Consider the following 57152-nt stretch of genomic DNA (forward strand, 5'->3'; position numbering starts at 1 on the left):
TACCTGTGCGGCCTTTGGTGGGGTTCAGGCGGCTGCGCCCAACCCGACCGAAGCCCGTCCGGTGGACAAAGTGATTCACCAGCCGGTGGTCAATCTGGGGGGTTGCCCGCCCAGTGAAAAGAACATCGTTGGCACCCTGATGTACTTCATCATGTTCGGCAAACTGCCACCGCTGGACATGTTTAACCGACCCAAGTGGGCCTACGGCGCCCGGGTACACGACAACTGCGAACGCCGCGGTCGCTTCGACGCCGGTGAGTTTGTCGAAACCTTTGGTGACCATGGCGCCAAAGAGGGTTACTGCCTCTACAAGGTGGGCTGCAAAGGCCCCTACACCTACAACAACTGCCCGACGGAACGCTTTAACCACCACACCAGCTGGCCGGTATTGGCTGGCCACGGCTGCATTGGCTGCTCCGAACCGAACTTCTGGGACACCATGGCGGACTTTGAAAAACCGCTGGGACGGCGCGAACTGCACAGCCTGGATAAGACCGCGGACTTTATCGGCGGCGCCATTCTGGGCCTGACCGTTGCCGGCATCGGCGCCCACGCCGTCGCCAGTGTGTTCGCCAAGGAAAATAAGGAGGAGGAACAATGAGCAAACGTGTCGTGGTTGACCCCATTACCCGCATCGAAGGTCACCTGCGGGTGGAAGTGGAAGTCGACGAAAACAACGTCATCACCAAAGCCTGGTCCTCCTCCACCCTGTGGCGGGGCATCGAAGTGATCATGAAGGGACGCACCCCGATGGACGCTGGCCTGCTGGTTCAGCGCATCTGCGGTGTGTGCACCTACTCCCACTATCGCTGCGGTACCGAAGCGGTGGAGAACGCTCTGGGGCTGAAGATCCCGGCCAACGCCGAGTACCTGCGCAGCCTGATGCAGTCCTCCCTCTACATGCACGACCACCTGGTGCATTTCTACCATCTGCACGCGCTGGACTGGGTCGACGTGGTATCGGCCCTGTCTGCCGATCCGGCCGCGGCCGCTCAGGAAGCGCTGCGCTGGACCGACAAACCGGTTTACGCTGGTGAAGGTGAACTGCGCGCCGTGCAGGAGCGGGTGGGCAAGCTGGTGGCCACCGGCAAGCTGGGGCCCTTTGCCAACGCGTACTGGGGCAATGGCACCTACAAACTGACCCCGGAACAGAACCTGATCGCGGTCGCCCATTACCTGAAGGCGCTGGAAGTGCAGCGGGTGGCAGCAGAGATGCTGGCCATCTTCGGCGGCAAGCAGCCCCATCCCCAATCCCTGGTGGTGGGCGGTGTGACCTCCGTGCGCGACATGCTCAGCCCGGCCCGCCTGCAGGAGTGGAAAACCAAGCACGCCCAGGTGCACGACTTTATCGTTCGTGCTTACCTGCCGGATGTGCTGATGGCCGCGGCCGCATACAAAGCCGAGCCTTCCGTGCTGGGTGGCGTGGGCGTGACCAACTTCCTGGCCTGCCAGGACTTCGCACTGGGCAATGGCCGTTACCTGTTCCAGGGCGGCGTCATCATGAACGGCGACCTGGCCAATGTCAGCGACATTGACCCGCAGCTGATCAAGGAAGACGTGACCCACGCCTGGTATCAGGATGGTCCGGCGTTGCACCCCTATGACGGGGTGACTGAGCCCAACTACACCGGCTTTACCAAGCGTGACACCGTTTATGGCGAACTGCCGACGGTGGACGGCGACGGCAAGTACACCTGGGTGAAATCCCCCCGCTACAACGGCGAACCGGTGGAAGTGGGCCCGCTGGCCTGTCTGCTGGTCAACTACGGCCGGGGCAACCCGAAAGTGGTGGCTGCCGTCGATGGCCTGCTGGAGATGACCGGCCTGCCGGTGGAAGCGCTGTTCACCACCCTCGGCCGGACTGCGGCCCGCCTGGTGCAGACCCTGCTGGTGTGCGACGCCGCGCTGGAGACCTTCGACGCGCTGGTGCAGAACATCCAGGTGGACGAGAGCACCTTCCGCGAGCCGGTGATGGATCCGAACCAGGAGTACGTCGGTCACGCCATGATCGAAGCCCCCCGCGGCATGCTCAGCCACTGGGTGCGGATCAAGGGCGGCAAGGTGGAGAACTACCAGGCGGTGGTGCCCACCACCTGGAACTCCGGCCCGAAGGACGCCGAAGGCAAGATCGGTCCCTACGAGTCCGCCTTGATCGGCATGAAACTGGAAGACCCCAGCAAGCCGCTGGAGATCATCCGGGTGATCCACTCCTTCGATCCCTGCATGGCCTGTGCCGTGCACGTGATGGATTACAAGGGGCAGGATCTGGGCCAATTCCAGGTTGGGCCGAACGCGGCCTGAGGAGGACGGTATGACAACGGAAACGCTGTACACCCGTGATTATGTGTTCAGTCCGGCCATCCGGATCATGCACTGGCTTCGGGCCCTGTCCATCGTGCTTCTGGTGATCACCGGGTTCTACATTGCCTGGCCGTTCCTGACCCCCTACGGGGGCACCGATAACCTGCAACAGGGATGGGTTCGCCTGGTTCACCTGGTGGCCGGCTTCGTGCTGGTGGCCATCACACTGGCCCGCGCCTACCTGTACTTCTTCAGTCGCAGCGATATCGAGCGCCGCTCGTTTCGGGATGTGATGAGCCCAACCAGCTGGATTGTTCAGCTCAAGTCCTACATCTGGATGGGCAAACTGCATAAAGCCGGGGTCTATGGCCCGCTGCAGTACGTCACCTACCTGGCCGTCACATTGGTGATCGTGTTTATGTGCGTCTCGGGCCTGGCCCTGCACGCCAACGTTTACCACGATGGCCTGGGCGGCGCCCTCTATCCCTTCGCCGAGTGGTTTATCGGCGTGATGGGCGGTCTGGCGCCGGTTCGGGAGTGGCACCACATCATGACCTGGGTGTTCATCATCTTTACCGTGATTCACGTCTACATGGCGGTTTGGAGTGGTATCCGCTTCAAGCAGAACTCGGTCGATGCCATCGTCTCGGGCTACGACGTACACAAGAAGCACTAAGCCACAGGGCCTGCTCCTTCGGGGGCAGGCCCTGTTTTTTTAGGAGAAGCCATGAGTCAACACATTCTGGTACTGGGCATCGGCAATGTCCTGTTCGCCGACGAAGGCATCGGTGTTCACCTGCTCCACTACATCAAGCAGAAGTACCGTTTTGACGGGCCCCACCGGCTCGACTTTATTGATGGCGGCACCCTGGCCCACGCCCTGATCCCGCTGATTACCCAATACGACCAGCTGGTGGTGATCGACACCGTTCACTCCACCGAAGGGCAGGTCGGAAACGTCTATTTCTTCGATTTCGATAAGGTGCCCCACCATATCGATTTCCAGGGCAGCGCCCACGAAGTGGAGATGCTGCAGACCCTCAATATGATGGAGATGGTGGGCGACCGGCCTCCCACCCACATTCTCGGGGTGATCCCCGAAGTGCTCGAAGCGATGAGCTTCGAACTGTCCGCCTCCGTCCTGGCCGCCGTGCCGCTGATGGAGCGCGCCCTGCTGGACCACCTGGCCAGCATCGGCATGACCGCCACCCGGGTCAGCTGTCCCGACATCCGCGCCGTTGCCCAACGCTCCTGCGCTCAGGAGGCCTGCGATGAAGTTGCGCTTTGAGTTCGATACCGACCGGTCAGTGCCGCTGTACGGTCGTCTCTGTAACCAGTTTCTGCGCCACCCGCAGGTGCACGCCATTGAGCGCACCGCGCAGGGCTATGCCCTGGAAGCCGAGGGCGATGAAGCGCAACTCAGTGCCCTGGCGGAGCTGATTGGCCGCACCTTTCCCCTCTCCTGCTGGCTGACCGACTCCCGCCTGAGTCCCATCGAACAGTTCCGTGGCGACGCCGTTGATCTGGCCGACCCGGCGCCGCAGCTGCCCTTCTGCCAGCACTGCATGGAAACCCCCAAGTCGCTCTGTCCCCACTGTGGCGCCCTCCCGGCACTGCAGGACCGGCCGCTGGAGCCGCTGCTGACCGAACTGGTACAGCGCCTCGAACAGGGTGGAGAGATCAACTATCTGGCCGGGCATAACCGCATCAGCCTGCGCCGCACCGAACATATGACCAGCAGCGATGATGCGCTGCTGTTCTGCCGCCCGGAAGCCCTGAACGACGCGCTGCACATCAGCAGCACCGGCATTCAGCAATTGGGCAGCATTGAGAAGCCCAGCCTGCGGCTGGTGCCCCGGGCCGAGTTTGCTCAGGCCCACCGGCTCAGCCGGGCCCGCTACCGGGTTCAGCAAGCCGCAGACCGCCTCACCCTGGCCCTGTGCAACCGCCTGGCTGCCGACGGCATCGACGTGGTTGGCATCCGCCAGACCCAGCCACCCATGCTGCTGACCCCTTACGGCGACAGCCTGGTGGCGCTGGAAGACCATCGTCCCCCGGCGCCGTTGTCGACCCATGAACCGGCTCGCCACCAGGTGGACCTGCTGGGCTTTGCCGCCCAATGGCGCGATGGCCGGGTCAGCCTGCGTCACAGCGACCACCACCTGAGCCCCGACCCGGACTGGGCCGCCGCGTGCGCCCTGGAAGGGGTCCGCCAGCAGGACCGCGTGCCCAAGCGCAGCGCGGTGCTTTACCTCAGTCGCCAGCATCGCTCCGGCCTGCTGTACCAGACCGAGGAGGGCGAATACCAATGGCTGGTGCGACTGCCGGAAGCCAGCGAAGCACCGCTGACCGTGCCCGCCCTGCTTGAGGCGATCCGCCAGGGTGGCGATACCGGGCAGCGCCTGCTGGCGCGGTATCAGGAGGTCGACCCCGGCCACCTCGACACCCTCAACCGCCTCGCTGCGGTGCCGCTTTCCGCCAGCTTCCACCACCTGCTGGCATTGGCCGCCTGGTTTACCGGCCTCTCCGACGATCCGGACCCGGACCGCGCCGGCGAAGCGTTCCTCTGCCTTGCCAGCCGCTACCAGGGCCAGACCGCGCCCCGTATCGACTACGCCGTGGAACGGGTGGACGGCACCCTGCTGGTGCAGTGGCGTCGCGCCCTGCAAGCCTGCCTCTCTTACCGCCTGGCCGACCCGGAGCAACAAGCCGGCGTGGCCTTTGGCGTGATCGACTCGTTCTGCGATTTTGTCTGCAACTGGGTCGAACAGCTGGATATGAACATCGGACTGGAGGAGGTGATCCTCGCCGGTGATGAGTTTGATAACCCGGTGCTGCTGGAGCGGTTGCGGCTGCGCCTGGGTAAGAATATGGCACTGCGTCTGCCGGCCGATTTCGGCCCCACCACGCTGGCCATTGGTGCCCTGTTTGTGCCTCAGGCACAGCACGGGTAAGGAGACCGCCCATGTGTTTTGCCATTCCGTCCCGCATCATCGCGTACGACGCCGATAACCAAATGGCCCGTATCGATACCCTGGGCCGCCAGCGGGAGGTCAGTACCCACCTGATCCTCGATGCTCTGGCGGTGGGGGATTACCTGCTGATCCAGTCCGGCTTTGCGATGGAGAAGATCAGCCGCGAGCGGGCGCTGGACAGTCTGGAACTGTACCAGCAGCTGATTCAGGAGATGGAAGCTGGGGAGGCCTGATATGAGCAGTTGCAACGGCATTGCCATCCGGGTTCGGGGCCAGGTTCAGGGGGTCGGATTCCGCCCCTTTATCTGGCAGCTGGCGCGGGAATCCCACCTGCGCGGCGATGTTTTTAACGACAGTGAAGGGGTGCTGATCCGGCTCTGTCAGCCGGTGGATGGCGACGCCTTTATCCGCACCATGCGTGAACGCCTGCCGCCACTGGCCCGGGTTGACGCGGTGGAATCCAGCCCCTGCCAGTTTGATGAAGCCCCCACCGATTTTGCCATCAGCCGCTCCGTGGCGGGGGTGGTCAATACCCGCATTGCGCCGGACACCGCCACCTGCCCCGCCTGCCTGGCCGACATCGTCCGGGACGGAGATCGCCGCCAGCACTACCCCTTTACCAACTGCACCCATTGCGGGCCCCGGTTCAGCATCATCCGCCAGGTGCCCTATGACCGCCCCTTCACCTCGATGGCCGACTTTCCGCTCTGCCCGGCGTGTCAGCAAGAGTACGATAACCCGGCAGACCGCCGTTTCCACGCCCAACCCAACGCCTGCCCCGAGTGCGGCCCAAGCCTGACTCTGTATGACAACGCGGGCCACCCGCTGGCTCAGCGGGAGCAGGCCCTGACCGAGGCGGTGGATGCCCTGCGTGCCGGCCAGATCGTCGCCATCAAAGCCCTGGGGGGTTACCACCTCGCGGTGGACGCCAGCAACGACCAAGCCGTCTCCACGCTGCGCCAGCGCAAGCACCGCCCCAGCAAACCCTTTGCCCTGATGGTGGCGGACCTGGCCATGGCCCATACCCTGGTTCAGCTCAACGACGCCGAAGCGGCCGCGTTGACCAGCCCCGCCGCCCCCATTGTGCTGTTACGGCCCCGTACCGATGCGCCTCTGGCGGCCTCCGTCGCCCCGGGAATGGCCCAGCTGGGCGTGATGCTGGCCAGCAACCCGCTGCAACACCTGTTGATGAAACGGATGGGCCGGGCACTGGTGATGACCTCCGGCAACGCCAGCGGCCGCCCCCCCTGCATTGATGACGGCCACGCCCTGGCCGAACTGGGCCCGATTGCCGACCGGCTGCTGGCCCACAACCGCGCCATCGTCAACCGGGTCGATGACAGCATCGTGATGGTGGAGGGGGGCCAGCGCCAGTTGCTGCGCCGGGCCCGGGGCTTTGTGCCTTCACCGCTGCCGCTGCCCGGCGGCTTTGAACAGGCCGACGGCGTGCTGGCCTACGGCGCCGACCTGAAGAACACCTTCTGCGTGTTGCGCCAGGGCCAGGCCCTGCTGTCCGCCCACCTGGGCGACCTGTCCGACCCGCAGCTGTTCGCCAGTTACCAGCACAACCTGACCCGGTTCCCGGCGCTGTTCGACTTCCAGCTCAGACAGCGCGCCTGCGACAGCCATCCGGGTTACCTGAGCAGCCAACTGGCCCGCCAGCACAGCCAGGATGGTCTGCCCTGCCACGACATCGACCACCACCACGCCCACCTCGCCGCCTGCCTGGCGGACAATGGCCAACCTCTGGATACCGCACCGGTACTGGGGCTGGTTCTGGATGGCCTGGGCTGGGGTGGCAGCGACACCGAGCATCAGCTCTGGGGCGGCGAGATCCTGTTGGCGGACTACCGTCAGTGCCGCTACCTCGAAGGGCTGCCGCCGGTGGCGTTGCCCGGTGGTGATCTGGCCGCCCGGGCACCGTGGCGCAATCTGGTTGCCCACCTGGATGAGGCCTGCCATGACTGGGAAGAGTGGTCCCTGCCGGAGCTGGAGCGTCTGCAGCAGAAGCCGCTCGGGTTACTGCGCCAGGGCATCGCTTCCGGCCTGAACTGCCCCGAAGCGTCCAGCGCCGGCAGGCTGTTTGATGCCGCAGCCGCCCTGCTGACCCCGGTGTTCGAACAGCAGCACTTTGAGGGCGAAGCCGCCATGGTGCTGGAGGGTCTGGCGTGGCAAGCGGTTAAAGGCGAACTGACCCCACTGCCGGAACCGGACGAGATTGACCTCAGCGCACTCTGGTATGGTTTACTGCAGGGGCTGGCCAGCGAACGGCCACGGCCCGAACTGGCTCTGCAGTTTCATCAACAGCTGGCTGCCGCCCTAGCAGGAAGGGTGCTCTACCAGGCCCGCCATCACCAGGTGGACCGCGTTGTGCTGTCCGGCGGCGTGATGCAAAACCGACTGCTGCAGCGCCTGCTGGTGCAAAGCCTCAATGGCCACGGCCTGATCGTGCTGCGCCACCACCATGTGCCTGCCAATGATGGCGGGCTGGCTCTGGGTCAGGCCTTGATTGCCTGGGCCCGCCAAACGGACCGAAAGGAGCAAGCGTGATGATTCCCGCTCTGGCCACCCTTCACCTGGCACAACAAGACGGCCGCTTGCAGGCCCGAACCGAACTGACCCTGCCACCAGTAGGCAAACACCTTGAGGGCCTCAATGGCGAAGCGGTACTGGCCCGGTTAAGCCTGATCTACCGCCAGTGCAGCGAAGCCCAGCGCTGGGCCGCCATCAGCCTGATTGAAGAGGCCCGCGATGTACGCCCCAATGCGGTCACCGTGGCCGCCCGCGACCAGGCCCTGGCGCTGGAGTGGGTCACCGAACACAGCTGGCAGTTGTGGCGCATCGCCCACGAAGTCCTGCCCACCTGCCCGAAACGACTGCAACTGCTGACCCGCTGGCGCCAGACTCTGGCGGAGCACCGTGATGCCCTGTGCGCCATGCGTCACGTGCCCGGCAGCGCCGTATCCCCGGTGGCCCTCACCTCCCTGCGCAGCTGGATTGCAGAGTGGGAAGCGTTGGTCTGGACCCCGCTGCAACAGGCGTTGGACCTACACAGCTGGGACCGCCTGTTTGTGACCCCCAGTGCCATTCAGCAGGCGTTGGAAAGCGGCCCGGCCAGCCGGGTGGCCTGCACCAATCCCGGTCTGATGGCGCGCCTGTCCGCCCTCTGGCATGAACTGTGGCTGGCGGTGGACGCCGTCAGCAAACCCGGCAGCCTGACCGGCCCGGAAGGCATTGTGCCCCCGGTGATTCCGGGCCAGGTCGCCGCCGCCCGCGGCACCCTGCAGCACCGCTGCCAGTGGCAGAAGGACCGGGTCACCGACTATCAGATCACCATCCCCAGCAGCGGCACCCTGACCGCCATTGCCGCCAGCCTCGATGGCGTGGCGGTGCCAGAATCGGATGAGTGGCGCCAGGCCCTCGGGGTTTGGATCCTCTCCCATGCCCCCTGCATGGAGGTGGCCATCGTCGACGTCACGGAGAGTGAATATGCATGAGATGTCACTGGCGGAAGGGATTCTGCAGATTGTTCAGGACCAGGCTGGCAACAGCCCCCGGGTGCACAGCGTCACCCTGAGTGTGGGGGAGTTGGCGGGCGTGGAGCTGGATGCGCTGCGTTTCTGTTTCGATGTGGTGACCCGCGACAGTGCCGCGCAGGACGCGATACTGGAGATTGAAACCGTACCGGGCAGCGCCTTCTGCTTTGACTGCCTGGCCCAAGTCCCACTGGCTCGCCGTGGTAACCCCTGTCCCCGCTGTGAAGGCCATAGCCTGACGGTGGTGGGTGGCGACCAGATGAAAGTGAAATACCTGGAGATCGACTGAATGTGTACCGTATGCGGCTGCGCCGAAGGCAATACCCGGATCGAGGGTGAGCACGCTCACTCCCATAAGCATCACCACGCGCACGACCACAGCCACGACCATGACCATGGCCATGAGCACGGCCATCACCATCATGACCCGGCGCCGGTGACCGTGGTGCATCACCACTACCACTTCAAGAACAAGGGTGACGTCCACATTCACTACCATGTGGCGGGGGGCGAGCCGGCCTCTCACGGCCATCACCACCATCACGAGTCTCATGAGCATGGCCACGACCACGCTCATGACCATTCGCATGATCACCCTCATGACCCTGCCCACGAACACGACCATCCGCACCATGAGGGCGAGCAAAACGACCTGTTTGCTCCGCAACAGCAGGGGCTCGACCTCCATTACGGTGAAGGCCCGGCCCACGCGCACGCCCCCGGCCTGAGCCAGCACAAGATGGTGCAGATCGAGCAGGACATCCTCGGCAAAAACAACGCCATCGCTGCCCATAACCGCAGCCACTTTCAGGCGGACCAGCAGCTGGTACTGAACCTGGTGTCCAGCCCCGGCTCCGGCAAAACCACCCTGCTGACCGAAACGGTCAAACACCTGGCCGGCCAGCTGCCGGTGGCGGTGATCGAGGGTGACCAGCAAACCGCCAACGACGCCGACCGCATCCGTGCCACCGGTGTCGCCGCCATTCAGGTCAACACCGGTAAAGGCTGCCACCTCGACGCCACCATGGTGGACACCGCCTATCACCGCCTGGAGATGGAACAGGGCGGCGTGCTGTTTATCGAAAACGTCGGCAACCTGGTGTGCCCCGCCAGTTTCGACCTGGGCGAGAGCCACAAAGTGGCGATCCTGTCGGTGACCGAAGGTGAGGATAAGCCGCTGAAATACCCGGATATGTTCGCCGCCGCCGACCTGGTGCTGATCAACAAAACCGACCTGCTGCCCCATCTCAACTTTGACCTGCCCCGCTGCATCGAGTCGGCGCGCCAGGTGAACCCCAACATCGAAGTGATCTGCCTCTCCGCCACCACCGGCGAGGGGATGGATCGCTGGCTGGATTGGATCGGCGAGCGGGTGACCCCGCGGGAGGTCAGCGCATGTGTTTAGGGGTACCGGCGCGCATTGACGCCATTGTTGATGAGCCCAGCCAACGGGTCAGTGTCTCCCTCAACGGGGTGCTGCGCGAGGTGAATGCCAGCTGCGTCTGGACCGAGCCTGCCGAGACCCTGATTGGCCAGTGGGCGCTGATCCACGTCGGCTTCGCCATGGCGCTGCTGTCCGAGGAGGAGGCGCAACAAACTCTCGATGCCCTGGCTGCGATGGGCGCCGATGAGCATGAGATGGCCGATTTCTCCGGCCTGGGAGCCGCCCGATGAAGTTTGTTGATGAGTTTCGCGACCCGGCGGCGGTACAGCGCCTGATTAAACAGATTGGCCACACCCTTGAGCGGGTCGACCCGGCCCGCCAGCCCCTGCAGATCATGGAGGTGTGCGGCGGTCATACCCACGCCATCTTCCGTTTTGGTCTGGATAAGCTGCTGCCCGAGGGGATCGAGTTTGTCCACGGCCCCGGTTGCCCGGTTTGCGTGCTGCCCCGGGGCCGCATCGACGACGCCATTACCCTGGCCCGCCAGCCCGGCACCATCCTGTGCAGCTATGGTGATGCGGTTCGGGTGCCCGGCGATCAGGGTTCGCTGCTGGACGCCAAAGCCGCGGGGGCGGACGTCCGCATCGTCTACTCGCCGCTGGATGCCCTGGCGCTGGCACAGCAGCAGCCGGACAAGCAGGTGATCTTCTTTGCCATCGGTTTCGAAACCACCGCACCGGCCACCGCCATCACCCTGAAACAGGCCGCACAGCAATCGGTCGAAAATTTTTCGGTGCTCTGTCATCACATCACCATCGGCCCGCCGCTCAAGGCGATTCTGGACGACCCGGGGGTTCGGCTCGATGGCCTGGTGGCGCCGGGCCACGTCTCAATGGTGGTGGGCCAGTCGCCCTACCAGTTTATCGTTGAGGACTATGGCAAGCCGGTGGTGATCGCCGGATTTGAGCCCATCGACTTCCTGACCGCTCTGCTGGGCGTGGTGCAGCAGCTGGCCGAAGGCCGCGCCGAGGTGGAGAACGCTTACGCCCGCGCCGTCCAAAGCGCCGGCAATGCGGTGGCACAACGGGCGATGGCCGAGGTGTTCACCCTCGCCCCCAACAGTGACTGGCGGGGGCTGGGCGCCATTGCCGAGTCCGGCCTGATGTTGTCAGAGCAGTACGCCCGCTTTGATGCGGAGCGTCGCTTCGGCCTGAAACCCACTCAGGTTGAGGAGCCGGAAGGGTGCGGTTGCGCCCAGGTGCTGCGGGGCCAGATCAAACCGGCGGATTGCCCGCTGTTTGGCCAGCGCTGTACCCCACAAACGCCGGTTGGCGCATTAATGGTGTCCAGCGAAGGGGCCTGTGCCGCCTATTTCCAATATCGTTGAACTCTGGAAAATATAAAAACAGGTGAAACGTCCGGAATGATATTCCGGACGTTTTTTATTTTATCAGTAGAGTCATTGTTATAACGAACAAAAAGACACCCTCACCTGCCACGGCAAAATCACAATTTCAACAGCAGAAATAACGAAAATAAGATCATCCGCAAAAATCGAGCCGGGCTGGATAAATCCATCTTTGGAAAGATGAAATTTATGGCCGTGTTATCGCGCCATCCGGCTCCGTCCTTCGGGCCCAGAAAAGGTGACACTCGCCGGTGCCCTCTCTACCATAGCGATTCAAGCATCGACCGCCGGTATCCATACCCAATATCCAATATCCATACCGACTGTCCGTGCCAACCAACCCTACCAAGCGCTATGCCAAGGGCTATGCCAAGCGCTATGCCGAGGTGATATGAACCAGCCCCGCCCCACCCTGCTGTCCTGGAGCAGCGGCAAAGACAGCGCCTGGGCGCTGCACCAGCTCCGTCAGGACCCCAGCATTGCCCTCAAAGGGATCTTCACCACGGTCAACGCCGAGGCGGAACGGGTGGCCATCCACGGGGTGCGCCAGTCCCTGTTGCGGGACCAGGCCGAGGCGCTGGGTCTGCCCCTGTACACCATCAACCTGCCCTATCCCTGCAGCAACGACGACTACCAGGCTGCAATGTCAGCCTTTCATCAGTGGGCCAGCGAGCAGGGCATCGAGTGCATCGCCTTTGGTGACCTGTTTCTTGAAGACGTCCGCGATTACCGCATTCAGACGCTGGAAGGCACCGGCCTGACCCCCCTGTTTCCCCTGTGGGGCAGTGACACCACCGTGCTGTCACACACCATGATAGAAGCGGGACTGAAAGCCCGGATCAGCTGCATTCAGAACGACAAACTGCCACGCCACTGGCTCGGCCAATCGTTTGACTTCACACTTTTGGACAATTTGCCGGCCGCAATAGACCCCTGTGGAGAGAACGGAGAGTTCCACACCTTCTGTTACGACGGCCCGATGTTCCGCCGCCCCATCCCGGTACGCTGCGGTGAAGAAGTGGTTCAGGAATTCGCCAGTTTTATTGACTTGCTTCCCATCGATGACCGGTAGTAAAACCAGACTCACTATTTTTATTCGATAAATTTAGATCTGAAATAATAACTGTCCTCATTCTCTGACCCACCCGGCATGTTGTGGGTCAGAAAATGAAACTTTAATTTTATTGAGTTGAATTCAATTTGCCGTTGCAGCAAAAATTGATCGTCCGCCACCGCCTTTAAATCACCGAATCCTTGCACTAACTTACATATCGGCTCGAAATTTACGAAGATTGAAACACGTCATTTCCGCTGATTTGCCTGCGCACCCAATGAAGATGGTTTGGATTTTATTGATGGCCATCTTTCTGCCGCTTTCAACAGATACCCCGGTCTCTGACTCAATCCTTGCAGCATCGTGATGGCGATGCGAAAGCCGCCCCAGTTCTGAACCGCTTTTCGAGCCCCCGGTACCCGGTCATACATTCCCTGCAAAAGAACGATCACCTTTGCCGGGGGCTCCTCTCCCCTCAATTTCCCCTGCTCAATACCGAGACAGATCAATCCACTGGCAAAAGCCGCCCTGGTGGTACTGGCGAGGCCGGGTCCCCTGTCCTACGCTTTTGGCTGTTTTTGCCGTCCCGGCCCCCCGCCGGGGCTGAACCCTTGGTTTCTCCAGCTTTCTCCAATCCATACGGGAGTGGTTTGCCATGCCGGTTTCCTCTATATACGCCCCTCTGGCGCTGCTGATGTTTGCCCTGCCACACGCCGCCTTTGCTGCTGACACCGTTGATTGCGCCAGCGACTCGCTGCAGACCGCCATTGATGCTGCACCGGCTGGCACAGTGCTCAACCTGACCGGCCTGTGCGAAGGCCACTTCACCATCGATAAAGACCTCACATTGCAGGGACAACCGGCGGTCCTGTCCGGCACTGGCAACGGGGCCGTGCTGACCCTGACCAATGGCAGCACCGCCCCCAGGGTGACCCTGCGGGATCTGGAGTTGCGCAATGGCGGCCAGGGGGCAACCGACCCGGCCGCGTTGATGAATGCTGGCGGACTGCTGCTGCTCAACACCGCCAGTGAGCCCCTGCTGGCACAACTGGAGCGCGTCACCGTCGCCGACAACACCCTGCCCGGTAATGACGGCGACGCGTTTGGTGCCTGCGGCATCGGCACTGCCGGGCCGGTACAACTGACGGTGCTGGACTCCATCATCAGCGATAACGGCATCCGCAATGCCTCACTCGACCGCACCGTGGTGGGCGGGATATTAATAGGCCCTCAGGGACGACTGACCTTAGTCGGTAGCGAACTGAGCGGTAACTTCAACCTGACCGATGGCGGCGGCAGCGGCGGCCTCGATTGCGCTGGCCACTGCACCATGCTGGGCGGGTCGATACACGACAACGACACGGGCAGTGACGCAGGTTCCACTGGCGCCGGTTTTACCGTCCAGCGCGACGCGTTCCTGCTGATGGACGGCGTTGGGGTGCAGGACAATCGCAGTGACTGGGACACGGCGGTGGCCGGCGGCGGCGTGATCCTCGGCCATGCGGTGCTCAAAAACACCGACATCCGGAACAACCGCATCGTGCCAACCGGTGACACCGATGGCAGCGGTGGCCTGCTGGTGCAGGGGGGCGTACTGGAGATGATCGATGGCAGCCTGCGCGGCAACCTGGCCCCCGGCAGCGTGCACCGTGGTGCCGCCGGACTTACCGTTCGCTCCGGTGCCCAGGCGAGTTTGCTGCGCACCACGATTCGGGATAATCAGGCGCTGGCCGGGCCGGACGGCAGCAATGCCGGTGCTGTGCTGGTCAGCGACGACAGTCGCTTCTATGGCGACGCTCTGGTGATCCGCGCTAACGAGGGACAGGCGGGCGCAGTGCGCATCGGCGCGGGTTCGCGGGCAGTGCTCAACCACAGCCGGGTGCAGAGCAATGTGGGGCTGGTGACCGGTGGCATTCTGCTGGATGGCTCTGCCAGTCCGGTCGGAGAGGTGTTGCTGTTTGACACCCGGGTATTCGGCAACAGCCCGGACAACTGCAGCGGCTTCAGCGATCCGGCTTGCGACTAGGTCGCCGTCTCCCGCGACCGGTTGGTCAGCCACACGCTCTGGTAAGGGGCCAGTTCAATGTCGCCGTGCAGATCCGGATAGTCGTCACCGCTGAGCAGATCCCACCAATTTTGGGTGCCGATCAGGTTCAGACTTGATAGCCGCAATGTCTGCACCTGGTCGGTCACGTTCGCCACCGCGAAGATGCTCTGGTCGCGCCGCTGACTCTGCCGCCAGACCCCAAACAGTTCATCCCCCAGGTGCAGCACAAACTGGGTGGCGCTGGGGTGGAACGCGGCCTGGTCCTGGCGTAACCGGGCCAACTGGCACAAACCCACAAACACCTGATGGTGGTGGCTCTTTACATCCACCAGATGGGCCTCCAGGGCGTCCGCATCCCAGCAGTGACGGTTGATGCTGCGGTTATTGCCGGTATTGGCCACCTTGTCGAGATCATTCTGGGTGGCCAACAGACTGTGCAGGTAGATGGCGGGCAGCCCCTCCAGCGACAACATGATGGCGTGGGCACACAGGAAGCGGGCCTGCTGGTATTGGTCCGGCCCCTGCAGCGTGCCCTTCATGGCGTCATACAGGGCGATGTTGATCTCGTAGGGGCGCAGCCCCCCCTCCCCCAGGCTGCGCCAGGAGATGCGGCCACCGAAGGCTTCCATGGTGGTGGCGATGTCGGCGATCTGCTTCTCCTCCAGCAACCCCTCCACCGGGCGCAGGCCGATGCCATCATGAGACGCGATAAAGTTGAGGTAGGTGGTGCCCATCTGCGCCGGTGGCATGCTCATCTGCCACAACTTCAGGGCGTTGCAGTCGCCGGTCAGCATGGTGTGCAGCAGCAGCGGCGGCAGCGAAAAGTTGTAGATGGCGTGGGCCTCATTGCCATTGCCGAAGTAGGCCAGGTTCTCCCGGTTGGGGATGTTGGTTTCCGTGATCAGCAGGATCCGGGGGTCGTAGAAGCTCACCAGAGTCCGCAGCAGGCGGACAATTTCGTGGGTCTGCGGCAGATTCAGGCAGCTGGTGCCCGCCTCTTTCCACAGAAACGCCACCGCATCCAGACGGAAGATCGACACCCCCTGACTCAGATAGAGCTGAATGATCCGCACCATCTCCACCAGCACCTGCGGATTGGCAAAGTTGAGGTCAACCTGATCATGGCTGAAGGTGCACCAGACGTGACGCTCGCCAGCGGCGGTGGTGACCGGCTTCAGCAGTTCACTGGTGCGGGGCCGCACCACCTGATGGTAGTCCTCGTCCGGGTCGGCGGTAATGAAGTAGTCGCGCCCCGGAGCCTCATCGGCTTTGAACTGCTCAAACCAACGGCTGCGGCTGGAGCAGTGGTTGATCACCAGATCCGCCATCAACCGGGTCTCTTCGGCAATGTCCCGGATGTCGGCCCACTCCCCCAGGCTGGGGTTGACCTGGGCGTAATCGATGACGGCAAAGCCATCGTCGGAGCTGTAGGGAAAAAACGGCAGGATATGGATGCCGGTGGCCACGTGAGCGAGGTAGTGGTCAACAAACCGCTTCAGGGTATGCAGCGGCCGCTCGCCCTCACGCCGCAGGCTGTCACCGTAGGTGATGACAATCAGGTCCTGCTGGTCCCACGGCTCGCTGCGGGGCCGGGCCATGACACAGTGCCCCTCTGCCCCCACCGCATGGATCAGGCGGTGCGCCAGGGTCTCATGGTCCTCTTCGGGGTAGATCAGGCGCAGGTGCTCCACCACCTGCTGCTGCAACGCTTCGAGAGTCGGGTGCACCATATCAGCGCCCCATAAACTCTTGGTGATCCGCCTCCACCGCTTCCACCAACTGTTCGAAGATGTCCGGAATGGCGCTGCGTACCCGACTCCAGCTGGGGATAAAGGGCTTCTCCTTGGGGTTCTCCAGGAAGTGCAGCCCGGCCTTCAGTACGTTTTCGGCAAACAGCTCCACCGACTCCTCCTCGTTGTGAACATCAAAGTCGAGGCCATTGATCACCGCGTCGTTGCGGTAGGTTTCAATAAAGTCGAGGGCGATGCGGTAGTAGGTGGCTTTGATGGAGCGGAAGGTTTCCGATGAGAACACCACGCCATTGGTGGCCAGCTTACGGAAGATCGCCTTGCTGATGTCGATGGACATCTTCGACAAGCCACCGTCGTCGTTGTCCTTGGACAGGTCCTGATGCTTGTGGTCGTAACGGTCGGCGATGTCCACCTGGCACAGCCGGTTGGTGGCGTAGTTGCGCTTCATCTCCGACAACACGCCGATCTCCAGTCCCCAGTCGCTGGGGATGCGGATGTCATTGATCACATCGATGCGGAATGAGAACTCGCCCGCCAGCGGGTAGCGGAAGGAGTCGAGAAACTCGAGGTAATCGAGGTGGCCAAAGATCTTCTTCAGCGAACGCAGCAGAGGCGTCACCAACAGACGGGTTACCCGGCCGTTGAGGCGGCCGTCCGCGACCCGGGCATAGAAGCCTTTGCAGAATTCGTAGTTGAAGGTGGGGTTGGCCACCGGGTAGATCAGCCGGGCCAGCATGCTGCGGTCATAGGTGACGATGTCGCAGTCGTGCAGCGCCACCGATTCAGTCTGGCCCCGGGCCAGCACATAACCCAGGCAGTACCAGACATTGCGGCCCTTGCCCATCTCGGTGGGGGCCAGCCCTTCCGCACGCAAGCGCTCATCAATGGCGCGCAACCGGGGGCCGTCATTCCACAGCACCCGATGGGACTGGGGCAGGCGATTAAAGAACTCCAGCGCGTGCTGATACTGCGCCCGATCGGCCCGGTCCAGTCCAATCACCACTTCGGCCAGGTAGGGTACCTGAGTCAGTTCGGTCACGATATTGTCCAGCGCCGGCCCCTGCAACTCGCTGTAGAGCGAGGGCAACACCAGGGACATTGGCCGGGTTTTGCTGAACAGAGTGAGTTCCGCTTCCAGATCGTCGATGGGACGGTCGGTCAGGTTATGCAGAGTGGTGATGATGCCGTTCTGGTAAAAGTCGCCCATGTAACGCTCCCTGTGCCATTGCAATCAAAGCCATAGCAAAGGGTAGCAATCACAATGCCAGTGTGCCGAAAGCGATGACGCGGTGGGTTCGCCGCTCCCTGAACCATCACGGTGCGCCAACCTGGCGCAGCGCTGCGTCAAAACAGGGCAGCGCTCAGGCGTCCTCTTCGGGTTGTCCACTCAGCGTCAGGCGGTGAGGCGGGTGTTCGGGTTTGGCGTAACTGAGCCGGCTGAGCCGGGCGGTCTGGTGGTAGCTGTCGAGGCCGGACACGGCCACCACCCCCAGTCCCTCAAGGTCGATGTAACCATCTTCCTGCACGGCGGCGTCATCCACCATCACCTGCACCACTTCGCCGATCACCAGTTCGGTCTGGTTCAGTGCTATCGGTTGATGGGCCACCAGCCGCAGGCCGATCCTGAGGGGGCTCTGCGCGACAAAGGGGGCGACAAATCCGGGCACAAACCGCGGTTCCAGGCCACAGGCGTCGAACTCGGACTGGTCCCGGTCATAACGTGCTGAGGTTTGGTGCGCGGCGGCATAATGGGGATGGTTCACCGCGTTCAGGGTGAAGTATCCGGTCTCCAGCAAGTTCTCCAGGGTGTGTCGCTCCACCGTATGGGGCCGCACAATAAACCCCATCAGAGGCGGCGCTGCACCGAGATGAAAAACGGAACTGACGATGGAGAGGTTGGTGCGGCCATCGCCGTCGACGGTGCCGACCAGATTGGCGCTCTTGAACCCCGACAGGGAGTTGATAAACCGGGCCCGGTAACGCGGCGCCATCTGCGCCAGGTCGTGGGGGTCAAACCGCTGTTCAGGCATCTCGAACTCCTTTTGGGATCACCTCTGTGCCTGACCGGTACGTGGCAAAAGCGGTTTTGGGATCACCGGCTTAGCGGCGGTGTTGTTCAGGGCAGCTGATAATGGTCCAGCAGGCGCATGATGGCGTCATTCCAACCCGCCGGGCCGCACGGTTCAGTGTGGATGGCGCGACGCTGGGCGGCGGCATTGAGGGCCGGACTGGCGTTGACCGGCGAGCGCACCACCACCGGATGGTCAGCGGCCTCCAGCATCGCCACATCGTTGTCACCGTCCCCCAGAGCAATCAACAGGGGGGTACGGCCCCACAATCGGCCGTAGGCACGGCGTAACGGTTCCAGACAGCGGCCTTTATCACTCTGGCCAATCACATGAACGAAACGCCCACCCCGCAGCAGGCGCAGCCCATAGCCTCGCAGGGCGCGCTGCAGTTGCCGGTAGTCGTCATCGCTGCCCTGCCACAGCAGGGGCTCGGAGAAGTGCCGTTGCAGCGCCTGTCCGGCACTGTCCGGGTCCAGCCCGGTGTGGGCCACCAGGGTGTCGACATCCCAATCCGCAAACCCCTCAAGCGCCAGCCCGGTATCACGCTGGATCTCAGCCAGCGCCGCCAGTATCGCCGCCCGGGTTGCCCCAAAAGGCTGCATCCGTTGCCCCATGATGGCGCCCAGTTCAACCTGAGGCTCCGGCGCCACCTCACCCTCGGGCCAGACCAGCGCCGCGCCGTTTTCCACCACATAGGGCGCCTGATTGCCCAGCCGCTCACGCAGCGGGGCCAGCTCCGCCGCGGTTTTACTGGTATTGAGAATGACCGGAATACCAAGGCGTTGCAGCCGGGCCAGAGCCGGCTGCGCCGCGCTAAAGTCGTAATCGTGGTGATCCAGCAGGGTGCCGTCGAGGTCCGTCACCACCAGCAGTTTTGGAGTGTGAGCCATCCTTGGTGTCCATCAGTTCGATTGCAATGATGAGTGTAGCCAAGCAAGGATCGGCCCAAGCAGGAAATGTGGGTTATCGTCCGGCTTTGGCCGCCAGCACGTCGCCGACGCGGATCCCCTCCCCCTCGCCCGTCAGCAACACCGCATTACCGCCAAAGAAGGCGCCGGGTTTGGTCAGGGGGTTCAGGCTCAGCAACGTGCGCAGCGGCTCTTTCGGATTGGGCCGCGTGCCGCTGGTCTGGTCAACGGTGATCACCGGACAACGCTGACAAGGCTTACGGATCGCCAGGGTGTAGCCGGCGCCCTTCAGGCGGTACTCGTTCAGTTCACTGAAGGCGCCATCCAGTTCGTCCACCACGATATTGGCGCGGAATCGCTCCATCCCCACCGGGGTTTCGCCATTGGCCTCCAGCGCCGCATTCAGGGCGGCCAGCGACTGTCGGCTGGCGATCAGGAAAGGGAAGCCATCGGCAAACTCGGTGTGGGAGGTTTCGCCCGGTTCCAGATATTTGGCCTTGATGGGACGGGATTGTGCCCGGTTAAAGCGCACCAGCCGCAACGGCGCTCCCCGGTATTCGCCCAGCAGGCGGGTCAACCAGTCGGCGGCTTCAGCGCCCTCATCGAACGCTTCCAGCTCACTCTGCCACAGCGACACCGGAGTCAGTTCACTCAGCTCACGCTGCAGGGGGATGGTCAGGCTGGGTTGCTGTGGGTGCTGCAACACCAGCTGATGCTCATCCAGGCTGGGGCGAATCGCCGCCAGCGCGGGCAACTGACGCTGGGTGACAAAACGGCCAGCGCTGTCCACCAGCATCCAATGGCGATCCCAGGGCAATCCGGTGACGCCCAGCGTGCTTTGTGTCAGGCGGATCCCCCCCAACGCTTTGACCGGGTAGATGGTCAACTCCGTGATGATCATGTCATCCCCAAAATAATCCACTGTGAAAGCGAGTTAGCATACACCCACATCCGGATCCGCTCATGCTATTGTCATCGTCGGGGAGTTTCCCGGCACGGCATCGGATGGATTCGGAATCGAGCACAAGGATATGGACAGCACCTACACCACTCTGGCCGCCTGGGCCATCGCCATTGGCGCCACGCTCAACGCCAACGGCGTCTCACCACCGCCGGTGTTCGCCCGGGCCGGGCTCAGTTTCAAACAGATTAAGCAGTCGCCAACCGAGCGGATCCCCATCGAACGCATGACCCGCCTCTGGAATGAGGCGGTCATCGCTTCCGATAACCCGGCGTTTGGGCTGGGGGTGGCCGCACAGGTTCACCCGATGCACTTTCGGGCGCTGGGGATGCTGACCGTCACCTGCCAGAACATTGAGCAGTCACTTCGCAAGATCATCCACTACCACGCCCTGATCAGTGACGCCGTCACGTTATCGCTGACCGAAGAATCCGATCGCCTGGGCTTCACTATTGAGGCGAGAGAAGGGGTCACCATCAGTGATGCCGCCATCGACGCGTTCTTTTCCGTCATCCAGAAGTTCTGTATGGAGATGGTCCATGCGCCGGGCCTGTTGCAGGAGGTGTGGGTGCGTCGCGGCGCTCCGGCCACTCCGGAACCCTGGCTGCAACACTTCCGACTCCCGGTGCGGTTTGGGCAGGCCAGAAACTGTCTCTGGCTGACCCGCAGCGCACTGCAACTGGACTCCGTGCACGGCGATGCCCATATGGCGGAGCTCAATGAACTGGCGGTGGTTCAGTCCCTGCAGCAGATGCAGATTCAGACGCTGAGCCAACGTTGCCGCGCGGCGATTCAGTTCTCAGCGGAAGAGGGGGCGCCCACCCTGGAAGCGGTGGCGCAATTCCTTCAGGTCTCCCCCCGAACTCTGGCCCGAAAACTCAAGCAGGAGGGGGTAACCTTCAACCAGTTACTGCAGGAGAAACGCCGCACCCTGAGCGTCCACTACCTCACCCACTCCAATGAACCCATCACCAACATCGCTCTGAGCTTGGGGTTCCGTGACACCAGTAACTTCAACCGGGCTTTCCAGCGTTGGTTCAACACCACCCCAAGCCAGTTCCGGGAGTCGCAAAGCCAACGCGTCTTGTCCGGGTAGTTTGAGACAAGCATTTGGCAGCCAGAGACAGGGCAGCCCCGCCAGAGCCCTTTAGGATGGAACATTCCAATCGAAGAACTGGTGTGGCAAATGAGAAAGATAACGACAACACAACAACATCGCGCCAAGGCCCTGCTGTACCCTGCGGTCTTGCTGATGCTCACCGCCTGCGGCGGCTCCGACTCTTCAGAAACCCCCATTGACTACGGGCCATTGCACGGTCTGCAGGCCGATGTGCCGGAGGAGCCGGCCAAAAACCGGATAACGGTCGATGGCAACACCACCCAGTTATTGCAGCAGCTGGACGCCAGCCGAGACCCCGATTCCGGCGGACTCAACCCCGCCCTCTACCTGCTTCCCACCCGAAGCCCGGCCACTCTGCCCGACCACCAGTGGCAACCTCAGGGCTTTCCCCGGCATCTTCCTCCCACCACCCTCGGCGCCGAGGCTGCGGGGTTTTATGCGCTCCACGGCGACACCCGCAACAGCGATGAGGTGATTGCCGTCGCCGCGCCCACCCCCCAGTTGAACTGGATCGCTGAGACCCACCTGCTCAGCTATGAAGGCGGTGTGTTCGACCGGGACAGCAACGTTTATGTGGTGCCGGTGGATCCGGTGGAGTCGGTCTATCTCTACTCGCTTGACGGCCAGAGCGGCGAACGGCGCTGGTCTTTGCCCGGCACACGAATGGGACAGGGTGGCGCGCCGCTGATCCTGCCGCGCAGCCTTGAGGCCGATGAGGACGTCATCTACGTCGGCAGCTACGAGTATCTGACGGCCGTGAGCCAAAGCGGCGAGGTGCTCTGGGATGTGGCCACCGGCCTTACCGCTCCGGAAGGCGCCGGCCACATCGACACCCACAACTTTGGTGTGAACTACCATGCGGGACTGGATGCCGTGGTGGCGCTGATGGCGGACGGCCACCTGGTGGTTCATGACCGCCAGACCGGTGCCCCGCTGGCAGATCCCTTCTCCCTGCCCGGCGCCCCAACCCTGCCGATGGCCTACCAGACCGATTACTCTCAGCTGGAGCCTTTTGTTCATGGCGGCCTGAGCCGGATGTTCAACGACACCGCCACCTTCTTTGATGTGCTGACCATGGTGCTGGGAGGCGGCTATGAGGTGGCCAACTACTTCAGTATCGACCCCAACACGGGCCGTATGCTGATTGGCGCCACCGCACCGGATGAGGCTGACGGCGTTGCCGATGGCTACTCCGCCTATGGCGCATTGTTCTCCGTTTCTCTCGACTCTTCGGGTCAGGCCAGCATCGACTGGCGCCGGGACTTTGAGGGCGGGACGGCAGCCACCCCCACCCTCTCGCTGGATGGCACCCGGGTCTATACCGCCGATGCCGTCGACCAACTGCTGGCCATCGACGCCGCCAGCGGCGAACTGCTCTGGAGCCAGCCCACCGGCAGTGGCCAGGTGGTGGGCTCGGTGGCGGTCTCCCGGGAGGGGGGTGAGATCTTCGCTTCCACCGCCATCGACATCATCAAGTTTGTTGAGATGGGCCATTGCGCCGGTGATGGCACCCAATGTGGCGAACCGGTCTGGGTGGCGAACCTGAGCGACACCTTCGACACCTCACTGCTGCAGCAGCCCACCCCTGCAGCCCAGGTCTATCAGCAGGTATTCAAACCCGCCTTTGAGGCGTTCTACCGCTCCATCGGTGCCAGCGATTTCACCTTCGCCCCCTACACCGGAAACATGGTTCTGGCCGGGATAACCGGCAATGGCGTGGTGGCACAAGTTGGGTTTGGTTACCTCAATACCCAGGGCCGGGTGATGCCGTTGCAGATCAGTCAGGTTCTGCTGGACCGGGAAACCGGCGAGATACGAGCCGCCACAGCGGGTGTGGAGGAGAGCGTGTCGGTGATGGCAACAGCGCCAAACGGCAACCTCTATATGAGCAACTCCGCCCTGCGCCGGGTGCTGAATCTGGCCATTGTTCGGGCAGTAGGGCATCAGACCGGCAATCCCGTGCTCAAGCAGTTTGGCAGTGAAACCCTCGGTGGCATCGCCCAGTTTGCCCAGCCGGATGGGCGTCACTGGCAGCTGGCCAATGAGATCGTGACCGTGGCCAAGGGGCGGCTGGATAACCTGATTGCCAGCGCCGCTTCCCACTCGTCAGACGCGGTGGCCAGCGAGATCGGCCGCTTCAGAGTGCTGCTGAGGCAGTACCAGGGCACGCTGGAGCGCGCGCATCAGGCGGGGGAGATCAGCGACGCGACCCGGGACGAACGCACGGCACGGATCGCCACACTGATGGCGTTGGAGGAGGGCAATTTGCAGGAGACCCGTGCTCTGCTGGACGGCCTGTCCCTCCCGGAATAACGCTCGATAAAGCCCGGTTCGCCGGGCTTAAAACTGCTTGCCAATAAAGAGGTAGAAGCTGCTGTCGCCGGTGTCCGCTTGGCCAAACGCCAGCGCCGCGGGGCCAATGGCGGTTTCCATGCTGACAAACAGACTGCCTGCGTAGATCAGATCCCCCAGCGACACGTCATCCTGAAGCAGCCAGACATTACCTGCCTCAAACGATGCCCCGAGGAACAGCGGCCAGGTGATGCCCAGCACTTCCCGGCTCAGGTCATAGGTGTACACCCCGCCCAGCAGCACCTTGTGGCTGCCGAACAGGCTGTCTTTAGAGAAACCGGACAGGTTGAGGAACCCGCCGATGGAGGTGAAGTGTGCCAGGGTCAGCTCATCTTCGCTCAGGGTTTCAAAACTCAATTTGCCGATGAAGTTGTGCGCCCCAAAGTGGGTGGCGCCGGTCCAGTCCAGTTCGTACACCCAGAAGTTATCCCGCTCCCAGGGTGCATCAATAAATGCCGCTTTACTGCTGCTGTTCAGATGGCTGATCTGGGCAAACCAACGCTGCCCTTTACTGGGAAACATCGATTGGTCGAGCGTATCAAACCCCAATCCAAGCTCAGGACCATAAAACCAGTAATCCCCCAGCCGGCCGATGGTGTTACTGCCCACGCTGTGATACTTGCCATCCTCATAGCGGTACGCCAACTGCAGTTGCGCGTTGCGCCCAAAGTTTATGCCACCGCCCAGCGCCACGCTGGAGCGCGTCTGCTCAATCCGGACAAAGGGGAACTCTTCTATCTGCTCAAAGGCGTTCCACTCTTTGCTCTCGATATCCGCCATGCCGATCAGATAGAAACTCTGCAGGTCATCCATCGGCTGATACCACTCCGTCGCCAGTCGATTGACGGTCCCCAGATTGGCCTCGGTACGCCATTGGCCCCCGGCATTGAACAGGTTGTTGACGGTCAGGGCGGCATCCAGGGAGAGATCCAGCTCCCGGTCCAGGTTGTCCTCGATGCGCAGCCCCATATCAAACACGTTGGGCCCCCAGTTTTTACCCCGGGTCTGCACCACCAGCTCGGGGCCGTCACGACCGTCCACCAGGAAGGCATCGACCCGCTCAAACTGGTTCAGCGAGTAGATCCGTGCCACGGCGTCCTCAATCTCCCGCTCGGTCAGCACGTCCCCCGGCTCCACCTGCAGCACATCGCGGATCACGTCATCTTTCACCCAGCTCTGGTTCTCCATCCGCACCGCCACCACCGGCGCCTCGGTTTCGAGCCAGACGGAGCGATTCACCTGCTTGGCCAGGTGATAGTCGCGGTAGGCGTCGTCCGCCAGAGACCAGCGCCGCAGGTCGCTGATGTGCTCCATTGCCGCCCGCTTGCCCTCGGGGATCAGCCCCGGCATGGCCTCGAAATCGCTGGTGCCGATGCCATCGATGTTGGGCTGGATCAGGATGTCGCCCGGCTCCAACAGGGCCACCTGCTGGTCCCGTGACAGGTTGGTCAGGTAACCGCTGAGCTGATCGAGCACATCGAACACCGAGTTAAGGTCATCCTTGCCCTTCAGCGGTGCGCCGATGTCGACGGCAATCACCACGTCCGCACCCATATCCTTCACCACGGATACCGGCATATTGTTGACCATGCCGCCGTCCACCAGCAATCGGCCGTCGCGCTCAATCGGGGCCAACGCGCCGGGGACGGTCATGCTGGCCTGCATCGCCTCAAGCAGGTTACCGCTGTCGAGGACCACTTCGCCGCGGTCGGTCAGGTCGGTCGCGACAAAGCGCACCGGGATCGGCAGCATGTCAAAGCTGGGCACTTCCGGGACGGTGCCGATGGAGCGGCGGATCAGGGAGGACATGGTCTGGCCCTGCAGCGCCCCTCTGGCAAAGCGCAGCTCGCCGTCGCGGAACCCCATTTTGAGTTCAATCGGGTAGCTGTCGTAATGCTGTTTATCGCGGTAGCTCAGGTCTTCCCGGGGGATGTCGTCGGAGAAGCCGCTGTTGAAGTCCAGCGACAGCATGATCGCTTCAATCTGGTCGGCACTGTAGCCGAGGGCATAAAGGCCGGCGACGTAGGCCCCCATGGAGGTGCCGGCGATGTAGTCGACCGGGATGTTGTACTCCTCGAGCACCTTCAGGACACCGACGTGGGCCGCGCCCTTTGCGCCGCCGCCGGACAGTGCTAATCCCACTTTGGGGCGCTCCTGCGCCAGCCCGGCCGTGGTCAGCGCCAATGCCAGCGCCATGCTCCATCCCAATCGCCACAGTGTGCCCATCCCGAATCCTCTGGGTAAAGTTCTCACCAACAGTTTGCTTATTCTAGGTAAACAGAGACTTAACGAGAAGGGCTCAACTCATCCCTCGCTAAAACAATCCGTCACCGCCGCCATCAACCAGGACAGTGCCGGACCCGGTTTCGCGCCCCGCGCCACCACCCGGTCCACCGGCGCACGCCAGGGTTTATGGTCAAACACCACCGGCAGAACCACCAGACTGCCCGCGGCCAGCTCCTGAGTGATCATATGCTGAGGGACGTAGCTCCAGCCCAACCCCTGACGCGCCAGCTCGCGCAGCAGAAACAGGTTATTGGCCCACCACTGCTGGGCCGACACCGGCGGAACCTGCTCCAGGCCCAGACCGTCAAACCCCCTCACCATCAGCTGCCGGTAGACGCACAGATCCGCCAGCCGCACCGCCTCCAGCTTCGCCAGTGGGTGAGTGGAACTGGCCACCACCACAAAGGGCAACTCGCCCAGATAGCAACTGTCCACCTCATCGTGAAACGACAGATTGGAGAACATCAGCCCCATCTGGGCGCGCCCCCCGGCCACCAGAGCCAGCACATCGGGGCTGGCCACGGCGTGCAGGGCCAGTGAGGTCGCCGGGAAGCGCTCGGCAAACTCACGCAGTACCGGCTCAATGGCCGACACCATCAGCGCCTCATCCACCGCCAGATTCAGAGTGGTTTCCTGCTCCTGCTCCAGTGCAGCGGCGGCAATCTCCAGCCCCCGCGCCTGATTCAGCACCACCCGGGCATGGGCCAGCAGGGTGACGCCCTTATCGGTGAGCATCGGTTTTCGGGTGCGACGGTCAAACAGCTCGACCCCCCAGTCGATCTCGAGATTGGCAATGGCCTGGCTCACTGCCGATTGGGCCTTGCCCAGTCGGCGGGCCGCACCGGAAAAGGAGCCCTGCTCCGCCGCCGCCACGAAAGCACGCAGTTGGTCGAGACTGTACATATCACTTTTACCGATAGTAACTAACTTTGAACAATCTCAATTCTAAATAGAATGGCCCCATAATTTGAATCACCGGAGCCTTTTTTATGTCCCCACGCGAGCGCGTTCTTCACAGCCTGCTGTTCGAGATGATTGCCCTGGCCATTGTGGTCCCGGCGGGCATCCTGCTGACCGGCACCGACGCCGGCCATATGACCGCCACCGCCATTATCCTCTCGCTGATGGCCATGGCCTGGAACTACGTCTACAACCTCGGTTTTGACCGGGTGTTCGGCAGCAATCGCATTGATCGCAGCTGGGGCCTGCGGGTAGGTCACGGGGTGGGGTTCGAAGCGGGGCTGGTGACCGTCACCATTCCGGTGCTGATGTTCAGCCTCAACCTCGGGTTTGTCGATGCCCTGATCATGGACATCGGTTTCGTGGTGTTCTTCCTGGTCTACGCCATCATCTACAATTGGGCCTACGATCAGTTTCGGGCCCGGCTGGAACGCCAGGGCAAGCTGGCCCCGTTGGGGCAAACCAGCTGACCGGCGAGTCCAACAAAAAAGGGGCCGTTTGGCCCCTTTTTTGCGGTTCAGCTGAATTTGCGCAGCTGGGAGAGTGGCAGCACCTTAAGCACGTAGCGCATCCAGGCCCACGGCCAGCCCGGCACAAAGGGGTTCTCCCCCTCCTTCTCAATCGCTTCCACCAACGCCCGGCAACCGGTTTCGGTATCCACGATAAAGGGCACCTTCTCCACCTTTTCGTTGATCTCACTGCGAATAAACCCCGGATGCACCGTGGTCACCTTGATGGGGGTGCCCAACAGATCGACCCGGATCCCCTCACAGAGGCTGGTGAGGGCGGCTTTGGTGGCAGCGTAAACCGTCATGGCACGACGAAACCCCCGCACGGCACTGACGGATGAGATGGCCACCAGGTGGCCGCTGTTCTGCGCCCGAAACTGGGTTAACGCCGCTTCGCACTGGGCCAGAGCGGCCACGAAGTTGGTTTGTGCGGTTTGCTTGTTGGCCTCAAAATGGCCGGTGCCCAGCGACGCCCCCTTGCCCATCCCCGCGTTGACGATCACCCGATCGAGCTGGCCACCAAAATCCTCGGTGAAGGCGTTGAACACCTCGAACACCTGGTCATGATCATTCACATCCAGCGGCCGGATAAACACCTGAATACCCGGGTAATCCCGCTCCAGCTCCGCCTTTAACGCCTCCAGCCGATCCAGTCGACGGGCGCAGAGCGCGAGGTTACGCCCCCGCTTGGCAAATTCGATGGCCATGCCCCGGCCCAACCCGGAGCTGGCACCGGTAATCAGAATGTTCTGTCGACTCATTGGCTTCCTTTCAAATCGTGGTAATCCATTGGGGCCGCCCCTCAAAGGCGACATGTTCGTTCAGGGTAGCGAGGCCATACCCCCCTTTTCCCGACACCAACTTGGTGACGCCGGCGTTGACCAGCCGGGCATTGACGCTCAGCAGTCCCCGGGGCTCCAGCCCCAGCAGGGTTTGGGTTACGACGGTAATGGGGCCGCCGGAGGTGAACACCCAGACCGGCCCCGCTTCCGGTGGCGGCAGCTGCTGCAAAGCCCCCTGTACCCGGGTGCGGAACGCCAGGGCACTCTCCTGATACTCATCGTCGTATTGGCCACTGAGCCAGCGATCAAAGGCCGCTTTGAGTTCGGCCTTCATAAACACCATCGGCTCGGGGTGCTGGCTTATCGCGGCGCGCAGGGCCGAAATCTCGTGGTACGCCGGATTGTAGGTGCGCAAAATCTCGCGATGGTCGTACTCGTTCCACTGCGGCAGGGTCTGCCAGTCCAGCGCCAGCCCCGCCCCCCGCAGGCAGTGTTCGGCGGTTTGCTGATGACGCCGGAGTGACCCGGCGATCACCGCCGCCGGACGCAGTCCGCGCCGGGCCAGGTCTTCACCCAGATGGCTCGCCTGCTGCTGCCCCAGGGGGGACAGCTGGTCGTAATCGTCGGCACCGGCACTGGCCTGGCCATGTCGAATCAGGTAAATCGCGCTCACAGGACTCCTTAACGAGCAGCGCGGATCCGCCGGTCACAGCGCCACAGCAGGTAATTGACGAAGAACCAGAACCGCTTAAAGCGGGGGTTACGGGTCTGGCCGTGGTGGTAGCGGTAGTAGATCTGCTGCATGATGCCGGCCAGCCTGAACAGGCCATACACTTCGTAAAACGTGAAATCGTCACAGTCGATGCCGGTGCGCTCGCCGTAGTACTGCACCACCTCTTGCCGACTCAGCATGCCCGGCAGGTGCGTCGGCTGCAACCGGGCCGATCGCAATACCGCGTCATCGTCGGCCTGAACCCAATACGCCAGAGTGTTGCCCAGGTCCATCAGCGGGTCGCCCAGGGTGGCCAGCTCCCAGTCCAGCACACCCAACACCCGGCTGGGGTCGTCCGGGGCCAGTACCAGATTGTCAAAGCGGTAGTCGTTGTGGATCAGCGCCTGCCGCTCCTTTGTCGGCAGGTTGGCCTCCAGATAGCGCATCACCCGTTTGCCACTGCCCACGTTCCAGGTGCGGGCCTTTTGGTAGCGCTGAATCCACCCCTCGATTTGGCGCTCGATATAGCCGCTGCCCTTGCCAAACTCCGCCAGCGGCGCGGTGTCCACCTGATGCAGTTGAATCAGGGTATCCAGCGCCGACTCACACACCTGTCGGGTCCGGGTCGGCGTCAGCGCCAGGGCACGGGGGAAGTGCCGCCGAGGGATCACCCCCTGCAACCGCTCCATCAGGTAGAACTCCGTTCCCAGCACCTGCGCATTGTCGCAGTGGGCCAGCACCTCAGGCACCGCACCGAACAGCGGCTTGAGCGCCTTTTGCAGCCGGTACTCCCGACCCATATCGTGCGCCCCCCGAGCCTTGGTGCCCGCCGGGGCCCGCCGCAGGATCAGGTCCCGGTTGGCGAACTGCAGGCAGTAGGTCCAGTTGGAGGCACCGCCACTGTACTGACGAACCTCAGGCGTCCCCTCCAGTGCCGGCAACCGCTCCCGCAACCAGGGCAGCAGGGCTTCCAGTGGCAGGGCTTCGCCCTCGCGCACCGCGCCCCCCTGGTCAATCACACTGTCGCTCATGCCCGCGCCCTCCGCAGTTTGGCGGTCTGCCTGAGCATCAGGGCACGGTAGCGCTGGCGCGGAAGCAGCCGCATCAGCCAGAAGGCGCGGCGTCCACTTTGATGCGGCAGGATAAGCGGTGCGCGTCGGGCCACCCCATCGGCAATCGATGCGGCGACCTGCTCTGCACTCAACGGTGCCTTGGCAAACAACTTGTGGAGGATGGCGGTCATGGCCGGGTCAGCGCTGCGCAATCCCTTGTCCAGATTGGTTTTAAAGAAGGCGGGACAGGCCACACTGACGTGGATGCCCCGGTCCGCCAGCTCCAGCGCCAGGGTCTCCGAAAAGCTCACCACCGCCGCCTTCACCGCGCTGTAGCTGCCCATCTTGGGCATCGGGTTGAGCCCGGCCTGAGAGGCGATGTTGAGCACCTGACCGCCCTCAGACAGCAGCGGCACCAGGGCACGGCAGCTGCGCACCACGCCAAACAGATTGATGTCGAACACCCACTGCCACTGCGCCAGGGACTCCTGCTCCAGCGTACCGGCGGTGGCCACACCGGCGTTGCACACCAGCAGGTCAAGGCCCTCCCAACGCTGGCGCAGTTCACTGGCCACCGCCGCCAGGCTGGCTTCGTCGGTGACGTCGCAGGGCAGGAAACACCCCTCGCCGCCCCGTTCCTTGATCTCCGCCACCACCGCTGTGCCATCCTGAACATCGCCGATGGCGACCCTGGCCCCCTCGGCGGCCCAATACAGAGCCAACGCGCGCCCCAACCCCGAGGCACCGCCGCTGATAAAGACTCTCATGACTGCCCCCGTCGCTTCAGTTCCAGTTTGGCCACGCTGGCCAGATGCACCTCATCCGGGCCATCCGCCAGGCGCAGCGCCCGGGCCTGGGCGTAGAACCCCATCAACGGGTGGTCCTGACACAGCCCGGCGCCCCCATGCAGCTGAATGGCCATCTCCACCACCTGTTGCAGCACCCGTGGCGCCACCACCTTGATGGCAGCAATGTCGGTCATGGCGGCCCGGACGCCGTGGTTGTCGATCTTCCACGCCGCCTGCAGGGTCAGCAGCCGCGCCTGCTCGATGGCGATGCGCGCCTCGGCCACCTTCTCCAGGTTGCCTCCCAGCTTCAGCAAGGGTCGGCCAAAGGCGCTGCGCTGCTGGCCCCGTTCAATCATCAGCGCCAGTGATCGCTCCGCCGCGCCAAGACAGCGCATGCAGTGGTGGATCCGACCCGGACCCAGTCGGCCCTGGGCGATGGCAAAGCCCTCTCCCCAGCCTTTGATCAGGTGATCTGCCGGCACCCGAACCTGGTCAAAACGCACCTGACCATGCCCATAGGGCGCGTCGTAGTCGCCGCAGGCGGTCAGCATCCGTTCGATGGTGACGCCGGGGGTGTCCAGCGGCACCAGCACCATGGCGTGCCGACGATGGCGTTCAGCATCGGGGTCACAAAGCCCCATAAAGATGGCGATGCCCGCATCGGGATGGCCCAGTCCGGTGCTCCACCATTTGTGGCCGTTGAGCACCAGCTCATCACCATCCCGTTCGATGGTGGCGGCCATATTGGTGGCATCGCTGGAGGCGACCTCCGGCTCCGTCATGCAGAACACCGAGCGCAACGTTCCTGCCAGCAGCGGGGTCAGCCAGCGGGCCTGCTGCTCCGGCGAACCGAAGTGGTAGAGCACCTCCATATTGCCGGTGTCCGGGGCGTTGCAGTTGAACAGTTCCGGGGCCAACAGGCTGTGGCCCATGATCTCGGCCAGCGGGGCATACTCCAGCGTGGTCAGCCCGGCCCCAAGTTCGGCGTCGGGCAGAAACAGATTCCACAGCCCCTGCTCGCGGGCTTCCTGCTTCAACGCCTGCAACTCCGGCAGCAACTGCCAGCGTTGCCAGTCGCCATGGCCATTAAGGCGGTGGTTCTCCGCCAGCCAGCGGGCTTCATTGGGCAGCACCCGTGTTGTCATAAACTCGGTCAGCTGTTGCTGCAGCGCCTGACTGCGCGCACTGGGGACAAATGCCATGGAGCACTCCTTGGGGATCATCAAGCCGTTCTGGTCACTCTAGAGCAATTATGTTAATGAATGAAACGATCCATTTTCATGTTTGCAACTGAATGATTTTCACAACCTGAGCCCCTGATGCGACCGGAACAACTCGACCTCAACCTGCTTAAGGTGTTTGAAGCGCTCTACCGCGAAGGCAATGTCTCCGCGGCGGCCACGGTGCTGCACCTGACCCCATCGGCGGTCAGCCATGCCCTGAAACGACTGCGGAGCCAGCTGGGCGAGCCGCTGTTTGAACGCCACGGCAATGGCATGCGTCCGACTCCCAGCTGTCAGCGCATGGCACCTCAGTTGCTGGCCCAACTCAGTCAGCTGCGGCAACTGCTGCGCCAGTGGGGCCACTTTGACCCTGCACAGGCCCGGCTGACCTTTCAGTTGGGCGTGCCCGATGCGCTGGAGCCCCTGGTGCTGCCAACTTTGGCCCGGCTGCTGGATCAGCATGCCCCGGGCTGCAGCCTGATCAGCCGTCGGGTGGAGCGGGGTCAGCTGAGTCGTGAATTGGCTCAGGGCCTGGTCGATCTGGCGGTGGACGTGCGCCAGCCCGCCGAGCCGGAACTCTGCCTGCAGCCGCTGCTCAGTGATGAGCTGGTGGTACTGAGCCGCTCGGATCGCACCAGCCTGAGCCGGGAAGCCTATCAGGAGGCCGCTCATGTGGTGGTCTCCCGCCGGGCCAGAGGGGCGGTACTGGAGGAGGCTGCCCTGGCCGCCATTGGTGTGGCAAGACGAACCCCGCTGCGCTGTCAGGGCTACGCCAGTGCCGCCCGCATCGTGGCCCAATCTCAGCACCTGCTGACCCTGCCCCGCCACCTCGCGGAGCCGCTGCTGACCCCATCGCTGGCGCTCCACCCCTGCCCGCTGCCGCTCTCCCCCATCCCCATCGGGCTCTACTGGCATCGCAGCCGACAGGAGGACCCCGCCCTCTCCTGGCTGCGGAAAACCCTGTTGAGCGCCCTGCCGCAGCAACTGGCCTCCCCCCCATAAAAAAGGTTCATCGCATATTTTCGTGGGAGTTTTGGCTCCGGGTCCGTTGCTACCTCCCGAGCCGTTGCCGGGATGCCCCGGCGGGCACCAGAAGGGCGTTGCCCCTCTGGACTCCCCTTTGCCTCCGGCGCGGCGAAAGCCCCCTCGCTCCCACTCCTTCCCGTTCAGCACTGGCCAGACTCGCATCCTTGCTCGACTGGCACTCGGGCCTTCCCTGGCCCTCGGCTTCACTCCCAGTCGCTCCCGCTCGGCGCCGCGAGTCGGCCTTTGGTGGACGGCTACGCCGTGATAGTTGGGTGCTCATTCCAATTCGAAATCAGCAGCGATCCCTCGCTTACATGAGGTATGTGCTTTGATAAGTCGCTCATGTCTTCTTTCCCCGCTAATCCGCGAAGAACCATAAAAAAGCCCGCCGAGTGGCGGGCTTTGCTGATTGACGCAGACTCAGTTGCTTTGGCGAACTACGGTACCCAGCGAGCTGTCCAGAATGTGGGCGTTCTGATTCATCTCCATACGGCGCTGCTCGGCGGTGGTGCACTTGCGCACCGGAAGGCGGGAGCCGGTGACCTTCACCTTTTCGCAGATCACCCCCTTGTCCTCTTCCGCTTCCACGTCGGCAGCGGCCACATCGGTTTCCGGCGTGCTGCTGCAGGCCATCAGAGTCAATGCCAACGAGGCACTCAGCAAAACTTTCAAAGGTGAAAACATTGTCGTGTTCCTTTACTGGTGGCAGACATCATTGCCTGTCCTGTGATTGAAGCTCGAACGGGTTAAACCTAAAGCGGAAAACCCCGACTCGCAACTTTTTATTAACACAATGAATGCACCTCAGACATCTGTTCGCTCAAACAGCACACCCACCTTTGCCTTCTCAGATGCGGTGCGAAAAGCACAAAAAAGCCCGCCAAATGGCGGGCTTTTTGTCGACTGGCGACTTACTTGGCCAGGGAGATACCACGGCGAATCAACAGCGCCTCGGTGGTGGGCTCCTCACCTTTGAAGCCTTTGTAGGTCTCCATCAGGTCCTGGCTGTTGCCCATGGACAGGATCTTGTCACGGAACAGCTGGCCACGTTCACGGGTCAGGCCACCGGTATCACGGATATGAGCAAAGGCATCCGCGGCCAGGATCTCACTCCACAGGTAGGCGTAGTAACCCGCGGAGTAACCACCGGCAAAGATGTGGGCAAAGTAGGTGGACTTGTAGCGCGGCGGGATCGCCGCCAGATCCACACCGTGCTTGGCCAGCGCCTCGGCTTCAAAGTCCGCCACGTTATCGATCTTGGCGTCAGTACCGATGGCGTGCCACTCCATATCCAGCAGGGCGGAGGAGAGGTACTCCAGAGTATCAAAGCCCAGATTGAACTTGCTGGCCGCCATCACTTTGGCCAGCAGATCCGCCGGGATCGGCTCACCGGTTTCCACGTGCTTGGCGTAGTTGGCGATCACCTCAGGGTGCACCGCCCAGTCTTCCTGGAAGGTGGAGGGGAACTCAACAAAGTCGCGGGACACGTTGGTACCGGCGAGGCTCGGGTAGTTCACGTCAGAGAACAGACCATGCACAGCGTGGCCCATCTCGTGGAACATGGTGGTGGCTTCATCGAAGCTGACCAGCTGCGGCTGGCCTTCACCGGCCTTCTCAATGTTCATCACGTTGACGATCACCGGCTGGGTGCCAAGCAGGTGGGACTGGCCCACAAACACATTCATCCAGGCACCACCACGCTTGCCTTCGCGGGCGTAGTAGTCGGCGTAAAACAGCGCCATGCTCTTGCCGTCTTTATCGAAGATCTCGTACACGTCCACGTCCGGATGGTAGGCCGGCAGGTCAGTACGTTGCTTGAAGGTGATGCCGTACTGGCGTTCCATGGTGTAGAACACGCCATCTTCCAGCACCTTGTCGAACACGAAGTACTTGGCCACTTCGGCGGCATCCAGGTTGAACTTCTGCTGACGCACCTTCTCGGCGTAGTAGAGCCAATCCCACGGCTTCACCTCGCCTTCAACACCATCGGCGGCCATCATGGCGGCGATCTCCTCCGCCTCTTTGTTGGCGTTCGCCACGACCTTCGGCACCATGGAGCCCAGCAGGTCCATCACGGTGTTCGGGTCTTTTGCCATCTGGGACTGCAGCTTGTAGCCCGCCCAGTTGTCGAAGCCAAACAGGGCGGCCTTCTCGGCGCGCAGCTGGGCGATCTCGATCAGCACCGCCTGGTTGTCCGCTTCGCCACTGGTGGCACGGAATGCGGACGCTTCCCACAGGCGCTGGCGCAGCTCGCGGTTGTCGAGGCTGGAGAGGGCTGACTGGCGGGTGGTGTTGGTCAGAGTCAGCAGGTAACCCTCTTTGCCGGCTTTCTCGGCGGCCGCCTTGGCGGAAGCGATGGCGCCTTCAGACAGACCGGACAGCTGGGCCAGGTCGGTCACCAGTACGGCACTCTCCTGGCTGGCAGCCAGCAGGTTCTGGCCAAACTGGTTGGTCAGTTCAGACAGCTTCTTATTCAGTTCACGCACCTTGAGCTTCTGCTCCGGGCTCAGGTCGGCACCGGCACGGACAAACTGCTCATAGGTCACTTCGGTCAGGCGGATGGATTCTGCATCCAGGCCCAGCTCTGCGCGGTGGTCATAGATCGCCTTGACCCGCTCAAACAGCTTGGCATTGAGGTAAACGTTGTCCTGATGCTCAGCAAACTTGGGGCCCATCTCGGTTTCCAGGGCACGACGGGCGTCGTTGCTGGTGGAGCTGGACAGGTTGTAGAACACGCTGGCCGCACGGCTCAACAGAGCGCCGCTTTTCTCCATCGCCACCAGGGTGTTTTCAAAGGTGGGGGCTTCCGGGTTGTTGGCGATGGCCTCGATTTCCGCCATATGCTGAGCCATGCCCACTTCAAAAGCCGGCTTAAAATGCTCGTCGGTGATGCGGGAGAAATCCGGAGCCTGGTACTGCAGGGTGCTGGCGTTCTTCAGCGGGTTGCTGTCCGGCAGCTGAGCCACCTGGGGTGCAGCTTCGGCAGCCGGGGCTGCAGCGGTCTGAGCGGTCGGGGTGGTATCGGAGCAGGCGGCCAGGGCCAGCACAACGCTGGAGGCCAACAGAGTCTTGCGTAACATCCTTCAATCCTTGTGGTTAATTGCGAGCTGCCCGGTCGCCAAGTCAGCGCCTTCGCCGCAGCCCAAAATCCGGCGCGTTATTGTTATGTGATTTCGCTGCGCTCTATTGGCAACGTGCCGGATACACTATACCAACAGAGCGTCACAGTTAAGTCACGAGGGTAACAAACTGTGTTTTCATAGGCTTGCGCCCACGCTGTGGCTGGTTGACTATGACCACTCGGCCCCGAAGAGTATCCCCCGATGACCGGCTTCGACTGGAACCTGATCCCGATCTTTCTGGAAACCTATAAGCTGCGCTCCTACACCCTGGCCGCAGACGCGCTGAACATGACCCAACCGGGGGTCAGCGCCGCCATCAAGCGATTGCAGAGTCAGTTGGGGGCGGCACTGTTTGTCCGGGAGGGGCGTGGCATCGCTCCGACACAGGCCGCCGTACAGCTGGCCCGCAGCCTGGAACCGGCGTTCAACAACGCCCGTCAGGCACTGGATAACCTGACCGCCTTCAGTCCCGAACAACCCCGTACCTTTATCCTCTCCTGCGACGAGGTGATGACCCACCGCCTCCACCGTCGGGCCGAACACGCGACGGCGCTGGGGCAGTGCCAGCTGCAATTGAATCTGGCGCCCCAGGATGAAGAGACCCTGGTCAACCTGCTGATGTTGAACAAGGTGGACCTGGCGCTGGACTTAGATGGCCTGAGTCACCCGACGCTGGCGATGGCCCCCGTCTTTGAGGACGAGATGCTGCTGATCTGCCGCAAGGGGCACCCCCGTATCCAGGGGCCCATCAACCAGCTTCAGTATTTTGCTGAACAGCATGTGGCCCTGAAGATCCGCCGATCAGGCCGCTATGCCGCGGACTACTTTACCGATGACACCCTGATCCAGCGCCGCATCCGCTGTGAGTGCGACTCGCTGTTGTCGATGATGGGACTGGTGGCCACCAGCGACTGTTTGGGGGTGGTCACCCGCTCGGTGGCCGACCTGTACGCCGCCGGTTTCGACCTGCAGCGCCTGCCCCTGCCCTTCTCCACCCGTCGGGTTGGCCACGCCATGTACTGGCACCACTCCCACAACAATGACCCCGCCCACCAGTGGTTGCGGGAACAGGTGCGGCAGCTGCTGGCGTAAGACAAAAAAAAACGCCCCGTTTCCGGGGCGTTTTTTGTGGCTCAGAGGTCAAGACTTCTGCGCCGGCAGCGGTACGATTTCAAAGTCGCTTTCGAAGGTGTCCAACACCGCTTTCAGCTGGCCCAACAGCTCGGCATCGCCCTTAATGTTGGCCCGCTCCGCCAGGGTGCCATCCCCCAGCAGTACCCGGGTCAGGTCGGCCTTGCTGATGGTCAGGGTCAGGTCGGCCTCCACCGGCTTGTCGATCTGGATATTGGCCATATTGGCGTTGCTGACCTCACCGTAGTACACCTCGTTCAGCTCCGGGTGAATCAACTGGAAGTTGAAATCCAGCCCGGCGGCTTCGGCTTTCGGCGCGTTCAGGCGTACCGCCAGGTAATCGAGCATCATGCCGGTCGGGGTGTTGGCGATCACGTCCGGCGAGGCCGCCTTGAGGCTGTCGGCGACAAACCCGGTGCGCAGCTCATACGCCCCCTGCAGGTAGCTGTTGCGCCAGGCCATGGTTTCCGCCTGATAACCCTGCTGCTCGTAGCTGTCCGCCAGCAGGTCACGGGCCTTTTGGTTGTCCGGCTGGCAGGTCACCACATCGTTCAGCAGCTGGCTGGCCTGCTGGTAGCGGCCCGCCTCAAAGTGGCCCTTACCCGCCGTCACCAGAGTGCCAGCACCGGCCGCCTCCACGTAGGTGCAGGACTTATCGTGGCTGGTCAGCGGATTGACGTTGACCGGGTTCATGTCGTGGTAACCAAGGTAGAGGTTCACCACCGCCCGGGCATTGTGGCTGTAGGAGCCGTGGTAGCCGTTGGTGTGCCAGGTGTTGAACTGGCTCTCGGGCACAATCTCCTCAATGGCGCGGCCCACATCGTGGATGGTGACCCCGTGGTTGGCCAGGCGCATCGACTGGTTATGAACAAAGCCATAGTTGTCGCGCTGCAGGGTCATGTAGTCACTGACCTCGGCCTGCCCCCACACCGGTGCGGAGTGTGCGGCGTGGATGTTGTCCACCTTGCCACTGTCGACAAAGCGCAGCTTCAGCTCAGTCAGGTATTTGGTCCAGACCAGCGCATCACGCACTTTGGCACCCCGGAAGGTGTAGATGTTGTGCTGGCCGTCGTAGGTCAGCTCGGCGGTGTTAAGGCTGCGGTACTTGGGCAGGTACACCACCATCTCCGCCGGGGCTTCTGCGCCAGGCATGTTGATCAGCAGCATCTCCAGGCCATCGATGGTGACCCAACGCTCACGCTCGCTAATCTCCTCGGTGGGGGCCACCAGCGTCACCTGACCGTCGGAGGTGCCCAGGCCCAGGGCGTTGTCCACAATCCCTTTGGTGCTGTTGGGCAGGGTGGTGCCGTACTGGTACTGGGCGCGGCGGCTCATGGCGTTACCGCCGATCATGTTCTCGTCTGCCAGCTCTTTGAGGAAGCCGTCCGGGGCCAGGATGGGGCCGTCAAACTGCTCATCAATGATGCCCCGGGAACCGCCGAAATGGTCGATGTGCATGTGGCTGTACAACACCCCGGTGATGCGGTGTTCACCGTTGATCTTCGGCAGGTGCTGCTTGGCAAAATCCCATGCTGCGGCAGCGGCCTTATCGCTTAGCAGCGGGTCATGAATGATGTAGCCGTTATCGGAGCGGTAGATGGTCATGTTGGAGAGATCGGCACCGCGCACCTGATACACCCCATCGGTCACTTCGTACAGACCGCCTGCCGCGTAGTTCAGCATCCCCTGGCGCCAGATGGAGGGATTTACCGTCGGCGGCAGGTCTTTCACGCTCATCGCCGCCATATAGTTGAACTTGTTTTTCAGCTCACCGGCGGCGTGGCTGCCAAAGGGTGCAATCAGACCGCGCTGAGTGCGTTCAAAGGCGCTGGTGTCCTCCCAGGGCAGGCGCTTGGCCAGCTCCGCATTGGCTTTGATGGTGTGTTCCGAGGCGGGCTTGCCCTGGTAGGTTTCGATGCCAGCCAAACCATCCGCAAGCACCGGCAAAGACAGGGCCATACAGAGGGAAACGGCAACAGCAGTAGGTTTTACAGACATGGTGTTCCTCCAGAAGGTCAGCCGGGCGACGGGCACGGCGGGAAAGCTCTGGAGGCAGTATGAAGAGAAGCGCCGGGGCGATGCAGCCGCACCCGGCTATTTCAGACATAACTCATGGTTATGTTTCAGGGCCAGTTTTCCGAACTGTTTTCAGGGGCTCACGCGAGCGTTGGAGGCGTTAGGTATCGGTGCCCCAGGTGATGGCAAAGGGATCATTGTCGGCATCCCGATTCCAGGGGTACTCGGCGATCTCAGCAATCTTTTGCGCCACCGCCTCTCCGCGCACTTCAGCAATCAACGCCAGTGCCGCGTCCGTGCCCGCCGAGACACCGGAGGAGGTGGTCAGGTTGCCATCCTGCACCCAGCGCGCCCGGCCCTGCCAATCCGCGTCCGGCGCCAGTGAAGCCACCCAGGCAAACGCCGCTTTGTTGGTGGTAACCCGCTTGCCGTCCAGCAAGCCCGCCTGGGCCAGCAGCGCGGCCCCGGTGCACACGGACAGCACCCGCTCGCTCATCAACGCCTGGCGTCGAATCAGCTCAATCAACTCAGGCTGCTGCACCAGTGCCCGGGTGCCCAGGCCGCCGGGCACCAGGAAAAGATCCAGCGGTTCCAGCTGGGCCAGTGGCCGGTCCACCACCACCTTGGGGCCCTGGAATGAGCGGGCCACCGCGCCGGGGCCAATCAGCTCAATCTCCACATCCGCCAAATGCCCCAGCATCTCAACCGGACCATGCAGGTCGAGGGTTTCATAGTCGTCAAACACCAGCACACCAATGCGGTAGTGGCCGCTGCCCAGCTTTCCGGCACGGCGCTCTTCAATGCGCAGTTGCGGGGCTTCCGCCGCCCAGGGACGGGCGGCTACCGTCAGCGCGGCGGCGCCCAGTCCGGTGATAAATTCACGTCGTTTCATCGTTTGCTCCTTGTGGCTTCACGCCCTTGAGAGGGCGTGCTGCGCACACGGTTCCGATGATGTGGACGGCAATCGGGCGGGATCCACCCTGGCTCACAGGCCGGTGGCACCAGAGTGAATGCGATTACCGTTGTGGGGATTCGCCGATCAACGCGGGGCGCTGTCGAGCAGGCGGGTTTTCAGCCAGCTGAAGGGCAGTTTGCCCAAACGCCGACGCCCCATATCGCGCCAGAAGGCGGCGTTGTCGAGCGGCAGGTCGCCACCACAGTGGCGGTTGTAGAGCTCGCACCACTCATGGAAGGTGAACTCGTTCACCCGCTTCTTGGCCCGCAGCGAGATCTTACGCAGACCCAGTCCGATTCGCTCGGGCTCATCCAGCAGCAGGTTGCTGGCCACAAACTTGTCCCAGTAATCCTGGGCGGACGCATCGCCCGCAATGCGACGGTGGATCACCGGAGCGTTCGGATCCAGCGCCAGCAGCCAGATCAGGCAGATCACCTGCTCGGATTCCAGCGCCACCTGCCCTTTTTTCAGGCGCGCAAAGCCCGCCAGCAGGTCGGCACTGAAGGGCTGCTGTTCAAACAGCGGCTGGTCCCAGATCCTGAGTAAGTCTTCAGTGCGGCCGTAATAGAAAAAGTCACTGGGGTGGTAAAGGATGCGGTGGCCCTTGGAGTAGCGCCGGAACAGATTGGCGTTGATCACCACCCGCTCGGCGAACTGGCGAAACTCCGGATGGCGCAGCGGGTAGGCCTGCTGGCGTTCGACAAACTGGTTGCCCACCAGGTAGTTGTCAGAGCGCAGCTTGATGGCGTAATCGGTGGTGACCCGGCGCAGCCCTTCGCGGCTGGAAACCAGCTGGCGATGGTAGTTGCGTGGGCAGTAGTCGTCCTGGTTGGGGCCGGGGTCGGCGCTCTCCACCAGCAGATCGTAGTCGAGGCCGGAGAGATCCTGATCCGGCCAGGTGGAGAGGATCAGGGTGGCCCCGGGCAGGTGCTGGCGAACGCTGTCCAGACAGCGCTGGGTGATCCCCGCTTCCATGCCCCGGCCCTGATAAGCCTGAACCGGCCCCTGTACCACCACACTGATCTGCTCAAACGCCACGGCGCCTCTCCTGTCGAACGGTTGTTTCCGGGTAGGCCGGTTATCTTACAAAACCAACGGGAAAAAAGTGTTAGCCGCCGGGCAGTTCCGCCCCTGCCCTACTTCACCATCACCTTGCCGCCGATGATCTTAAACGCTGGCGTGCCCCGCACCAGCGTGTCGCGGGCAAACTCAAGACCACAGCCGGGACAGTGCCCCGGCTCGGTGGTGTGGTCCTCGACGATGCGCTCCTTAAAGCACTTTACCAGCGCGCCTTTGCCGCCCTTGCGATAGCGGTACAGCGGCGCCCGGCAGCGGGCACAGCTGATCGCCACCGTGGTGCTGGGGCCTTTCTTATTGGGCTTAGCCATGCCTTAGCCTTTGTTGGCCTTGGCCAGGTAACGGTCCAGCGCGTTGGCAAAGGCCATCCGCTCAGTTTGCGACAGCGGCGGCGGACCGCCGGTCTGCACGCCGCTGGCCCGCAGGGTATCCATAAAGTCCCGCATATTGAGCCGGGCCCGGATATTGTGGGGGGTGTACAACTCACCGCGGGGGTTCAGGGCCACCCCGCCCTTGTCGATCACCTCGGACGCCAGCGGAATGTCAGCGGTGATCACCAGATCACCGGCCACCACTCGGCGCACGATTTCATTGTCCGCCACATCAAAGCCCGCCTGCACCCGCAGGGTGCGGATATGGGGGCTCGGTGGCACCGACAGCGGCTGGTTCGCCACCAGCAGCAGATTCAGGCCGGTGCGATCCGCCGCCCGGTAGAGGATCTCCTTGATCACCTTGGGGCAGGCGTCGGCATCAACGTAGATGGTGGGACGTTCAGCCATGGCTTACGCTCACCTCGTAGCCGGTGAACTTACGGATGTTGATCACCCCGGTATCGAAGATCAGGTACTGGCCCTTGATGCCCTGCAATACCCCGGACACTTCCGGCACTTTGTCGAAGTTATGGGAGGCGATCTTGGTCGGGTAGCAATCCACCGGATAGTCGATGGACACCGGCGCCTCGTCCAGACGCTCAATCGCTTCCACACCAAACTGGCTGCCCAGTTCCGCCAGCTTCTCCTCAATGGCCGGCAGCAGTCGCGCCGCTTCCGCCTGCAGATCCATTGGCTCACCGCTGCCCTTGAGCATGGCGCGCCAGTTGGTTTTGTCGGCGACCAGCTTAGCCAACTCCACCTCCACCAGGCCGGAGAGCTGTCGGGTGGCCACTTTCAGGATCGGCAGGGCCTGAGTCGCGCCCTGGTCCAGCCAGCGGGTGGGCACCTGGCTGTGGCGAGTGATGCCCACTTTTAGCCCGGATGTATTGGCGAGGTAAACAAAATGAGGGATCATGCAGTGCGTTTCACCCCATTCCGGCTCCCGGCAGGTGCCCTTGGCGAAATGGCAGGTCTCCGGCTTCATGATGCACATGTCGCAGCGGGCCAGCTTCTTCATACAAGGGAAACAGTGGCCCTGGGAGTAGCTTTTGCTGGTCTTACGGCCGCAGGCATCGCAGTAAATGCGACCGGTGAAATTCAGGGTCAGGGATTGGCCAATCAGCGGGTTCAGCGGCAGGCGTTCATCGCCCACTCGTAAGGCGTACTGGGCGGGTTGCTCCAGAGTAACCGCCATCTTGGACAGGGTGCCTTGCATGGCAACGTGCTCCTTGGGGAAAAACCCCAGTGTACCAAAACCCCCGCGCCAATCCCGCCCCGTCACAACCCATCACAAAGGAGTGTTTCCGTTCATGGATTCGAACAAGCCCAAAGGGGGCAGCAAACTGGTGTTTGCGATTCCCGCCGCAGTCGCGCTGATGGCGCTGGCCACCACCGGCGCCGCCTTCTACACCATTGACGAGGGCCATGTCGGCATCGTGAAGCGCTTCGGCGAGGCCCGTGAGCAGGTCAACCCAGGCCTGCACTTTAAGATCCCCTTCGCCGACACCGTGGAAGAGCTGGAGATCCGCACCCGCAAAAACCAGGAGCGACTGAAAGCCGCCACCCACGAGCAGATGCCGGTGGAAGCGGAGGTGTCAGTCAACTGGACCGTCAACCGCACCCAAGCCTTTGACCTGTTTAAGCTGTATGGCGGCCTCGACCAGTTTGAAAACCGCATCCTCGACCCCCGCCTGCGCAGCGCCGCCAAGGAAGCCCTGGCCAAGTACAAGGCGGAGCAGATCATCCAGACCCGTGGCCAGGTGATCGCCGACATCGAAACCGAACTGCTGGAAACCATGCGGGAGTTCCCGGTTAAGCTGGACAGTGTCCAGATTGAAAACCTGATCCTGCCGGCCAAGTACCTGCAGAGCATCGAGATCAAGCAGACCGAGAAGAACCTGGCGGCGGCAGAGATGCATAAGCTGGAGCGCCAGAAACTGGAAGCGCAGCGTGAAGTGAACACCGCCGAAGCCCAGCGTGATGCCGAGAAAGCCCGCGCCGACGGTGCCGCCTACGCCATCATCACCGAAGCCCAGGCCCAGGCCGAAGCGATTCGCCTGACCGGTGCCGCCGAAGCCGAGGCGATGCAGCAGAAAGCCGACGCCCTGGCCAACAGCGAGCGCCTGGTGGAGTACGTGAAGGCCCAGCAGTGGGATGGCAAGATGCCCTCCACCATCATGGGCGAGGGCCAGTCAGTGCTGTGGAATATGTCGGCCCAGCAGTAAGCCGGATTGGTTGTGCCGACCAGTTAACATTCACCTGCATCGCAGGTGGTTTTGAATTGGCCCCCACTTAGGGGGCTTTTGTTTTTCCAGGATGCCACAGGCATGCGACTCTCCCCGTATCATTTAACACCTTTGCCGGGACGGCCCGGCGGCCGCCAGAAGGGTTTTGCCCGGCTGCGCGCCCCGCTCTTGACACCCCTGCCTCCGGCGCGGCGAAAGCCCCCTCGCTCCCACTCCTTCCCGTTCAGCACTGGCCAGACTCGCTTTATGAAAAGGCCTTTCCATGTCCTTTTCAAAAGTCCGGCTTCGCCCTCCATGGCTCCGCGTTCACGCCTTTCGGCGTTCACACCTGCTCGACTGGCACTCGGGCCATCCCTGGCCCTCGGCTTCACTCCCAGTCGCTCCCGCTCAGCGCCGCGAGTCGGCTCTGGTGGACGGCTATCGCCGTGATAGCCCGAACGCCGACATCTTCGGGCAATCCCCTGACCAGATGATCACCATCTCCATAGGCAGCGCTTTAAGGCTCACAAAAAAACGGTGGCTCCGGCCACCGTTTTTGCGTTCAGGCAAAGCGACGACTGCGCCGCTTTGGCATCACCAGCTTCACCAGCAGTTCCGCCAGCACACTGAGGATCAATGCCACCGCCAGGCCCCAGCCAATGGCGGTCGGCGTCAACAACACCTGGTAGCGATAGCTGTCCAGCGTCTCCTCCCGCAGGCGGGTGTCGGCAAAGCCGAGGAAGTGCCAGAGCTGGGCAATCTGGCCGCCCTGCATGGCGTCCCACTCCTGACGCAGCAGATCAACCCGTTCAACGATCGCCGCCACCGAATCGGCGTCCTGCTGGAACACCGGGTCCGGGCTGCGGCGATAGTGCGCCACCAGCGCCTGAATATCACCGTCAAAATGGCGTTGTGCGGTTTGTTCAAAGCCCCCCAGCGCCTGCTGCGCTTCACTCAGGTGTGCCTCGACACGCTGCTGGTAAAACTTCAGCACGCCGGGGATCTGCACCCCAATCAGGACACAACAGAAAAACACCGTTAAGCGGGCGTAATCCTTAAACATTGTTCCATTCCATTCAGTGGGTTATTGCCGTCATCATCGCCGCTGCCGACCCAATACGCCAGTTCAAAAGCGTAAAAAAAGCGCCCTCGCGGGCGCCTCTTTTTACTCTTCGTCTTCTTCAATCGCTTTGCGCAGCTTCACCGGCTCGGTGCGCTTCTTGCGCAGTTTGAGGTTGAGCATCTCTACCGCAACGGAGAAGGCCATGGCGAAGTAGACGTACCCTTTCGGGATGTGAACTTCGAAGCCTTCGGCGATCAGGGTCATGCCCACCAGCACCAGGAAGGAGAGCGCCAGCATCTTAACGGTGGGGTGGCTGTCCACGAACTCACCAATCGCTTTGGCGGAGAACAGCATTACGCCCACGGCGATAATGATGGCGATGGCCATCACCATCAGCTGGTCAGCCAGGCCCACCGCAGTGATCACGGAATCCAGCGAGAACACCACGTCCAGCAGCGCGATCTGAACCAGGATCATCCCCATGCTGGCGGTGCCGGTGGCGGAGTGCTCCTCCGCTTCACCTTCCAGGCTGTTGTGGATCTCGTGAGTCGCTTTGGCCAGCAGGAACAGACCACCGCCCACCAGGATCAGGTCACGACCGGAGATCCCCTGGCCGAATACGTGGAACATCGGGTCAGTCAGGCCCATCACCCAGGTCAGGGAGAACAGCAGCGCCAGTCGGGTCAGCATCGCCAGGCCCAGGCCCAGACGACGGGCAAAGTCCCGCTGACGTTCCGGCAGGCGCGATACCAGGATAGAGATAAAGATGATGTTGTCGATGCCCAGAACGATCTCGAGCGAGGTCAGGGTGGCCAGGGCAATCCAGGCCTCCGGGCTATAGATCCAGTCAAACATGGTGGATAAAAACGCCTAAGGAATAAAAGGGGAGATCTAATGTGATTTCGGTTGTTGTGGCAACGTCAACGACATGAAATCTTGTTTAGGTTAGTGAAGCCATTGTTGCAATGGCCGTCAAAAAGGGGGGCGGGCGCCCCCCCATCGGTTCAGGATTATACCTTGAAGTGGCCCACTTGCTCCTTCAGCGTGAGGCACTCGCCCTCCATCTCTGCCGAGACGCGACCCAACGCCTGGCCGTGCTGGGCCAGTTCGAGGCTGTCATCGCGGATCTCCACCACATTGGCGGACAGTTCGGCGCTCACGCCGCGCTGCTGCTCGGCAGCGGCGGCAATCTGGCTGGCCATGGTGGAGATCTGGGTGATCGCCACGGTGATGCTGTCGAGGCTGGCGCGAGCCTGCTCCGCTTCGGCGGCGCTGGCGTCCGCCAGTGCGGTGCCCTCGGCCATCGCGGTCACCGCTTCCTGGCTGGTGTTCTGCAACGATTCGATCATATGGCGGATCTCCTCGGTGGAGGCGTGGGTACGCTGAGACAGCACCCGCACTTCGTCCGCCACCACGGCAAAGCCACGGCCCTGCTCGCCAGCCCGGGCAGCCTCAATGGCCGCGTTCAGGGCCAGCAGGTTGGTCTGATCGGCGATGGTCTGGATGGTCACCAGCACCTGGTTGATCTGCTGGGCATGGCTCTCCAGCTGGCCAATCACCCCGGCGCTGTGGTTGATCTGGCTGGCCAGGGCTACACTGGCTTCGCTGGAGCGGGTGATCACCTGTTGCCCCTCTTCACTGGCGCTGGCCGCATCCTGGGCCGCCTGTGCGGTGGCCGCGGCGCCGTGGGCCACTTCGTTGGCGGACGCCGCCATCTCGGTCACGGCGCTGGCGATCATATCCAGCTTCTGATTCTGGCGTGCCACGGCGCCGGCTTGCTGTTCGCTCATGGCGCGGTTGTCACCGGCCCGGCCCAGCAGTCGCTCGCAGCCGGCATCGATGGTGGTCACCATGGTGGCCAGATGCTCGATAAAGCCATTCAGTCGGCCCGCCACCCGACCCAGTTCATCTTCCCGCTCCACCGGCAGGCGGCGGCTCAGGTCACCATCGCCCTGAGCCAGCTCACGGATGGCGGTTTCCAGCCCCTGAACCGGACGGAACAGCAGGTTCAGCAGCCAGGCGGTCAGCAGCGACACCACGGCAATCAGGCTGATGGTCAGGATGATCGCCTGCTCCATCATCGCCACGCCCGCGGCGTTGGCGTGAGCCTCGTCCAGCACCACCACCAGCTGCCAGTCACTGCCCGGCAACCGCCCCACCTGCACCAGCACTGACTCACCCGCCAGGGTCATGGGCACTTGGACACCGGATTGAATCAGTTGATTGCGGGTGGCCGCGTCCAGTTCCGGGTAGCGCTGGCTCAGGGGCTGCAGGCGCGCTTGTGGGTCACGGTGGGCCAGCAGGCGACCGTCGCTGTCCACCAGCAGCAGGTGACCCTCCTGCTCCGGCAGAGCTGACAGCGCCAGGTTGGCGATGGCATCAACGGTGATGTCGGCGGCGATCACCCCTTCATGGCCTCCCAGGAAGGGGGCGGCGAGGCTGACCACGGTCTGATCGGCGCCACTGGCATCCCGGTAGGGGGCGGTCATGATCAGGCCGTTCTGGGCCATCGCCTGCTGATACCAGGGGCGACTGGTCACGTCGATGCGCGGCGGTACGCTGTTGAGGTCGTCCCAGACGATGTGGTTTTCGGCGTAACCAGCGTACAGGCGATTGATGTTGGCGCTCTGAGCCAACAGGTGGAAAACCTCCGGTTGCAAGGCGCGCTCAGCCAGAATGTCCGCCATGGCTGTCACGGTGCGGGCCCGTTGCCCCAGCCAACTGTCAAACTGGCCCTGGAAGTTGGCCAGCAGGTCCTGGCTGCGTTGTTGGATCTGGGTTTGCTGTTGCGCCTGGTAGCGATGCAACAACAGCCCGGTGAGGATCACGCAGGCGGTGATCACCACCACCGCGATAAAGGCTTGCAATCGGTGTTTGAGACTCATGGAGGGCCGCTATTATGGGTCTGAAAATTGGGAATAAAGTGGCGAGAATCATCCCCCAAAATCGACAAATAGCAAGGTCAGCTGAATCGACTGCTTATTAAAATAGCGGCGGGCTCACAGAACCCGCCGCAAACGCTGTCTGGTCAAACCAGCACCCGAATTTCAGATCTCGTAGTGCAAGCCACACTCCCGCTTCAGGCCATGGAAACGGGTCTCCTCCTCCGTCATCCCAAGTTCGAGTGGACGGGAGGTGTGGGTGTCCCCCACCGAGACATAACCCTCGTGCCACAAGGGGTGGTAAGGCAGCTCATGCTCGGTCAGGAACTGGTGCACCTGCTTGTTGCTCCAGTCCAGTATCGGCAACAACTTAAAGCGGCCAGAGCGCACCTCCAGAAAGGGCAGCTCAGCCCGACTGCTGGCCTGTTCACGGCGCAGGCCGGCAAACCAGCTGCCGATGCCCAGCGTCTCCAGCGCCCTTTGCATCGGCACCACTTTATTGCGGCGGTTGTAGCGGTCGATGCCATCCTGGCCCTGTTCCCACTCCCGGCCATAGCGGGCCTCCTGCCAGGCCGGGGACAGCTCGGCCCGGAACACCTGCAGGTTCAGACCGAGGCGTTCGGTCAGTTCGTCGATAAACCGGTAGGTTTCGGGGAACAGGTGGCCGGTGTCCGTCAGAATCACCGGCATATCCGGACGCTGTGCCGTCACCAGTTTCAGCATCACCGCCGCCTGGATACCGAAGCTGGAGGAGAGCGCGTGCTCCCCCGGCAGCTGTTCCAGCCCCCAGGCCACCCGTTGCTCAGCACGGAGCCCGGCCAGCTCCCGATTCAGGTCAGTCAGGCTGGCCTGACTGGCGGGCGCATCCGGCCGGCTCAGCACATCCTGCAATGCTTGGCTTGCCATACGCTGGCTCCTTAGGCGTAAAAGTCCTGTTTGGGAATGATCACCGGGGCAATGATCCCGGCTCGCACCACGAAATCACCAAAGCGCTCATCCTCTTCCCGTTCGGCCACCCAGCGCCCAATCAGGGCATCCAGCTGGTCAAACAGTTCGGTTTCATCCACGTTTTCGCGGTACAGCCTGGGGATGCGGGTGCCGTTGTGGTTACCGCCCAGGTGCAGGTTGTATTTGCCCGGACCTTTGCCCACCAGCCCCACTTCCGCCAGCATCGCCCGGCCACAGCCGTTGGGGCAGCCAGTGACCCGGAAGATGATCGCCTCCTCCGGCACACCGTGCTTGGCCAGCAGGGTTTCAAGCCGGTCCACATAGTGCGGCAGTACCCGCTCCGCTTCGGCCATCGCCAGCGGACAGGTGGGCAGCGAGACACAGGCCATGGCGCTTTTGCGCTGAGCGGAGTGGCGGTCATCGAGCAGGCCGTGCTGTCGGGCCAGCGCCTCAATGGTGGCTTTGTCGTCGCTGGCCACCCCGGCCACGATCAGGTTCTGGTTGGCAGTGAGGCGGAAGGTGCCCTGGTGGATGGCCGCGATCGCGGCCATACCGGTTTTCAGGGTTTTGCCCGGGTAGTCGAGGATGCGGCCATTCTCGATAAACAGGGTCAGGTTATGCTTGCCATCGATGCCCGCGGTCCAGCCAAACTGGTCACCCCGGCCGGTCAGCTGATAGGGCCGGGTCGGTGCCAGAGTCAGCCCGGCGCGACGCTCCACTTCGGCCTTAAAGACGTCGAGGCCAACCCGGTCGATGGTGTACTTGGTCTTGGCATTTTTGCGGTTCACCCGGTTGCCCAGGTCGCGCTGGGTGGTCACCACGGCGGCTGCCACCTCGAGGGTTTTCTCCAGCGGCAGGTAGCCCAGCTCATCGGCGGTACGCGGGTAGGTGGCGTGGTCACCGTGGGTCATCGCCAGGCCGCCGCCCACCAGCAGGTTGAAGCCCACCAGCTTGCCGTTGTCGGCGATGGCAACAAAGTTGAGGTCATTGGCGTGCAGGTCAACGTCATTGTGCGGCGGCACCACGACGGTGGTTTTGAACTTCCGCGGCAGGTATGTCTTACCCAGGATCGGCTCCTCTTCCGCTTCGGTGCTCTCCACCTTCTCCCCATCCAGCCACACCTCGGCATAGGCGCGAGTGCGGGGCAGCAGGTGTTCGGAGATCTTGCGGGCCCACTCATAGGCTTCGCTGTGCAGTGCAGACTGCTCCGGGTTGGAGGTGCACAGGACGTTGCGATTGACGTCGCCGGCGGTGGCGATGGAGTCCAAACCGACCTGATTGAGCATCTGGTGCATCGACTTGATGTCGCGCTTCAGCACACCGTGGAACTGGAAGGTCTGGCGGGTGGTCAGGCGGATGCTGCCGGCGTGGGTATGCTCACCGGCAAAAGCATCAATCGCCTGCCACTGGGTCGGGGTGATCACCCCGCCGGGCAGACGGGCCCGCAGCATCACAGTGTGCAGCGGCTCCAGTTTCTGCTCCGCCCGCTCGGCGCGGAGATCGCGGTCGTCCTGCTGGTACATGCCGTGGAAGCGGATCAGCTGGAAGTTGTCGGCGCTGAAGCCGCCGGTCAGCGGGTCCTGCAGATCATTGGCGATGGTGCCGCGCAGCAGGTTGCTCTGGCCTTTAATCCGTTCGTTATCGGCCAGCTTGCCCTGCACCACCAGCGGCGCCAGCTCATCCGGCAGGGTATGGGTTTGCTTGCTCATCAGTACACGTCCTTCTGATAGCGCTTCTCAGCGCGCAGTTGTTCCAGATAATCGGCCGCAGCGTCTTCGCTGAGTTGGCCCTGTTCGGCAATCACCGCCCGCAGTGCCGCCTCCACATCCTTGGCCATCCGCTGGGCGTCGCCGCAGAGATAGAGGTGGGCGCCACGCTGCAACCAGGCGTAAAGCTCGGCGCCCTGCTCGCGAAGGCGGTCCTGCACGTAGATCTTGTGTTGCTGGTCGCGGGAGAAGGCCAGGTCGATGCGGGTCAGCAGGCCGGATTTCACGTAGCCCTGCCACTCCACCTGATAGAGGAAGTCGTCGGTAAAGGTGGGGTTACCAAAGAACAGCCAGTTGTCCCCTTCGGCACCGCGGGCGTCGCGCTCCTGCAGAAAGGCGCGGAACGGAGCGATGCCGGTGCCGGGACCAATCATGATCACCGGTGTGTTGTCGTCCGCAGGCAGGCGGAAGTTGTTGTTGGGTTCGACGTACACGCGCACTTCGGCGCCCGCTTCCAGACGGCGGGCCAACGCACCACTGACGGTGCCCAGTCGCTCCTCGCCATCGCGCTGGTCGCTGACCAGGGCAACGGTCAGGTGCACCTCCTCCTCCACTTCCGCCTGGGAGGAGGCGATGGAGTAGAGGCGCGGGGTCAGTTTGCGCAGCAACGAAACCAGCTGTTCCGCACTGGGCTTGGCCGGATAACGCCGGGCCAGATCGAGCAGCTGATGCTGGGGCACGAAGGCTTTGAGGGCGTCGCTGTCCGCCACCACGGCGTCCAGTTCGGCATGCCCGGCCAGCTCCGCCCAGCCCTTAACCAGCGCCGGGTGGAGCAGGGTCAGCTCCAGCTGTTCAGTCAACGCCTGGCGCAGAGGCAGGCTGCTCTCTTTGAGGGTCACCGGTTCGTCGCCGGACAGGCCCGTCGCCGCCAGCAGTTCGGCCACCAGCGCCGGGTCATTGTCCATCCAGACCCCAAGAGCGTCGCCCGGTTGGTAGCTCAGGCCGGAGCCCTCAAGACTCAGCTCAATATGGCGGGTGTCCTTGATGGAGTGGCGTCCGGTGATCTTCTGGCTGGCCAGCAGGGTAGCGCTGAAAGGCTGGCTGCGGCTGTAGCTGCTGGTGCCACTGATGGGCACCACGGCGGCGGTCGGAGCAGCTGAGTCGGTCGGGGTTTCCAGTTTGCTGATCACCTCGCTCTGCCACTGCTCTGCGGCATCCTCGAAATCAACATCGCAATCCACGCGCTCCGCCAACCGGTTGGCGCCCAGCTCCGCCAGACGAAGGTCGAATTCCTTCCCGGTCTGGCAGAAGTGATCGTAGCTGGAGTCACCCAGCGCCAACACGCTGTAACGCAGCTCGGGCAACTTGGGGGCCCGGGCAGAGAACAGGAATTTGTGGAAGGCGATGGCGTCGTCCGGCGGATCGCCCTCGCCATGGGTGCTGACCACCAGCAGCAGCTGTTGCTCGCTCTTCAGCTGGCGCGGTTTGTAGTCCGCCATCGACACCAGTGTCACCGCCACACCCTCCGCCCGGGCGCGATCGGCCAGGGCGGTGGCCACGGAACGGCTGTTGCCGGTCTGGCTGCCGTACAAGATGGTGAGGGGGGCGGCGCTTTGGGCGGCGGCCACCGGAGCGGGCTCGGCGCTGCCGAGGTTGGCGCCCTGGTTGGCCACGGCGGCCAGGTATCCTGAGATCCAGGCCGCCTGCACCGGGTTTAACTCCGCTGCCAGCGTGCGCAGGGTCTGGATCTGTTCCGGGGCCAGCATGCCGGCCCCGGCGTCAAACTCCTTTAACAACATAATCTGCCTGTCTGTCCTGATGGGTTGGCTACAGGTTAGGCAGGCCTTCTATTTATAAAAAATACTGATTACAGAATTTTTATAACCAAATAGAATATTGAACATCTGTTTAAATTCCGCACAAAGTGACGTAAAACAATAAATTGTTTTTCCGATTGCCCCTATCGTAGGCAGGTGTATCACGGAGGCTTTCGTCGACCGCACAGAGCATGGGAAACTGTGCCGCCTATCACAGAGCCCGCATCCGGGAAGGTGATCCGGATGCTCACATCAATGAAGAGGACCGCTTCGTGAAGATCGCAGTGATCAAGGAGATCTACCCCGGGGAAACCCGCGTGGCGCTGATCCCCGCCAACGTCAGTAAGCTGACCCAGGCTGGCCTGACCATCGCCGTAGAGCGCGGTGCCGGGGAAGCCGCAGGCTTTGACGATGAGCGTTACGTTGAGGCCGGCGCAGTTATCGCCGCCGACCGCACCGAGGCGCTCAAGGACGCCGAGGTGGTCCTGACCCACCACGGCCGTGGTGACGAACTGGATGCCCTGCTGCCGCACCTGACCCGTGGCCAGACCCTGGTGGCGATGATGGACCCGTTGGCGGGCCCGCAAGCGGCCCAGAAACTGGCGGATGCCGGCATCAATGGCGTTGCCCTGGAGCTGGTGCCGCGCATCACCCGGGCCCAGGCCATGGATGTGCTGTCCAGTAACGCCACCATCGCCGGTTACAAAGCCGCCCTGCTGGGCGCCACCCACTCCCATCAGCTGTTCCCGATGATGATGACCGCCGCCGGCACCCTGAAACCGGCCCGCGTCTTCATTATGGGCGTGGGCGTGGCGGGTCTGCAGGCCTGTGCCACCGCCAAGCGTCTTGGTGCCGTGGTGGAAGCCTATGACATCCGCCCCGCCGCCCGTGAGCAGATCCTCTCTGTCGGTGCCCGTCCGGTGGAGCTCAATATCGAAGCGGAAGACACCGAAACCTCCGGCGGCTACGCCAAGGAGCAATCTGCCGAGTTTATCGCCAAGCAGCAACAGGCGATGGCCGACGTGCTGGCTCAACAGGATGTGGTGATTACCACCGCTGCCATCCCGGGCCGCAAAGCCCCGGTGCTGATCACTGAAGCGCAGCTGATGCAGATGAAGCCCGGTGCCGTGATCATCGACCTGGCCGCCGAAACCGGCGGTAACTGCGAACTGACCGAAGCGGGCCAAACCGTGATTCACCACGGTGTCACCATCATCGGCCCGAAAAACTTCGCCGCCACCGTGCCCAACCACGCCAGCCAGATGTTTGGCACCAACCTGACCAACCTGCTGATGCTGATGGCCAAAGAGGGCAAGATCAACTGGGACTTCGAGGATGAGATCATCCGCGACGTTACTGTCAGCAAGGATGGCGAAGTGGTCAACCCGCGCCTGCGCGAGTTGCTGGGCCTGCCCGCTCTGACCCCAACCGCCCCGGCCGAAGCCGAAGCGGACAGCGAAGCCAACGATAACCAGAAGGAAACCAACTGATGGAACTGATGCTGCTGATCACCATCTTCGTGGTGGCCCTGTTCCTTGGCGTGGAGCTGATCACCAAGGTGCCGCCGACCCTGCACACTCCGCTGATGTCGGCCTCTAATGCCATCTCCGGTATCACCCTGGTGGGTGCCCTGCTGGCCGCTGGCTCCGGCTCTGGCCCGCTGGTCAACATTCTGGGCTTTATCGCCGTAACCCTGGCCACCATCAACGTGGTGGGCGGTTACATGGTCACTAACCGCATGCTGGCCATGTTCAAAAGGAAGTAAACACCGATGAGCAACACCTTGATCTACTCCAGTTACCTGGTTGCCGCGGTCCTGTTTATCCTCGGCATCAAGAACCTGACCAAGCCCCGCACTGCGGTGCTGGGTAACCGTCTCTCCAGCATCGGTATGCTGATCGCCGTGGTGATCACCCTGCTGGATCGCAACATCATCAGCTACGAATGGATCATCGCCGGTATGGTGCTGGGTGGCGCCATCGGCGGCATCATGGCTCGCCGGGTGCAGATGACCTCCATGCCGGAGATGGTGGCGATGCTGAACGGTTTTGGTGGTGGCGCGTCCCTGTTTGTGGCGCTGGCCAACGCCTGGGACCCGGCCGCCGCGACCTCCATGGTGGCGATGATCTCCATCGGCATCACCGTGCTGATTGGTGCCGTCACCCTGTCCGGCTCCTTCGTGGCCTTTGCCAAGCTGAGCGAAAAGATCTCCGGTAACCCCATCGCGGTACCCGGTAACACCTTCCTCAACGGAGCCCTGCTGCTGGCTGGTCTGGCGCTGGTGGCCATGACCGTTATCGACCCCACCAACCACACCTGGCAGTTTGCCCTGGTGGCGGTGGCCCTGCTGCTGGGTCTGGCACTGGTGCTGCCGATTGGTGGCGCCGACATGCCGGTGGTGATCGCCCTGCTGAACTCCTACTCCGGTATCGCCGCAGCGACCGCGGGCTTTATCAGCGGCAACACCGTGCTGATCATCTCCGGTTCTCTGGTAGGCGCTTCCGGCCTGATCCTGACCCAGATCATGTGTAAGGCGATGAACCGCAGCCTGCCCAACGTGCTGTTTGGTGTGATGGCCGAAGGCGGCGAAACCATCGATGCGGATGAGGTGTACGCCGGCAAGGTGAAATCCTCCTCCCCGGACGAAGTGGGTATGTTGCTGGAAACCGCCGAGCGCGTGGTGATTGTCCCGGGCTACGGTCTGGCGATGGCCCAGGCGCAACACGCGGTGCGTGAACTGGCTGATGTGCTGCAGGCCCGTGGTGCCGACGTGAAGTACGCCATCCACCCGGTAGCCGGACGTATGCCGGGCCACATGAACGTGCTGCTGGCCGAGGCGGAAGTGCCCTACGAGCAGCTGGTTGAGATGGATGAGATCAACCCGCAGTTCGAGCAGACCGACGTCGCCATTGTTATCGGTGCCAACGACGTGACCAACCCGATGGCCCGTGAGGACAAAGGCAGCCCGATCTACGGCATGCCGATCCTCAACGTCGACAAAGCCAAAACCGTGGTGGTGGTGAAGCGTTCTCTGAGCCCCGGCTTTGCCGGCCTGCCCAACCCGCTGTTCGCCATGGACAACAGCCTGATGCTGTTCGGCGATGGTAAGAAGGCGATTGTGGAGCTGACCGCTTCCCTCAAAGAAGCCGGCTAACCCCCAGCCACACCGAGAAAACGGCGCCCCAGTGGCGCCGTTTTTTATTGCCGTCTGCCATCGCTTATCAAACCATAGCCCCCGCGCATCGGCCTCGGCCTGTTCATCTTTTGCCCAGCGGGTATTATCGACTGACCCCCTGTTGGCGAAGGATGCCCGATGAAAGACGAAACGCTCTCCCTCCATTTCGGCTACGAGACCGACCCGACCACCAAGGCGGTGGCGACGCCCATCTACCAGACCGTGGCCTACGAGTTCGACGATGCCCAGCATGGCGCTGACCTGTTCAATCTGTCGGTGGCGGGCAACATCTACACCCGCATCATGAACCCCACCAACGATGTGCTGGAGCAGCGCATGGCGGCGCTGGAAGGGGGCATCGCCGGGCTGGTGGTAAGTGCGGGCAGTGCCGCCATCAACTACGCCATCCAGACACTGGCGCAGGCGGGCGACAACATCGTCTCCACCCCGCAACTCTATGGCGGCACCTACACCCTGTTCGCCCACATGCTGCCCAGCCAGGGCATCGAAGTGCGCTTTGCCAAAGACGATCAACCAGAGAGCCTGGCGGCACTGATTGATGGCAACACCAAGGCGGTGTACTGCGAAAGCATCGGTAACCCGGCGGGCAATATCGTCGATATCGAGCGCCTGGCGGAGCTGGCCCACGCCCAGGGGGTGCCGGTGATTGTCGACAATACGGTGGCCACGCCGGTGCTGTGCAAGCCCATCAGCTTTGGCGCCGACATTGTGGTGCATTCACTCACCAAGTACGTGGGCGGCCATGGCACCACCCTGGGGGGCGTTATCGTCGACAGCGGCCGCTTCCCCTGGGCCCAACACGCCGAGCGCTTCCCGGCCCTGAATCAGCCTGAACCGGCCTACCATGGCGTGGTGTACACCGAGGCGTTTGGCGATGCCGCGTTCATCGGCCGGGCCCGCACCGTGCCGCTGCGCAACACCGGTTCGGCGCTGTCGCCCATGAACGCCTTTATGCTGCTGCAGGGGCTGGAAACCCTGTCACTGCGGATGGAGCGCCACACCGAGAACGCGCTGAAGGTGGCCCAGTATCTGGCGGCTCACGATAAGGTCAGCTGGGTCAGCTACGCCGGTTTGCCGGAATCGCCCTACTTCCCGCTGGCGGAGAAGTACACCGGCGGCCGTCCCTCCGGCATCCTCTCCTTCGGGCTGAAGGATGGGTATGAGGCGGGCGTGCGGTTCTACGATGCGCTGACCATCTTCAAGCGGCTGGTGAACATCGGTGACGCCAAGTCACTGGCCTGCCATCCGGCCTCCACCACCCACCGCCAGCTGACCGAAGCGGAGCAGAAGCAGGCCGGGGTCTCCCCGGAGATGATCCGCCTGTCGGTGGGCATCGAGCACATCGACGACATCCTGGCGGATCTGGAGCAGGCCCTGAACGCCTGATCGCCGCCAGGAACCAGCAAAAAAGCCACGGCAGTCGCCGTGGCTTTTGACTT

50 protein-coding genes (1 of these 50 only partly in view) are annotated in these 57152 nt (G+C 62.6%); 24 read left to right on the forward strand and 26 right to left on the reverse strand.

Features of this window, described 5'->3' with window-relative positions:
- The 14 genes from FBAL_RS16095 to FBAL_RS16160 all read left to right on the forward strand — a co-directional run.
- Positions 1-601: the 3' portion of a hydrogenase small subunit gene (locus FBAL_RS16095; RefSeq protein ID WP_041251836.1), read on the forward strand. The gene continues 524 nt to the left of window position 1, outside the view; the window shows 601 of its 1125 coding nt (coding positions 525-1125); its start codon lies off the left edge, out of view; its stop codon occupies positions 599-601.
- The gene (locus FBAL_RS16100; RefSeq protein WP_013346649.1) at positions 598-2301 is read left to right on the forward strand and encodes a nickel-dependent hydrogenase large subunit; all 1704 of its coding nucleotides are present in this window, start codon (positions 598-600) and stop codon (positions 2299-2301) included. Before FBAL_RS16095 ends, FBAL_RS16100 begins: the two co-directional genes overlap by 4 nt.
- Before the next feature lie 10 nt (positions 2302-2311).
- Positions 2312-2977 carry a Ni/Fe-hydrogenase, b-type cytochrome subunit gene (cybH, locus tag FBAL_RS16105; protein WP_013346650.1) on the forward strand — a complete coding sequence of 222 codons (666 nt, stop codon included), beginning with the start codon at positions 2312-2314 and terminating at the stop codon, positions 2975-2977.
- A 51-nt stretch (positions 2978-3028) separates the two neighbouring features.
- Positions 3029-3589, forward strand: coding sequence for a HyaD/HybD family hydrogenase maturation endopeptidase (locus FBAL_RS16110; RefSeq protein ID WP_013346651.1), 561 nt, complete (start codon positions 3029-3031; stop codon positions 3587-3589).
- Entirely contained in the window at positions 3573-5255 is a 1683-nt protein-coding gene (locus FBAL_RS16115) for a hypothetical protein (RefSeq protein WP_013346652.1), read from the forward strand. The genes FBAL_RS16110 and FBAL_RS16115 overlap by 17 nt, the downstream gene beginning before the upstream one ends.
- Before the next feature lie 11 nt (positions 5256-5266).
- Positions 5267-5509 carry a HypC/HybG/HupF family hydrogenase formation chaperone gene (locus FBAL_RS16120; protein WP_013346653.1) on the forward strand — a complete coding sequence of 81 codons (243 nt, stop codon included), beginning with the start codon at positions 5267-5269 and terminating at the stop codon, positions 5507-5509.
- A gap of 1 nt (position 5510) precedes the next feature.
- Positions 5511-7826, forward strand: coding sequence for a carbamoyltransferase HypF (gene hypF / locus FBAL_RS16125; RefSeq protein ID WP_013346654.1), 2316 nt, complete (start codon positions 5511-5513; stop codon positions 7824-7826).
- Entirely contained in the window at positions 7823-8773 is a 951-nt protein-coding gene (locus FBAL_RS16130) for a hypothetical protein (RefSeq protein WP_148226768.1), read from the forward strand. Before hypF ends, FBAL_RS16130 begins: the two co-directional genes overlap by 4 nt.
- Positions 8766-9101, forward strand: coding sequence for a hydrogenase maturation nickel metallochaperone HypA (hypA, locus tag FBAL_RS16135; protein WP_013346656.1), 336 nt, complete (start codon positions 8766-8768; stop codon positions 9099-9101). Before FBAL_RS16130 ends, hypA begins: the two co-directional genes overlap by 8 nt.
- The gene (hypB, locus tag FBAL_RS16140; RefSeq protein WP_013346657.1) at positions 9102-10217 is read left to right on the forward strand and encodes a hydrogenase nickel incorporation protein HypB; all 1116 of its coding nucleotides are present in this window, start codon (positions 9102-9104) and stop codon (positions 10215-10217) included.
- Positions 10208-10486 (forward strand): HypC/HybG/HupF family hydrogenase formation chaperone, encoded by a 279-nt coding sequence (gene hypC, locus FBAL_RS16145; protein ID WP_013346658.1) that lies wholly within the window; start codon positions 10208-10210, stop codon positions 10484-10486. Before hypB ends, hypC begins: the two co-directional genes overlap by 10 nt.
- Positions 10483-11583 carry a hydrogenase formation protein HypD gene (hypD, locus tag FBAL_RS16150; protein ID WP_013346659.1) on the forward strand — a complete coding sequence of 367 codons (1101 nt, stop codon included), beginning with the start codon at positions 10483-10485 and terminating at the stop codon, positions 11581-11583. The genes hypC and hypD overlap by 4 nt, the downstream gene beginning before the upstream one ends.
- A 412-nt stretch (positions 11584-11995) precedes the next feature.
- On the forward strand, positions 11996-12676 hold the full coding sequence (locus FBAL_RS16155) for a Dph6-related ATP pyrophosphatase (protein ID WP_013346660.1): 681 nt from the start codon (positions 11996-11998) through the stop codon (positions 12674-12676).
- A 637-nt stretch (positions 12677-13313) separates the two neighbouring features.
- Positions 13314-14684 (forward strand): right-handed parallel beta-helix repeat-containing protein, encoded by a 1371-nt coding sequence (locus tag FBAL_RS16160; protein WP_013346661.1) that lies wholly within the window; start codon positions 13314-13316, stop codon positions 14682-14684.
- On the opposite strand, the gene FBAL_RS16165 is transcribed toward FBAL_RS16160, so the two are convergent.
- From FBAL_RS16165 to FBAL_RS16185, 5 genes are all read right to left on the reverse strand, one after another.
- Entirely contained in the window at positions 14681-16435 is a 1755-nt protein-coding gene (locus FBAL_RS16165) for a sugar phosphorylase (protein WP_013346662.1), read from the reverse strand. The two genes, FBAL_RS16160 and FBAL_RS16165, sit on opposite strands and share 4 nt — an antisense overlap.
- A gap of 1 nt (position 16436) precedes the next feature.
- Complete coding sequence (locus FBAL_RS16170) at positions 16437-17663, reverse strand: glycosyltransferase family protein (RefSeq protein WP_013346663.1); 1227 nt, start codon at positions 17661-17663, stop codon at positions 16437-16439.
- Positions 17664-17817: 154 nt separating this feature from the next.
- Positions 17818-18486, reverse strand: a complete 669-nt coding sequence (locus FBAL_RS16175) for a flavin reductase family protein (RefSeq protein WP_013346664.1) — start codon at positions 18484-18486, stop codon at positions 17818-17820.
- Between the two features lie 86 nt (positions 18487-18572).
- Entirely contained in the window at positions 18573-19415 is an 843-nt protein-coding gene (locus tag FBAL_RS16180; protein WP_013346665.1) for an HAD-IIB family hydrolase, read from the reverse strand.
- 73 nt (positions 19416-19488) lie between these two features.
- Positions 19489-20334 (reverse strand): MOSC domain-containing protein, encoded by an 846-nt coding sequence (locus tag FBAL_RS16185; RefSeq protein WP_013346666.1) that lies wholly within the window; start codon positions 20332-20334, stop codon positions 19489-19491.
- Positions 20335-20464: 130 nt separating this feature from the next.
- Here FBAL_RS16185 and FBAL_RS16190 point away from each other — a divergent pair, with 130 nt between their 5' ends.
- Together FBAL_RS16190 and FBAL_RS16195 are read left to right on the forward strand one after the other, a co-directional pair.
- Positions 20465-21490, forward strand: a complete 1026-nt coding sequence (locus FBAL_RS16190; RefSeq protein WP_013346667.1) for an AraC family transcriptional regulator — start codon at positions 20465-20467, stop codon at positions 21488-21490.
- A 90-nt stretch (positions 21491-21580) separates the two neighbouring features.
- Complete coding sequence (locus FBAL_RS16195) at positions 21581-23827, forward strand: outer membrane protein assembly factor BamB family protein (protein WP_013346668.1); 2247 nt, start codon at positions 21581-21583, stop codon at positions 23825-23827.
- A gap of 27 nt (positions 23828-23854) precedes the next feature.
- On the opposite strand, the gene FBAL_RS16200 is transcribed toward FBAL_RS16195, so the two are convergent.
- A complete protein-coding gene (locus FBAL_RS16200; RefSeq protein WP_013346669.1) occupies positions 23855-26092 on the reverse strand; it encodes a patatin-like phospholipase family protein in 2238 nt (745 codons plus the stop codon).
- A gap of 78 nt (positions 26093-26170) precedes the next feature.
- Positions 26171-27055, reverse strand: coding sequence for a LysR family transcriptional regulator (locus FBAL_RS16205; RefSeq protein ID WP_013346670.1), 885 nt, complete (start codon positions 27053-27055; stop codon positions 26171-26173).
- Between the two features lie 86 nt (positions 27056-27141).
- Here FBAL_RS16205 and FBAL_RS16210 point away from each other — a divergent pair, with 86 nt between their 5' ends.
- The gene (locus FBAL_RS16210; RefSeq protein ID WP_013346671.1) at positions 27142-27582 is read left to right on the forward strand and encodes a PACE efflux transporter; all 441 of its coding nucleotides are present in this window, start codon (positions 27142-27144) and stop codon (positions 27580-27582) included.
- 47 nt (positions 27583-27629) lie between these two features.
- On the opposite strand, the gene FBAL_RS16215 is transcribed toward FBAL_RS16210, so the two are convergent.
- From FBAL_RS16215 to FBAL_RS16235, 5 genes are read right to left on the reverse strand one after another with little or no spacing between them, the layout of a single operon-like run.
- On the reverse strand, positions 27630-28382 hold the full coding sequence (locus FBAL_RS16215; RefSeq protein ID WP_013346672.1) for an SDR family oxidoreductase: 753 nt from the start codon (positions 28380-28382) through the stop codon (positions 27630-27632).
- 10 nt (positions 28383-28392) lie between these two features.
- Positions 28393-29076 carry a histidine phosphatase family protein gene (locus FBAL_RS16220; protein ID WP_013346673.1) on the reverse strand — a complete coding sequence of 228 codons (684 nt, stop codon included), beginning with the start codon at positions 29074-29076 and terminating at the stop codon, positions 28393-28395.
- An 8-nt stretch (positions 29077-29084) separates the two neighbouring features.
- Positions 29085-30146, reverse strand: coding sequence for a phosphotransferase family protein (locus FBAL_RS16225; RefSeq protein WP_013346674.1), 1062 nt, complete (start codon positions 30144-30146; stop codon positions 29085-29087).
- Entirely contained in the window at positions 30143-30934 is a 792-nt protein-coding gene (locus tag FBAL_RS16230; RefSeq protein WP_013346675.1) for an SDR family oxidoreductase, read from the reverse strand. Before FBAL_RS16230 ends, FBAL_RS16225 begins: the two co-directional genes overlap by 4 nt.
- On the reverse strand, positions 30931-32157 hold the full coding sequence (locus FBAL_RS16235; RefSeq protein ID WP_013346676.1) for an acyl-CoA dehydrogenase family protein: 1227 nt from the start codon (positions 32155-32157) through the stop codon (positions 30931-30933). Before FBAL_RS16235 ends, FBAL_RS16230 begins: the two co-directional genes overlap by 4 nt.
- Before the next feature lie 117 nt (positions 32158-32274).
- Here FBAL_RS16235 and FBAL_RS16240 point away from each other — a divergent pair, with 117 nt between their 5' ends.
- Complete coding sequence (locus FBAL_RS16240; RefSeq protein ID WP_013346677.1) at positions 32275-33180, forward strand: LysR family transcriptional regulator; 906 nt, start codon at positions 32275-32277, stop codon at positions 33178-33180.
- A 444-nt stretch (positions 33181-33624) separates the two neighbouring features.
- Here FBAL_RS16240 and FBAL_RS16245 read toward each other — a convergent pair whose 3' ends face one another.
- Together FBAL_RS16245 and FBAL_RS16250 are read right to left on the reverse strand one after the other, a co-directional pair.
- Positions 33625-33888, reverse strand: a complete 264-nt coding sequence (locus FBAL_RS16245; protein ID WP_013346678.1) for a hypothetical protein — start codon at positions 33886-33888, stop codon at positions 33625-33627.
- A gap of 227 nt (positions 33889-34115) precedes the next feature.
- A complete protein-coding gene (locus tag FBAL_RS16250) occupies positions 34116-36284 on the reverse strand; it encodes a M3 family metallopeptidase (protein ID WP_013346679.1) in 2169 nt (722 codons plus the stop codon).
- A 243-nt stretch (positions 36285-36527) separates the two neighbouring features.
- Between FBAL_RS16250 and FBAL_RS16255 the strand changes: the two genes are divergently transcribed.
- Positions 36528-37418, forward strand: a complete 891-nt coding sequence (locus FBAL_RS16255) for a LysR family transcriptional regulator (protein ID WP_013346680.1) — start codon at positions 36528-36530, stop codon at positions 37416-37418.
- A 48-nt stretch (positions 37419-37466) separates the two neighbouring features.
- On the opposite strand, the gene FBAL_RS16260 is transcribed toward FBAL_RS16255, so the two are convergent.
- The 6 genes from FBAL_RS16260 to FBAL_RS16285 form a co-directional block, all read right to left on the reverse strand.
- Positions 37467-39455, reverse strand: coding sequence for an alkyl/aryl-sulfatase (locus FBAL_RS16260; RefSeq protein ID WP_013346681.1), 1989 nt, complete (start codon positions 39453-39455; stop codon positions 37467-37469).
- 178 nt (positions 39456-39633) lie between these two features.
- Positions 39634-40365, reverse strand: coding sequence for a DJ-1/PfpI family protein (locus FBAL_RS16265; RefSeq protein ID WP_013346682.1), 732 nt, complete (start codon positions 40363-40365; stop codon positions 39634-39636).
- A gap of 147 nt (positions 40366-40512) precedes the next feature.
- A complete protein-coding gene (locus tag FBAL_RS16270; protein WP_013346683.1) occupies positions 40513-41466 on the reverse strand; it encodes a WavE lipopolysaccharide synthesis family protein in 954 nt (317 codons plus the stop codon).
- Between the two features lie 98 nt (positions 41467-41564).
- Complete coding sequence (locus FBAL_RS16275) at positions 41565-41816, reverse strand: hypothetical protein (protein ID WP_013346684.1); 252 nt, start codon at positions 41814-41816, stop codon at positions 41565-41567.
- Positions 41817-41819: 3 nt separating this feature from the next.
- Entirely contained in the window at positions 41820-42284 is a 465-nt protein-coding gene (locus FBAL_RS16280; protein ID WP_013346685.1) for a YaiI/YqxD family protein, read from the reverse strand.
- Positions 42277-43092 carry a DUF2797 domain-containing protein gene (locus tag FBAL_RS16285; protein ID WP_013346686.1) on the reverse strand — a complete coding sequence of 272 codons (816 nt, stop codon included), beginning with the start codon at positions 43090-43092 and terminating at the stop codon, positions 42277-42279. The genes FBAL_RS16280 and FBAL_RS16285 overlap by 8 nt, the downstream gene beginning before the upstream one ends.
- A 94-nt stretch (positions 43093-43186) precedes the next feature.
- Between FBAL_RS16285 and FBAL_RS16290 the strand changes: the two genes are divergently transcribed.
- Entirely contained in the window at positions 43187-44101 is a 915-nt protein-coding gene (locus FBAL_RS16290) for an SPFH domain-containing protein (protein WP_013346687.1), read from the forward strand.
- A gap of 562 nt (positions 44102-44663) precedes the next feature.
- Here FBAL_RS16290 and FBAL_RS16295 read toward each other — a convergent pair.
- The 6 genes from FBAL_RS16295 to FBAL_RS16320 all read right to left on the reverse strand — a co-directional run bounded on the left by FBAL_RS16295 (position 44664) and on the right by FBAL_RS16320 (position 52499).
- Positions 44664-45164, reverse strand: coding sequence for a DUF2937 family protein (locus FBAL_RS16295; RefSeq protein ID WP_013346688.1), 501 nt, complete (start codon positions 45162-45164; stop codon positions 44664-44666).
- Positions 45165-45266: 102 nt separating this feature from the next.
- Positions 45267-46019, reverse strand: a complete 753-nt coding sequence (locus FBAL_RS16300) for a TerC family protein (RefSeq protein ID WP_013346689.1) — start codon at positions 46017-46019, stop codon at positions 45267-45269.
- 155 nt (positions 46020-46174) lie between these two features.
- Complete coding sequence (locus FBAL_RS16305) at positions 46175-48049, reverse strand: methyl-accepting chemotaxis protein (RefSeq protein ID WP_013346690.1); 1875 nt, start codon at positions 48047-48049, stop codon at positions 46175-46177.
- A 162-nt stretch (positions 48050-48211) separates the two neighbouring features.
- Positions 48212-48952 carry a phosphoadenylyl-sulfate reductase gene (locus FBAL_RS16310; protein WP_013346691.1) on the reverse strand — a complete coding sequence of 247 codons (741 nt, stop codon included), beginning with the start codon at positions 48950-48952 and terminating at the stop codon, positions 48212-48214.
- An 11-nt stretch (positions 48953-48963) separates the two neighbouring features.
- Positions 48964-50703, reverse strand: a complete 1740-nt coding sequence (gene cysI / locus FBAL_RS16315; protein WP_013346692.1) for an assimilatory sulfite reductase (NADPH) hemoprotein subunit — start codon at positions 50701-50703, stop codon at positions 48964-48966.
- Positions 50703-52499, reverse strand: a complete 1797-nt coding sequence (locus FBAL_RS16320; RefSeq protein ID WP_013346693.1) for an assimilatory sulfite reductase (NADPH) flavoprotein subunit — start codon at positions 52497-52499, stop codon at positions 50703-50705. Before FBAL_RS16320 ends, cysI begins: the two co-directional genes overlap by 1 nt.
- Positions 52500-52789: 290 nt before the next feature.
- Between FBAL_RS16320 and FBAL_RS16325 the strand changes: the two genes are divergently transcribed.
- The 4 genes from FBAL_RS16325 to FBAL_RS16340 all read left to right on the forward strand — a co-directional run bounded on the left by FBAL_RS16325 (position 52790) and on the right by FBAL_RS16340 (position 57099).
- On the forward strand, positions 52790-54007 hold the full coding sequence (locus FBAL_RS16325; RefSeq protein ID WP_013346694.1) for a Re/Si-specific NAD(P)(+) transhydrogenase subunit alpha: 1218 nt from the start codon (positions 52790-52792) through the stop codon (positions 54005-54007).
- The gene (locus FBAL_RS16330; RefSeq protein ID WP_013346695.1) at positions 54007-54282 is read left to right on the forward strand and encodes an NAD(P) transhydrogenase subunit alpha part 2; all 276 of its coding nucleotides are present in this window, start codon (positions 54007-54009) and stop codon (positions 54280-54282) included. The genes FBAL_RS16325 and FBAL_RS16330 overlap by 1 nt, the downstream gene beginning before the upstream one ends.
- Positions 54283-54288: 6 nt before the next feature.
- The gene (locus tag FBAL_RS16335; protein WP_013346696.1) at positions 54289-55671 is read left to right on the forward strand and encodes an NAD(P)(+) transhydrogenase (Re/Si-specific) subunit beta; all 1383 of its coding nucleotides are present in this window, start codon (positions 54289-54291) and stop codon (positions 55669-55671) included.
- 159 nt (positions 55672-55830) lie between these two features.
- Positions 55831-57099, forward strand: coding sequence for an O-acetylhomoserine aminocarboxypropyltransferase/cysteine synthase family protein (locus FBAL_RS16340; protein ID WP_013346697.1), 1269 nt, complete (start codon positions 55831-55833; stop codon positions 57097-57099).
- Positions 57100-57152 lie beyond the last annotated feature (53 nt).

Source organism: Ferrimonas balearica DSM 9799 (genome assembly GCF_000148645.1).
Classification (GTDB): domain Bacteria; phylum Pseudomonadota; class Gammaproteobacteria; order Enterobacterales; family Shewanellaceae; genus Ferrimonas; species Ferrimonas balearica.

What these genes read in the sequence shown, in the direction of transcription:
- FBAL_RS16100 (WP_013346649.1), top strand. Translation starts at nt 598, where the DNA reads ATGAGCAAACGTGTCGTGGTTGACCCCATTACCCGCATCGAAGGTCAC.
- cybH (WP_013346650.1), top strand. Translation starts at nt 2,312, where the DNA reads ATGACAACGGAAACGCTGTACACCCGTGATTATGTGTTCAGTCCGGCC.
- FBAL_RS16110 (WP_013346651.1), top strand. Translation starts at nt 3,029, where the DNA reads ATGAGTCAACACATTCTGGTACTGGGCATCGGCAATGTCCTGTTCGCC.
- FBAL_RS16115 (WP_013346652.1), top strand. Translation starts at nt 3,573, where the DNA reads ATGAAGTTGCGCTTTGAGTTCGATACCGACCGGTCAGTGCCGCTGTAC.
- FBAL_RS16120 (WP_013346653.1), top strand. Translation starts at nt 5,267, where the DNA reads ATGTGTTTTGCCATTCCGTCCCGCATCATCGCGTACGACGCCGATAAC.
- hypF (WP_013346654.1), top strand. Translation starts at nt 5,511, where the DNA reads ATGAGCAGTTGCAACGGCATTGCCATCCGGGTTCGGGGCCAGGTTCAG.
- hypA (WP_013346656.1), top strand. Translation starts at nt 8,766, where the DNA reads ATGCATGAGATGTCACTGGCGGAAGGGATTCTGCAGATTGTTCAGGAC.
- hypB (WP_013346657.1), top strand. Translation starts at nt 9,102, where the DNA reads ATGTGTACCGTATGCGGCTGCGCCGAAGGCAATACCCGGATCGAGGGT.
- hypC (WP_013346658.1), top strand. Translation starts at nt 10,208, where the DNA reads ATGTGTTTAGGGGTACCGGCGCGCATTGACGCCATTGTTGATGAGCCC.
- hypD (WP_013346659.1), top strand. Translation starts at nt 10,483, where the DNA reads ATGAAGTTTGTTGATGAGTTTCGCGACCCGGCGGCGGTACAGCGCCTG.
- FBAL_RS16155 (WP_013346660.1), top strand. Translation starts at nt 11,996, where the DNA reads ATGAACCAGCCCCGCCCCACCCTGCTGTCCTGGAGCAGCGGCAAAGAC.
- FBAL_RS16160 (WP_013346661.1), top strand. Translation starts at nt 13,314, where the DNA reads ATGCCGGTTTCCTCTATATACGCCCCTCTGGCGCTGCTGATGTTTGCC.
- FBAL_RS16165 (WP_013346662.1), bottom strand. Translation starts at nt 16,435, where the DNA reads ATGGTGCACCCGACTCTCGAAGCGTTGCAGCAGCAGGTGGTGGAGCAC.
- FBAL_RS16170 (WP_013346663.1), bottom strand. Translation starts at nt 17,663, where the DNA reads ATGGGCGACTTTTACCAGAACGGCATCATCACCACTCTGCATAACCTG.
- FBAL_RS16175 (WP_013346664.1), bottom strand. Translation starts at nt 18,486, where the DNA reads ATGCCTGAACAGCGGTTTGACCCCCACGACCTGGCGCAGATGGCGCCG.
- FBAL_RS16180 (WP_013346665.1), bottom strand. Translation starts at nt 19,415, where the DNA reads ATGGCTCACACTCCAAAACTGCTGGTGGTGACGGACCTCGACGGCACC.
- FBAL_RS16185 (WP_013346666.1), bottom strand. Translation starts at nt 20,334, where the DNA reads ATGATCATCACGGAGTTGACCATCTACCCGGTCAAAGCGTTGGGGGGG.
- FBAL_RS16190 (WP_013346667.1), top strand. Translation starts at nt 20,465, where the DNA reads ATGGACAGCACCTACACCACTCTGGCCGCCTGGGCCATCGCCATTGGC.
- FBAL_RS16195 (WP_013346668.1), top strand. Translation starts at nt 21,581, where the DNA reads ATGAGAAAGATAACGACAACACAACAACATCGCGCCAAGGCCCTGCTG.
- FBAL_RS16200 (WP_013346669.1), bottom strand. Translation starts at nt 26,092, where the DNA reads ATGGGCACACTGTGGCGATTGGGATGGAGCATGGCGCTGGCATTGGCG.
- FBAL_RS16205 (WP_013346670.1), bottom strand. Translation starts at nt 27,055, where the DNA reads ATGTACAGTCTCGACCAACTGCGTGCTTTCGTGGCGGCGGCGGAGCAG.
- FBAL_RS16210 (WP_013346671.1), top strand. Translation starts at nt 27,142, where the DNA reads ATGTCCCCACGCGAGCGCGTTCTTCACAGCCTGCTGTTCGAGATGATT.
- FBAL_RS16215 (WP_013346672.1), bottom strand. Translation starts at nt 28,382, where the DNA reads ATGAGTCGACAGAACATTCTGATTACCGGTGCCAGCTCCGGGTTGGGC.
- FBAL_RS16225 (WP_013346674.1), bottom strand. Translation starts at nt 30,146, where the DNA reads ATGAGCGACAGTGTGATTGACCAGGGGGGCGCGGTGCGCGAGGGCGAA.
- FBAL_RS16230 (WP_013346675.1), bottom strand. Translation starts at nt 30,934, where the DNA reads ATGAGAGTCTTTATCAGCGGCGGTGCCTCGGGGTTGGGGCGCGCGTTG.
- FBAL_RS16235 (WP_013346676.1), bottom strand. Translation starts at nt 32,157, where the DNA reads ATGGCATTTGTCCCCAGTGCGCGCAGTCAGGCGCTGCAGCAACAGCTG.
- FBAL_RS16240 (WP_013346677.1), top strand. Translation starts at nt 32,275, where the DNA reads ATGCGACCGGAACAACTCGACCTCAACCTGCTTAAGGTGTTTGAAGCG.
- FBAL_RS16245 (WP_013346678.1), bottom strand. Translation starts at nt 33,888, where the DNA reads ATGTTTTCACCTTTGAAAGTTTTGCTGAGTGCCTCGTTGGCATTGACT.
- FBAL_RS16250 (WP_013346679.1), bottom strand. Translation starts at nt 36,284, where the DNA reads ATGTTACGCAAGACTCTGTTGGCCTCCAGCGTTGTGCTGGCCCTGGCC.
- FBAL_RS16255 (WP_013346680.1), top strand. Translation starts at nt 36,528, where the DNA reads ATGACCGGCTTCGACTGGAACCTGATCCCGATCTTTCTGGAAACCTAT.
- FBAL_RS16260 (WP_013346681.1), bottom strand. Translation starts at nt 39,455, where the DNA reads ATGTCTGTAAAACCTACTGCTGTTGCCGTTTCCCTCTGTATGGCCCTG.
- FBAL_RS16265 (WP_013346682.1), bottom strand. Translation starts at nt 40,365, where the DNA reads ATGAAACGACGTGAATTTATCACCGGACTGGGCGCCGCCGCGCTGACG.
- FBAL_RS16275 (WP_013346684.1), bottom strand. Translation starts at nt 41,816, where the DNA reads ATGGCTAAGCCCAATAAGAAAGGCCCCAGCACCACGGTGGCGATCAGC.
- FBAL_RS16280 (WP_013346685.1), bottom strand. Translation starts at nt 42,284, where the DNA reads ATGGCTGAACGTCCCACCATCTACGTTGATGCCGACGCCTGCCCCAAG.
- FBAL_RS16285 (WP_013346686.1), bottom strand. Translation starts at nt 43,092, where the DNA reads ATGCAAGGCACCCTGTCCAAGATGGCGGTTACTCTGGAGCAACCCGCC.
- FBAL_RS16290 (WP_013346687.1), top strand. Translation starts at nt 43,187, where the DNA reads ATGGATTCGAACAAGCCCAAAGGGGGCAGCAAACTGGTGTTTGCGATT.
- FBAL_RS16295 (WP_013346688.1), bottom strand. Translation starts at nt 45,164, where the DNA reads ATGTTTAAGGATTACGCCCGCTTAACGGTGTTTTTCTGTTGTGTCCTG.
- FBAL_RS16300 (WP_013346689.1), bottom strand. Translation starts at nt 46,019, where the DNA reads ATGTTTGACTGGATCTATAGCCCGGAGGCCTGGATTGCCCTGGCCACC.
- FBAL_RS16305 (WP_013346690.1), bottom strand. Translation starts at nt 48,049, where the DNA reads ATGAGTCTCAAACACCGATTGCAAGCCTTTATCGCGGTGGTGGTGATC.
- FBAL_RS16310 (WP_013346691.1), bottom strand. Translation starts at nt 48,952, where the DNA reads ATGGCAAGCCAAGCATTGCAGGATGTGCTGAGCCGGCCGGATGCGCCC.
- cysI (WP_013346692.1), bottom strand. Translation starts at nt 50,703, where the DNA reads ATGAGCAAGCAAACCCATACCCTGCCGGATGAGCTGGCGCCGCTGGTG.
- FBAL_RS16320 (WP_013346693.1), bottom strand. Translation starts at nt 52,499, where the DNA reads ATGTTGTTAAAGGAGTTTGACGCCGGGGCCGGCATGCTGGCCCCGGAA.
- FBAL_RS16330 (WP_013346695.1), top strand. Translation starts at nt 54,007, where the DNA reads ATGGAACTGATGCTGCTGATCACCATCTTCGTGGTGGCCCTGTTCCTT.
- FBAL_RS16335 (WP_013346696.1), top strand. Translation starts at nt 54,289, where the DNA reads ATGAGCAACACCTTGATCTACTCCAGTTACCTGGTTGCCGCGGTCCTG.
- FBAL_RS16340 (WP_013346697.1), top strand. Translation starts at nt 55,831, where the DNA reads ATGAAAGACGAAACGCTCTCCCTCCATTTCGGCTACGAGACCGACCCG.